The 51589-nt window shown below is 69.6% G+C and carries 43 protein-coding genes (1 of these 43 cut by a window edge); 26 read left to right on the top strand and 17 right to left on the bottom strand.

Annotation, left to right across the window (positions count from 1 at the left end; genetic code table 11):
* Positions 1-268: 268 nt before the first annotated feature.
* From JMJ55_RS25155 to JMJ55_RS25145, 3 genes are all read right to left on the bottom strand, one after another.
* The gene (locus JMJ55_RS25155) at positions 269-640 is read right to left on the bottom strand and encodes a hypothetical protein (protein WP_202828367.1); all 372 of its coding nucleotides are present in this window, start codon (positions 638-640) and stop codon (positions 269-271) included.
* 472 nt (positions 641-1112) lie between these two features.
* Complete coding sequence (locus tag JMJ55_RS25150) at positions 1113-1457, bottom strand: hypothetical protein (protein ID WP_202828366.1); 345 nt, start codon at positions 1455-1457, stop codon at positions 1113-1115.
* Between the two features lie 97 nt (positions 1458-1554).
* Positions 1555-2136 (bottom strand): recombinase family protein, encoded by a 582-nt coding sequence (locus tag JMJ55_RS25145; protein WP_202828365.1) that lies wholly within the window; start codon positions 2134-2136, stop codon positions 1555-1557.
* 233 nt (positions 2137-2369) lie between these two features.
* On the opposite strand from JMJ55_RS25145, the gene JMJ55_RS25140 reads away from it, so the two are divergent.
* On the top strand, positions 2370-2843 hold the full coding sequence (locus JMJ55_RS25140; RefSeq protein WP_202828364.1) for a hypothetical protein: 474 nt from the start codon (positions 2370-2372) through the stop codon (positions 2841-2843).
* 2292 nt (positions 2844-5135) lie between these two features.
* Here the strand turns inward: JMJ55_RS25140 and JMJ55_RS31730 are convergent.
* Positions 5136-5633 (bottom strand): DUF4145 domain-containing protein, encoded by a 498-nt coding sequence (locus tag JMJ55_RS31730; RefSeq protein WP_202828363.1) that lies wholly within the window; start codon positions 5631-5633, stop codon positions 5136-5138.
* An 843-nt stretch (positions 5634-6476) separates the two neighbouring features.
* Here JMJ55_RS31730 and JMJ55_RS25130 point away from each other — a divergent pair.
* Positions 6477-6929 carry a YidB family protein gene (locus JMJ55_RS25130; RefSeq protein ID WP_202828362.1) on the top strand — a complete coding sequence of 151 codons (453 nt, stop codon included), beginning with the start codon at positions 6477-6479 and terminating at the stop codon, positions 6927-6929.
* A 215-nt stretch (positions 6930-7144) separates the two neighbouring features.
* Here the strand turns inward: JMJ55_RS25130 and JMJ55_RS25125 are convergent, their stop codons facing one another.
* Complete coding sequence (locus JMJ55_RS25125; protein ID WP_202828361.1) at positions 7145-7285, bottom strand: hypothetical protein; 141 nt, start codon at positions 7283-7285, stop codon at positions 7145-7147.
* 224 nt (positions 7286-7509) lie between these two features.
* On the opposite strand from JMJ55_RS25125, the gene JMJ55_RS25120 reads away from it, so the two are divergent.
* Complete coding sequence (locus tag JMJ55_RS25120) at positions 7510-8043, top strand: hypothetical protein (RefSeq protein ID WP_202828360.1); 534 nt, start codon at positions 7510-7512, stop codon at positions 8041-8043.
* Positions 8040-8528, top strand: coding sequence for a hypothetical protein (locus tag JMJ55_RS25115; protein WP_202828359.1), 489 nt, complete (start codon positions 8040-8042; stop codon positions 8526-8528). Before JMJ55_RS25120 ends, JMJ55_RS25115 begins: the two co-directional genes overlap by 4 nt.
* A gap of 3 nt (positions 8529-8531) precedes the next feature.
* Here JMJ55_RS25115 and JMJ55_RS25110 read toward each other — a convergent pair whose 3' ends face one another.
* Genes JMJ55_RS25110 through JMJ55_RS25095 form a run of 4 tightly spaced genes read right to left on the bottom strand, consistent with a single transcriptional unit; the run spans position 8532 to position 12937 of the window.
* Positions 8532-8906 carry a phage tail fiber protein gene (locus JMJ55_RS25110; RefSeq protein ID WP_202828358.1) on the bottom strand — a complete coding sequence of 125 codons (375 nt, stop codon included), beginning with the start codon at positions 8904-8906 and terminating at the stop codon, positions 8532-8534.
* A gap of 28 nt (positions 8907-8934) precedes the next feature.
* Positions 8935-9237, bottom strand: coding sequence for a hypothetical protein (locus tag JMJ55_RS25105; RefSeq protein ID WP_202828357.1), 303 nt, complete (start codon positions 9235-9237; stop codon positions 8935-8937).
* 32 nt (positions 9238-9269) lie between these two features.
* Positions 9270-12230, bottom strand: a complete 2961-nt coding sequence (locus JMJ55_RS25100; protein WP_202828356.1) for a glycosyl hydrolase family 28-related protein — start codon at positions 12228-12230, stop codon at positions 9270-9272.
* A gap of 53 nt (positions 12231-12283) precedes the next feature.
* Positions 12284-12937, bottom strand: a complete 654-nt coding sequence (locus JMJ55_RS25095; protein WP_202828355.1) for a hypothetical protein — start codon at positions 12935-12937, stop codon at positions 12284-12286.
* Between the two features lie 215 nt (positions 12938-13152).
* Here JMJ55_RS25095 and JMJ55_RS25090 point away from each other — a divergent pair, with 215 nt between their 5' ends.
* The 8 genes from JMJ55_RS25090 to JMJ55_RS25055 are packed head-to-tail and all read left to right on the top strand — an operon-like array spanning position 13153 to position 20615.
* Positions 13153-14238: an extracellular solute-binding protein gene (locus JMJ55_RS25090; RefSeq protein ID WP_202828354.1), complete on the top strand. Its 1086-nt coding sequence runs from the start codon at positions 13153-13155 to the stop codon at positions 14236-14238.
* A gap of 3 nt (positions 14239-14241) precedes the next feature.
* Positions 14242-15288 (top strand): ABC transporter ATP-binding protein, encoded by a 1047-nt coding sequence (locus JMJ55_RS25085; RefSeq protein ID WP_202828353.1) that lies wholly within the window; start codon positions 14242-14244, stop codon positions 15286-15288.
* On the top strand, positions 15288-16139 hold the full coding sequence (locus JMJ55_RS25080) for an ABC transporter permease (protein WP_202828352.1): 852 nt from the start codon (positions 15288-15290) through the stop codon (positions 16137-16139). The genes JMJ55_RS25085 and JMJ55_RS25080 overlap by 1 nt, the downstream gene beginning before the upstream one ends.
* Positions 16136-16936, top strand: a complete 801-nt coding sequence (locus JMJ55_RS25075) for an ABC transporter permease (RefSeq protein ID WP_202828351.1) — start codon at positions 16136-16138, stop codon at positions 16934-16936. Before JMJ55_RS25080 ends, JMJ55_RS25075 begins: the two co-directional genes overlap by 4 nt.
* Before the next feature lie 58 nt (positions 16937-16994).
* Positions 16995-18197, top strand: coding sequence for a pyridoxal phosphate-dependent aminotransferase (locus JMJ55_RS25070; protein ID WP_202828350.1), 1203 nt, complete (start codon positions 16995-16997; stop codon positions 18195-18197).
* 6 nt (positions 18198-18203) lie between these two features.
* Positions 18204-19406 (top strand): pyridoxal phosphate-dependent aminotransferase, encoded by a 1203-nt coding sequence (locus JMJ55_RS25065; RefSeq protein ID WP_202828349.1) that lies wholly within the window; start codon positions 18204-18206, stop codon positions 19404-19406.
* The gene (locus JMJ55_RS25060) at positions 19403-20401 is read left to right on the top strand and encodes a GNAT family N-acetyltransferase (protein WP_202828348.1); all 999 of its coding nucleotides are present in this window, start codon (positions 19403-19405) and stop codon (positions 20399-20401) included. Before JMJ55_RS25065 ends, JMJ55_RS25060 begins: the two co-directional genes overlap by 4 nt.
* A 4-nt stretch (positions 20402-20405) precedes the next feature.
* Complete coding sequence (locus JMJ55_RS25055) at positions 20406-20615, top strand: hypothetical protein (RefSeq protein ID WP_202828347.1); 210 nt, start codon at positions 20406-20408, stop codon at positions 20613-20615.
* A gap of 12 nt (positions 20616-20627) precedes the next feature.
* Here the strand turns inward: JMJ55_RS25055 and JMJ55_RS25050 are convergent, their stop codons facing one another.
* From JMJ55_RS25050 to JMJ55_RS25040, 3 genes are read right to left on the bottom strand one after another with little or no spacing between them, the layout of a single operon-like run.
* Positions 20628-21587, bottom strand: coding sequence for a Bug family tripartite tricarboxylate transporter substrate binding protein (locus tag JMJ55_RS25050; protein ID WP_202828346.1), 960 nt, complete (start codon positions 21585-21587; stop codon positions 20628-20630).
* Positions 21588-21646: 59 nt separating this feature from the next.
* The gene (locus JMJ55_RS25045) at positions 21647-22528 is read right to left on the bottom strand and encodes an alpha/beta fold hydrolase (RefSeq protein WP_202828345.1); all 882 of its coding nucleotides are present in this window, start codon (positions 22526-22528) and stop codon (positions 21647-21649) included.
* 33 nt (positions 22529-22561) lie between these two features.
* Complete coding sequence (locus JMJ55_RS25040; protein ID WP_236034023.1) at positions 22562-23422, bottom strand: metallophosphoesterase family protein; 861 nt, start codon at positions 23420-23422, stop codon at positions 22562-22564.
* Between the two features lie 147 nt (positions 23423-23569).
* Between JMJ55_RS25040 and JMJ55_RS25035 the strand changes: the two genes are divergently transcribed.
* The 3 genes from JMJ55_RS25035 to JMJ55_RS25025 are packed head-to-tail and all read left to right on the top strand — an operon-like array spanning position 23570 to position 25726.
* Positions 23570-23959, top strand: a complete 390-nt coding sequence (locus JMJ55_RS25035; RefSeq protein WP_202828344.1) for a carboxymuconolactone decarboxylase family protein — start codon at positions 23570-23572, stop codon at positions 23957-23959.
* 41 nt (positions 23960-24000) lie between these two features.
* Positions 24001-24930, top strand: a complete 930-nt coding sequence (locus JMJ55_RS25030) for an NAD(P)-dependent oxidoreductase (RefSeq protein WP_328702775.1) — start codon at positions 24001-24003, stop codon at positions 24928-24930.
* Between the two features lies 1 nt (position 24931).
* Positions 24932-25726 (top strand): N-acyl homoserine lactonase family protein, encoded by a 795-nt coding sequence (locus JMJ55_RS25025; RefSeq protein ID WP_202828343.1) that lies wholly within the window; start codon positions 24932-24934, stop codon positions 25724-25726.
* Here the strand turns inward: JMJ55_RS25025 and JMJ55_RS25020 are convergent.
* Complete coding sequence (locus JMJ55_RS25020) at positions 25716-26042, bottom strand: hypothetical protein (RefSeq protein ID WP_202828342.1); 327 nt, start codon at positions 26040-26042, stop codon at positions 25716-25718. The genes JMJ55_RS25025 and JMJ55_RS25020 overlap by 11 nt on opposite strands.
* A 106-nt stretch (positions 26043-26148) precedes the next feature.
* Between JMJ55_RS25020 and JMJ55_RS25015 the strand changes: the two genes are divergently transcribed.
* Positions 26149-28518 (top strand): xanthine dehydrogenase family protein molybdopterin-binding subunit, encoded by a 2370-nt coding sequence (locus JMJ55_RS25015; RefSeq protein ID WP_202828341.1) that lies wholly within the window; start codon positions 26149-26151, stop codon positions 28516-28518.
* Positions 28519-28642: 124 nt separating this feature from the next.
* On the top strand, positions 28643-29002 hold the full coding sequence (locus JMJ55_RS25010; protein ID WP_202828340.1) for a response regulator: 360 nt from the start codon (positions 28643-28645) through the stop codon (positions 29000-29002).
* Positions 29003-29024: 22 nt separating this feature from the next.
* Here the strand turns inward: JMJ55_RS25010 and JMJ55_RS25005 are convergent, their stop codons facing one another.
* From JMJ55_RS25005 to JMJ55_RS24990, 4 genes are all read right to left on the bottom strand, one after another.
* Positions 29025-31514 (bottom strand): hybrid sensor histidine kinase/response regulator, encoded by a 2490-nt coding sequence (locus JMJ55_RS25005; protein WP_202828339.1) that lies wholly within the window; start codon positions 31512-31514, stop codon positions 29025-29027.
* Between the two features lie 56 nt (positions 31515-31570).
* Positions 31571-31837, bottom strand: coding sequence for a cupin domain-containing protein (locus JMJ55_RS31195; RefSeq protein WP_328702774.1), 267 nt, complete (start codon positions 31835-31837; stop codon positions 31571-31573).
* Between the two features lie 98 nt (positions 31838-31935).
* The gene (locus JMJ55_RS24995) at positions 31936-33339 is read right to left on the bottom strand and encodes an AtzE family amidohydrolase (protein WP_202828338.1); all 1404 of its coding nucleotides are present in this window, start codon (positions 33337-33339) and stop codon (positions 31936-31938) included.
* Positions 33336-33527 (bottom strand): AtzG-like protein, encoded by a 192-nt coding sequence (locus tag JMJ55_RS24990; RefSeq protein WP_202828337.1) that lies wholly within the window; start codon positions 33525-33527, stop codon positions 33336-33338. Before JMJ55_RS24990 ends, JMJ55_RS24995 begins: the two co-directional genes overlap by 4 nt.
* A 247-nt stretch (positions 33528-33774) precedes the next feature.
* On the opposite strand from JMJ55_RS24990, the gene JMJ55_RS24985 reads away from it, so the two are divergent.
* The 9 genes from JMJ55_RS24985 to JMJ55_RS24945 form a co-directional block, all read left to right on the top strand.
* The gene (locus JMJ55_RS24985) at positions 33775-37272 is read left to right on the top strand and encodes a maltotransferase domain-containing protein (protein WP_236034022.1); all 3498 of its coding nucleotides are present in this window, start codon (positions 33775-33777) and stop codon (positions 37270-37272) included.
* Positions 37273-40521, top strand: a complete 3249-nt coding sequence (gene treS / locus JMJ55_RS24980) for a maltose alpha-D-glucosyltransferase (protein ID WP_202828336.1) — start codon at positions 37273-37275, stop codon at positions 40519-40521.
* On the top strand, positions 40518-42674 hold the full coding sequence (gene glgB / locus JMJ55_RS24975) for a 1,4-alpha-glucan branching protein GlgB (protein WP_202828335.1): 2157 nt from the start codon (positions 40518-40520) through the stop codon (positions 42672-42674). The genes treS and glgB overlap by 4 nt, the downstream gene beginning before the upstream one ends.
* Before the next feature lie 2 nt (positions 42675-42676).
* Entirely contained in the window at positions 42677-44782 is a 2106-nt protein-coding gene (glgX, locus tag JMJ55_RS24970) for a glycogen debranching protein GlgX (RefSeq protein ID WP_202828334.1), read from the top strand.
* Complete coding sequence (treZ, locus tag JMJ55_RS24965; RefSeq protein WP_202828333.1) at positions 44779-46542, top strand: malto-oligosyltrehalose trehalohydrolase; 1764 nt, start codon at positions 44779-44781, stop codon at positions 46540-46542. Before glgX ends, treZ begins: the two co-directional genes overlap by 4 nt.
* Before the next feature lie 5 nt (positions 46543-46547).
* Positions 46548-48578: a 4-alpha-glucanotransferase gene (gene malQ, locus JMJ55_RS24960; protein ID WP_202828332.1), complete on the top strand. Its 2031-nt coding sequence runs from the start codon at positions 46548-46550 to the stop codon at positions 48576-48578.
* Positions 48579-48757: 179 nt separating this feature from the next.
* A complete protein-coding gene (locus JMJ55_RS24955) occupies positions 48758-50152 on the top strand; it encodes an alpha,alpha-trehalose-phosphate synthase (UDP-forming) (RefSeq protein ID WP_202828331.1) in 1395 nt (464 codons plus the stop codon).
* A 71-nt stretch (positions 50153-50223) separates the two neighbouring features.
* A complete protein-coding gene (locus JMJ55_RS24950; RefSeq protein ID WP_202828330.1) occupies positions 50224-51207 on the top strand; it encodes a sialic acid TRAP transporter substrate-binding protein SiaP in 984 nt (327 codons plus the stop codon).
* Positions 51204-51589, top strand: the 5' portion of a protein-coding gene (locus tag JMJ55_RS24945) for a TRAP transporter small permease (protein WP_202828329.1). 109 nt of this gene lie beyond the right edge of the window; only the first 386 of its 495 coding nucleotides appear in the window; it begins with the start codon at positions 51204-51206; its stop codon lies off the right edge, out of view. Before JMJ55_RS24950 ends, JMJ55_RS24945 begins: the two co-directional genes overlap by 4 nt.

Below are 51589 nucleotides of genomic sequence, written 5' to 3'. Positions count from 1 at the left end.
CCTTCCTCCGGTGGGCCTCCGTTCGCCGTATGCTCCGAAGGCTGTGTCAGAACACCACATGATCCCGGATGGACTCTTAGCGACGCCCCAAGCGAACTTAGGATTCGAACCGTTTGAGTGTCCTCAAAAACGCAGGGTGGAGTATTGCCTTCGAAGGGCTGCTCTCTAGGCTACGAGACCGTCGCTGTGCCAGCGCCGGAAGCTCGACCTGGAGCCTGTCCCACTGCCGGTATGCGAGGAGCTGCCGCGGATTAGCAGATAGCACCTCCTAATACCGGCAGTTGGTATAGAGCCCTGTCGTAATACAGCGCACCTGGTTCCCGCCTGTGCCAGTCAAGGGCAGGACGGGCGGGGGCGTGTAGATATATTGGGGTTGCTGAACGATGCCCATCGGGCCAGGATAGAGCATGGGCTGCATCATTCCCGGCGACGGGGCGGCTTCAACGGATTGCTGGGCTGCCGCCTGGTCTTGGCGCGTCCGGGCCAGTTGGGCGAAGGACGAGGAGATCTTGCAGGCGTCGTAGTCCAGATTCATGCAGGCGACGATGTAATGCTTTTCGGTCTCGGACATCGGTGTTGATGGCGGGCTTGAGCAGGCGCCCAGCGGGGCGAGCAGCAGAAGCAGAGCCAGGCGAGGCATGGCATATCCCTTTGTTATCGGGTCGATCCAATATCATCAGGGACTGCCTGCCTGGAAGCTTGGAGATCCCCGCCGTTAAGAAGCCGTTGCCTGCCAGTCGTCGAGGAAGACATAGACCGCCTCGGGGCGGCTCATGGCGGCGGTCTTGGAGGCGACGCAGAACGGGCGGGGCGACGTATCGGCAGGGCGGGAGAGGAACGAAACCCTCCCATCGGCGTCGACTCCCCTCGGGCCTCTAGGCACCGATTTGACCGCCCCAGTAGACCGTCCAGACGTGCGCTGGAGGCTGCCAGGCGGGGTGCCGCTAGGGGCTTCCCGGCGAGGTCTGGGAAGCCGTGGCGATGGCTCCTAGTGGCAGAGAGATGGCTGTCCGCGGTAGCGTCCTCCGCTGGTCGCATTACGTCTGGGCGCGCCCCTCAGGCCGGCTGGGCGGCGCGGTTGGTGATGATAGGAGCGGGATTTTCCTGACCGCCTAATCCCAAGCGAACGTCGCGTTGTCGTTCGCTTCGACGGCCCCGCATTCGAGCTTGGCGACCGCAGCAAGGGCCATACGAAGCGACGGGAATACGCCGACCGTCTCAAAGGTCGCCGAGGAGAACAACGCGATCCCCGCGACGGTCCACGTCAATTGCCATGCTGGGAGTCTGCGCTGTCCCGGGTAGTCAGCCCCAGGCCCTACGGCTCCATCGTCTGCCACGACCGCCTCCGCGCCCCAGTCCGTGCCCAGAGCGGCACAGAACGCGGCGGCCTCGGCGCGCTCTGCCCGAGTGAAAACGAAGGGACCTATTCCGGGCGCGAACGGCGTCTCAGCGACCATGGCCGGAGCTTCCATATAACCTGTGGTTGAAATCGCAGGCTAACGGCTTCTCACGGTTTCGCGAAGAATCGACGGCATTTCGAGACACTGAGGATCGTCAGGCGGCATCTTGGCTTGCGGTTCGGTCGTCTCTGAGGATTCGAAAGACCGACGCGACACCGATCCCGAGGCGCCGTGCGATCTCCGCGCCACTCACTCCTTGGCCGTGGAGCGCAAGCACCTGGGCGGCCTTGGCGCGGGCTGTAGGCGCCCGGCCGGCATACTTCCCGGCTGCCTTGGCCGCCGCGATGCCCTCGCGCTGACGCTCCAGCATGAGCGCTCGCTCGAACTCCGCGACGGCGCCCAGCATGGTCAGCATGAGACGCCCGGTCGGGGTCCGTGTGTCGACCTCCGCGCCGCCCATGGACAGGACGCGCAGGGCAACGCCCTTGGCCTCCAGACGGCTTATGATGGCGAGCATATCGGCGACCGAGCGCGCTAGCCGGTCAGGCTTGGTAACGACCAGCGTATCGCCCGACCGAGCAAAGGCGTGCGCGTCGTCGAACTGGGCGCGCGGGCCGACCGAGGACACCTGCTCCGCGAAGATGCGCTCGCACCCAACGGCCGCGAGGTCGCGCGTCTGCGCCTCAAGGCCGGCTTCCTGCTCCGCTGTGGAGGTCCTCGCGTATCCGATCAGCATGATCCGTCCGATCACTAGGGTCTAGAACTCCAGGACCGTAACGGATCAAAATCTGAAGTGCAACCCTAGTGATCCACTTTCAGTAGCCCGGGCGATACGATCACTAAGCCAAGCTCGTGTGAAATCAGGATGAAGCGTCTTACCTTGAATCCAGTTTAATCGGTAATTTACGGTGAGTTGGACGCCGACCTGAGTCACGCAATTGCTATCAAACATAGCCGTTGGAGGACGCAATGCCGCTCACTGGGTTCGAGGTTATGAAAGGAATCAAGCAAATCGCCGACTACGGCGGCAAGCTCGGGGGTGCTGCTTTGAAAGGCGGCGCCGCGATACCGGCGCTGGCGGTTACTTTGACAATGGAGTTGAAAGAGTATGTAGATGGCAAGGTCAAAGCAGAGGTTGAAAGAATAAGAAAAAAGGAACAATGTAATCACATTACTTACATAGATGGTAGCGGACCTCCGACTACAGATATGCGTAATCACGTTTTTAAATTCGGAGGCACGGCTTGGTATACAAACTCATTGAGATCACTTTATTTGTATCACACGCAAGACGATTTCTTGCCCACAGATTTCGTTCAAATATATCGCAGAAACTCTGCCGGAGAGGTGGTCAAATTTGTGCCTGAAAAAGACGCGAGACCATCGATTTGTTTAAAATGCAAGCAAGAAGCTGACTTGGCGGCGGCGCGTTCTGGACGCTGATCAGGTAAGTTACCGCATGCGGTAAGGTCGGCGCCGCAGTGTTGAGGAATTACTGGCGTTAATTCTGCGTGGTGAGCGCCACTACGTTGACTGCCAGTATATTTCCTCAGCGTTCGCATGAGGCAAGCCCTAACGAGAACGGTGGGACAGTGGAGCGGTCCAGGAACTGGCTGGACCTTGCGATACCGACAAGATTACGTAAGTCCTTCGAAACAAGCAGGACGCCTATGCGCGCTCTCACCCTTATTCTCTTCCTGGCGCTTGCCGCCTGCGCCACGCCCGCCGAGCGGACGACGGTGCCAGGCACTGAGCTTCCCACCGCGAACTTCCAGCGGTGCGAACACTGGGATCAGGCAATGCGCTGCCGCCAATGGGTGACAGGGAGCGGCCGGTGCATGAACCCCGACATCGCCAATGTGGACCGACCCGTGCTGCCCTGCGCCGAGCTTCGGGCCGCTGGCATCCCCTACCGCGCCGCCACGCATCCTGGGGGCTGACAACGCTCGTGGTCAGCACGCCTTCGCTGCCTATGAGCACTGAGCCAACACGATTTTGCTGCATTGGTCGCCGCGCTGAAGCTGAGCAAGCTCGCCAATCCGCGCCCCGGTGAAGCACCGCAACCACGGTAACCAGCCCGACCCACCAACAGCCGAATTGAGAAGACGGGTGCCAGGGGGTCGAAAAAGACGGCTTCGCCAACTCCGCTAAAGCCTTGTTGTTGGTTGTCAGTTGGACCAGCGAGATTTGAAACGCGACCCCCGGGGGAGTGTTCTCGCGCCGCAGCGGAAGCCGGGGCAGTTTTGGGTCCTTCTGCGGGTCCGTGCTGATCCTGGGGACCGGCCAGTCAGGAGCGCCGCTTACCTTCTGGGAGCGTTATGTTACGGTAGGAGTGCGTCTGCCGTAGAGGATCCCGTGCGCCTCGTCGTCGTCCTGACAACCGCTCTGCTGCTCTCTGCCTGCTCCCACCGTCTCACCATCCAGGCCCGCGACGGCTCTGGCGGGACCGGCACGGCCTCCCGCGGGGCAGGGTCCGGTTCAATAGAGGTGTCCCTCAACGGCCGGCGATACGAGGGCCGCTGGACTGCCGCCACGGAAGGGAGCGTGGGCTTCGGGACGTTGCTGGCAGGGCGAAGGGCGGTCTCTGGGACCGTCATCTCGACCGGAGGGTCAAGTGGTTTGGCGCTCCTGCGGTCTACGGACGGCGGCACGTTGCGCTGCGAGTTCGTCTACTCAGGGATGAGCGGAGCGGGTTACGGTGTCTGCGAGGACGGCGAGGGAAAGCGATACGACCTTATGATTGGATAGAAACAACGGCGCTGGCCATAAATGGCGCATTTCGCGCCGCGGGAGTTCGCGATGACGGATAAAGCTCCCTCCGCCCACCTTGATATGCCCGGGGTCGCGCTAGAGCGTTTCTTACGCACCGTGGCCACAGACCCTTACGCCGAGGCGACGGAGCTTTCCGCGGCCGCCCTGCGGCTGATTATCCGGGACTATAGAGACCAAGCCCGGGAACTGCTCGGGAAAGAGAAGCAGCATTGCGTGTACGTCCATCGAGACCCGGGCACATGCTAGGTGCTTTACGTTGGCAGGACAGGCAGCCTGACCCGAGGCACTAATTTTTCTAGCCGTTCAGGGTCTCACGGTGCCCGAATGCGAACCATTCGAGCTGCTGGCTGGAAGATGGATGAGATTGTCCAAAAGGTAGCGGACGGCCTGAGCTACGAACAGGCGAAGCGATTTGAGAAGCGCCTAATCCGAGCACTTCGTCCACGCTTCAACACCATTGGTAACCCCGATTTCGGCAACTGGACCAAAACATAAGCGCTTTCGGCAGAAACTCCGCCGTCAAAACGCGCTTCGTTTCCGCTTTAGTCGCCGCCCTGCTCCTAGCTGGCCGCTCCCATCGCCTTTCCGTCCAAGCCAAAGACGGTCCTGGCGGGATTGGCACGGTTTCCCGTAGGGCAATCTCTGGATCAGTCGAGGTGACCCTCAGCAGGCGGCGGCATGAAGGGCGCTGGAAAGCCCGGACTGATGGCAGCGTAAGCGTTGGGCCATTGCTGGCGTTGCGTGAGGCGCTTTCCGGGAGCAGCGTATCGGCCGGCGGCTGCCGCGGAGTGGCTCTGCTACGCTCTCCAGATGGCGGCGTCCGGCGCGGCGAGTTCACTTGCTCTGGGATGGGCGGGGCCGCCTAAGGGGCCTACGAGGAAGCCATAGGCAAGTTCTATGACCTGCTGATCGGGTGAGCAGACTACTCGCAGTCTTCGGCCAACGCTGCGAGGCTAACCGCCGCTAGTTAGTTGAAATGATCCCGGCAGCCGCGTTACGTCCACGAGTGACCCGCGCAGGCAATACGAAAAGAATCTCTGCAAAAGCGGTGGCAAAGTCCAAAGCTAGACGCGCCGACGCCTGCGTATGATGCGGGTCGTTTAAGTCCGCATGCCTGGGGTCGTTGGCATCAAGACGGACTTGGTGTGCCCAGTCGGCCATGTCAGGAGTAATACGACCCTCGGTCTTCGCTCGTTCGATCCTAGAGTATAAACTTCCCGCTGTCAGTCCTATCGACTTGAGCATTGCATCTACCGACGAGGCGGCCAACATTACAGATCCATCTGGCGCATGAAGAGAGTCTCGCGCCTGGGTTAGATAATTTCGCGCGCGCTCCGGTATTTCATCATCGAAGCGTTGTTGGTCGGGATATACGTGCTCAATCGACGCCGCCCCGACTTCTATTTCTCTAAGAAGGACTACGGAATGATCTGCTTGGCGCTTGGGCGTGCGAGCGATCACGCTTCCACCACAACGACCACAGGCGTAAGCCGCCCAGCCGTATACGTGGTTGGAGAGGCCATCCCTTGTCAGCCACGGATTGCCTGCTCGCATCATTGACGGACGGGCTATGCCGCAAAAAGGGCATCGGTCGAAGTCGAGGTGAGTGGAGGTCTTAGCCATAGCCAAAGATAGATTCAAACTGCTGCTAGAACCACCCGAGATTGGAAACTCGGAGACCGTGACGGAGGGCGCCTGCTCAAATTGCTTCCGGACTCAGCACCATCACCAAACGTGGTTCACCGCTTCCTTGCGTCTGCGGTTGCATTGCTACGGATAGGTGCTACAAAGCAAATACCAGGACGCTTGCTAAGATATTGATTTGGCTGCACAAGATTGTTGCCAGGGAGAGTTCAATCCTCTCTGGTAGCACCAGCCTACTGCGTTGATCGTGCGGGAGATTCGGTCAGTCAATCACTTGGTAAGCCGCACCTGATACAGAGGGGTGGTTCAAAGTGGTGTTGATGATGGCTCGTCCGCAACGCCACGGCGTAACCGGCTGCCCTGGCTAACCAGAACCTCCGCCTGCCAGAGCTTTGCAACAATCTCCTCAGGCGTGTGCGTCTTCCGCCTCGGTATCCCCGAACCTCCCCTCGCTGCCGCCGGACTACATTGCCGGCGGACCGTTTCGAGGAGGACGGGTCAGCGCGCATGGAGAAGTAGGCGCGCATATCGAAATCCGATTTTGAGCGGCATTCGGTGCGCGCAAAGGAATATCGGCTGGAGGCAAAGCGAAACCTCCGGTGGCGCAACTAACGGACCGGCTATGTGTTCTACCGGCACTGTACGAACGGGAGAAACCATATGAGCCGCGGCTTTCCATCCATGACGGCCCTGCTGGGTGTACTTGCAGTTGCGGGATACCAGCACCGCGACAAGCTTGCGGAGCTACTCGGAGGAGTTACCGGCGGTACTGCTCGCGGTCCCGGCACGGCGAACCCGCCACCAGCCGAGGGCAAAGGGTTCGGTGAATCGTCGAACGACGGCAGCATCGGGGCCATTGTGACGGACGGGATTCGCAATCTCGTTGACCGCTTTCGCCAAGCCGGACACGGTGAGGTGGCGGATTCCTGGGTGGCCCACGGACCCAACCGCGAGGTAGCCCCGCAGCACCTTGAGAGCGCGATTGGCTCTGACACGCTGGACGCGCTGACGAAGCAGACCGGCCTGTCCCGCGAGGAGATTATCACCCGCCTCACTCGCCAACTGCCCAACGCGGTCGATAAGTACACGCCCGAGGGTCGGCTTCCGGCTTAGGGCGGCGGGGACTGGCCGCACAGGTCGGTGGGCTTCGGGGTCAGCGAGGAACGCCCCTGCCCGCCGCCCAGCCCCCGGGATAGTCTGCCGGGGGCCACGGGGATTCTGCGTTTGCGCATCGGAAGAAGTAGGCTTGCGTATCCGCGGCCTGTTGTTGCACCGGTCCGTGATGCTTTCCGCTCTGCGGTCCCACTTACCCCTCGTCTAGGGGAGCCTTAAACTTCCTCATCGATGCGGTTCTGTTCGATGGCCTGAAGGGGCGTCAGGCCGGCGTCGAAGTACTTCCGCCATAACTCCGCATCGATGTCGAAGGTCACGACGGCCTCGATTTCGGCGATCCAGGCCTGGAAGTCCATGTGCTTGCTCCGGTGCCTCACCGAGTGGCTGCCGTAGCCACCTTACCGCATCGGCGATTATAGGAACGCTTCTCAAAGGTCTGCAAAGGGTCGGCGGGGCGGTCCAAGCCAAGGTGCAAAGCGACAAGCGCACACCGATAGTGCAGCACCAGCCCGCTGCTCCATTCAGTTCGGTATACCATCGCGCATTGCCCGCTTGTCAGGGATAAGCCATCCCGTCCGGCATGCCTGTCCTGCCGCGCCCCGCCCGGGTCCTCCTCCCGGTTCTCGCCCTTGCTGCCCTCCCAGGCTGCACCTCCCTCCTCTCGGAAGGCACCAGCGCCGGCGCGGGCCTTGCCGGCGCCGGGCTCGCCAATGCGGTGGGCGCCGATGCGGCCACCACCACTGGCATCGGCCTCGGCGTCCAGGCCGGGGCGAGGGCCGGGCTGCAATATGCCCAGCGCCGGATCCACGCCAACACCCAGTCCAGCGTCGCCACCGCCGCCGGTCCGCTGCCGGTCGGCGGCATTGCCCGCTGGTCCATCCGCCACCGCATCCCGATCGAACCGAACGAGGCCGGCGAGGTCACCGTCGCCCGGCTCATCGGCGCCGGCACCCTTGCCTGCAAGGAGATCGTCTTCTCGGTGGAGGGCCCGTCTCCCGATCCGGGCGTCACGCCCCGCCGCGCCTTCTACACCGCCACCATCTGCCGCGACGGGGATCGCTGGCGCTGGGCCACCGCCGAACCGGCGACGGAGCGCTGGGGCGCCCTGCAATGAGGCGCGTGCTGCTGCCGCTGGCCCTCGCGCTGCTGCTCGGCGGCTGCAACCTGGCGGCGGATGTGGCGGGCGCCTTCGCCGGCGGTGGCGCGGCGCTGGCCAGCGGCAACCCGGCGGTCGGATTCGGCATCGGCATCGGCGTGCGGGCGGCGACCTCGGCCGGCATCCGCTGGGTGGTCCGCAGCCGCCACACCGCCGAGCAGGACGAGATCGCCGCCGTCATCGGCAGCCTCGCCCCGGGCGAGAGCCGCGCCTGGGAGATCCGGCACAGCATCCCGATCGGCAATGAACGCGGCGAGGTGCGGCTGGTCCGCATCCTCGACAATGCCCTCGCCCCCTGCCGGGAAGCGCTGTTCTCGGTGGAGGAGGGCGACAAGCCGGACTCGACGCGGCAGTGGTTCCTCACCACCGCCTGCTGGCAGGAAAGCCGGTGGAAATGGGCGGCAGCGGAACCCGCCACCGCCCGTTGGGGAAGCCTCCAGTAAGGCTTAAGCCGGCGTCAGCACCAGGCCGGCGGCGTTGATCGTCACCGTCCCGGCGCCCGTCACAGCGGCCGCGCTCGCCAGCGGCGACCAGGTCAGCGGGTTGCCGCCGCTCGCCGCGTCGAACAGGCCGACATGGGTCAGCGTCCCTGCCGCCGCAGTGAAGGTGAAGCGGATGGCGTCCGTGTTCTGCTGCGCGCCGGTGCCGCTGAAGGTCACCTTCTGCCGGGCATAGCCATTGCCGATCGGCTCGCCGGTCAGCCCCGTAGCATCGGCGCCGCCGGTGCCGAGGCCGAGATAGACCTGGGCGGGCAGGGCCGGCGCCCGGGCACAGAGGACGCGGCCGAGCAGGTTCTTCGCATAATCGGTCAGGTCGGGCATGGCTCTCTCCTGGGTCAGGGGGAAGGGGTCAGCAATCCGCCGCGTCGGCGAACCAGACGGTGCCGTCGGCGGCCGGCTGGCTGCGCGCGGCGGCGTAGAGCGCGGCGCTGGTCACCGCATGCAGCGAGGCGAGGCCGAGCTCCTCCGCGCCGAGTCGATAGGGAATGCTGGGCAGCGGCGCCTTGCCGGCCTGCCGCGCCTCCTGGTCCGGATAGCCGCAGAGCCGGAACTCCACGATGCCGGCGGTGAAGTCGGTCTGGCTGCCGGCCAGGCGCCAGTAGGTGGCGACCAGGCCGGTATTGGCGATCTCGATGGGCTTGATGAAGGCCATGGGATGCTCCGTCAGGGAAGTGGAAGGGCAGGTCAGCCGGCGGTCTCGACCGACATCACCCGCGCCACCCATTGGATGGTCTTGTTCGCCTCGCCGGTGCCGGTGACGGACAGCGCGCCATTGGTGGTGTCGGCCGCGAGGCTCAGCCGCCAGCCGGCGGCGGCGGCATCGGCGATGCCGGGGGCGAAGCCGGCGCCGGCGGTGATGGCCGTAAGGCCAGGGCCGGAGGTTTCGGTGATGCCGCCGATGAAGACCGTAGCCGCGGCATTGGCACCGCGCTTCACCAGCGCCCGGCATTCCCAGCTCGCGCTGTCGCCCGCCGTGCCGGCGGTGCCGCCGGTCTGCCGCGCGACGACCAGCAGCTTCAGACGGTAGCTGCCGTTGTTCGGCAACAGCACCTGATTGGCGGTGCCGGCGGCGTTGTTATCGGTGGTCAAGGCCGTGGTGTTGGCGTCCGTGGTCTGGCGCCGCAGCAGGAATTCGCCGGCCTGCGCGTCGCCATTGGCGGCGAACCGGCCCGAGCTCCAGGCGCCGCGCCCGGCGGTGGCGCGGGTGGTGGCCTGCTGGCCGCCGGGGCACCAGGCACCGGTGCCATCCGCCGTGTTGCTGTTGCCGCCTGCGACGGTAGTTCGCAGTCCCGTCGCGTTGTTGTTAGTGCCGCCGCCGATCGTGGATTCCTGGCTGGTGCAGAAATTCCCGCTGCCGCCGCCGACCACGGACCGCACGCCGCTGGCCTGGTTGCTCTCGCCGCCGCCGATGAAGGCGCTCTGCCCGCTGGCGACCTGCGCTGCCGTGCTGCGGACCATCTGCAGGTCCACCGCCGTCGCGCCCCGGGTATTGCCGCCGGCCGCCGTGCTGTCCGGCACCGCCGCCAGCAGCGCGCCCGTGCCCTTCGGCGCGAGCGACAGGCCGATATTGGCATCGCTTCCCTCGGCCAGCAGCGCCGCCGGCGCCCCGGTCGCGCTGCCATAGAGGCCGAGCCGGTTCACCGCCGAGGCCACCTGCGCGACGCGCACCATCTCCAGCCCGTTCACCGCGAGCGAGAGCTGGCCCGTCGCCTGCCGCGCCAGGCCGGTGCCGGCATTGCCGGCGAAGCCAAGGCCGGGCGCGGCGGCACTGCCATCGGCGAGGCTCGCCGTGCTGCCGGAGGCCAGGTAGTTCTGCGCCTTGACGAAGGCGGTGGTCGCCACCTGGGTGGAGTTGTCGGAACTCGCCGGCGTCGGCGCCCGAACCGCCCCGCCTCCCTTCGGCGCCAGGGTGATGCCGATCGCCGCATCAGTGCCGAGGCTCGAGACCGTCACCGGCGCGCCGGCCGCGCCGCCATCGACGCGAAGCCAATTCACCGCCGTCGCGGCATTGCCGGCCTCCAGCGCGGTCGCGCCATTGGCCTGCAAGGCCAGGCTGCCGCTGCCCTTGCTGCCCAGCCGCAGCGTGACATTGGCATCCGCGCCCTGGGCCTGCGCCAGCACCGCGCTGCCCGTGGCGCTGCCGGTGACCAGCAGGCGGTTCACCGTGCCGACCGGCGTCGCCACTTCCAGCGCATGCGCGCCTGGCGTCCCGCCCAGCGTCACGCCGCCCGTCGCGGTCGCCCGCAGCACCTCCGCCCCGCCCGCGGCGGCGGCGAGGCTGCCGCTGGCCGGCAGGAACAGGCCGGTATCGGTGCCGCCGACCATCAGCCCCGGTCGCGCGGCGCGCCCGGCCGGCGCCGCCATGGCCAGCGTCGCATTGGTCCCGGCATTCACCACCGTCCCGCCATTCTCCAGCAGCGGCGGGGAGCCGAGATAGACCGCATTCGGCGTCGCGGCGCCGCTATCGGCGATCTGGATCGCCGCGGCGCCGTTGTTGCGGGTGTTGAAGCGCAGGCAGCGCAGCGCAAAGATGTCGAGCCGGTTGCCGCTGCCATTCACCCGGATCGGGTTGTCCTCGACGGCGTCGACGCGCAGGTTGCCGATCTGGACCCGCGTGTTGGAGCCATCGACCTGCACCGCCGCCGAGCCCGCGAGCGGCGTGCCGCCGCTGTTGAAGACCTCGTTCTGCGAGGTGAGGTTGGCGACCTGCCCATCGACGCCGCTGGCCTCGAGCCAGAGGCCGTATTTGACGAAATCGGCATAGGCCTGGCCGATATAGAATTTCGTCGTCACTCCGGCTGAGGAGCTGCCGAAGCGGAACATGCTACGATAGGCGAAGGTGAAGGCCTGGTCGATGAAGATGCCGTCGCTGCGCTTCAGGATCAGCGCATCGGCATTGGCCTGCTGCCAGGCCATGACATTCGCGTTCGAGGACCAGAAGGTCCAGAAATGCAGGCTGTGGATGCGCGGCACGTCGTAGCACTCGTCGATCTCGACGCCCGCGGTGAAGATCTGGCCGCGCAGCCGGCGGATGTCGAGCCGGCCGGAGTTGCGGCAATAAATGCCCTTGTTGACGTTGCAGAGGAAGACATTGTCGAAATCGATGCCGCCGAAGCAATCCTCCACCCGGAAGACATAGTCGTAGGCATTGGGCGTCCAGCCAGGCGTCGAGGCCGCCGGATGGATCTGCTGCACCCCGATGTCGCGCAGCCCGGCGCCGCGGCTATTGGTCCCGGTGAAGGTGAAGGGGGTGAAGCCGGTGGTGCCGATGCGCAGCCAGCTACCCTGGCCCGGCCCCGGGCCTTCGGTGAAGCCGGTGCCCTGGAAGCGGATGGTGGCGCCGTTCACCACCACCGGCGAGGCGATGCGATAGACCCGCGGCCCGAGATGCAGCGTGCCGCCGCCCCGGGTCTTGAGGTCGTCGACGGCCGCCTGGAAGGCGGGGCCGTCATCGGTGCTGCCATCGCCGACCGCGCCATAGTCGCGCACATGCGCGCCGCGATCGGCGAGCACCGCGCCGCGGAGCTGCGCGAGTGTCGCGCGGCGGGTTTCGGTGACGGTGCCGCTGGCCTGCACCAGCGGGGCGATATCGGCATCGGCCAATGCGGTAGCGAGGGGAAGCTCGCTGATCCTTGCGTCGGGCATCTGGCTCCGGTCCGTTCGGGGGATGGGGAAGAGGGCGAGGGAAGGAGGGGCGGCTACTGCTTCAGCACGGCGCCCGACTCGCTCAGCAGGCGTCCGTCGCTTTCCAGCAGGACGAGCTTGAGGTCGGCGCCGACATTGAAGCTGCGCGAGAGGGCGGCGAGCGCCGGGTCGGCGGCATCCTCGACCCGGATGCGGTAGCCGGTGCCGATCGGCGGCGCGGCGAAGCTGGCCGCGGCGGCGCCGCCGACGACCGGCACCACCTGCACCGGCGGCACCACCGCGCCGCTCGCATCCCGGAGGCTGAACACCACCTGGCTGATCGGGCCGATGACGCTGGCCGAGACGGGGATGCTGGTGCCGGCGACGATGCCGGCGGCGAAGGGGGCGAGGATGATGGTGCGAACGACCGCCGCCGCCGCCTGGCCGAAGCGGAAGCCCTGCGCCACGGCCCGGACCGTATTCAGCGGCCCGACCGCGCCATCCAGCGTGACGCCGGTGCCGAGCGCCGGGCCGCTGCGGATCGGCAGCAGCGCCATCGCATCCGCCGTCTGCAGCACCATCAGGTCGCCGGCGCGGAGGCTGCCGGCCACGGCGGCGAAATATCCGGCGGCGGTCACCGCGGCGCGGCTGTCGCCGGTTCGGTATTGCCAGAGGGTGAAGTTGTTGCCCTGGATCAGGGCGGTGAGATTGGCCGAGCTGAAGGGCACGGGGGTCTCCGTCTCGTACGCGGCAACACCCCGGCGGGCGCGGGGCCTGCCGGGGTGGGGCGAGGGGATGGTGCGGGGGATCGCCGGGCGCAATGCTGCCGTCGGCTGAGCGGGGATAGCGGATCGTTATCCTGTCGTCAAGGAAAAACATCCTAGTTTGGCCGGCGCCGCTTTCGCCCTACTCTGCCCCCCGCCCTGAATGCGCGGGAGACCGGATGCGCCGCCTTGCCCTGATCGCCGCCCTGCTGCTCGCCGTGCTTCCCGCCCGGGCCCAGGGCGTGCTGAACGTCTACAACTGGACCGACTATATCGATCCCCATGTGGTGCAGCGCTTCCAGCAGGAGAGCGGCATCCGCATCCGCTACGATGTCTATGACAGCCTGGAGACGCTGGAGGGCAAGCTTTCGGCCGGGCGCAGCGGCTACGACATCGTCGTCCCGACCAGCGAGCCGAGCTTCGCCCGCCTGGTCCGCGCCGGCGCGCTGCTGCCGCTGGACCGGGCGAAGATTCCGAATTGGCGGAACCTCGACGCCGGGCTGATGGAACGCGTGGCGCGGTCCGATCCCGGCAATGCGCATGGGGCGATCTATCTCTGGGGCACGGTCGGGCTCGGTCTGCGCCTCGACAAGATCAGGGCCCTGGCGCCGGACCTCGCGCTCGACAGCCTCGATCTGCTGCTGAAGCCGGAGAATGCGAAGCGCCTGGCCGGCTGCGGCCTCGCGGTGATGGATAGTGTGACGGATGTGCTGCCCTCGGTGCTGCGCTGGCTGGGGCGGGACCCGGACAGCGCCGATGCCGGCGACCTGCGCGCCGCCGAATCGGCGCTGCTCGCCATCCGGCCGCAACTCCGCGCCATTCCCGGCTCCGGCGCGCTGCTCGACATGCTGGCGACCGGCGAGGTCTGCGTGGCGCTGACCTATAGCGGCGATGTCATCCAGGCCGCGGCGCGGGCGCGGGAGGCGGGGAGGGGTGTCGAGATCGGCTATGCCGCGCCGAAGGCGGGCCCGCATATGTCCTTCGACATGCTGGCGATCCCGGCCGATGCGCCGAATCCGGCGGCGGCGCATGCCTTCATCGATTTCCTGCTGCGGCCCGATGTGATCGCCGCCGTCAGCAGCCATGTCCGCTACCCGAATGCGGTGCCGGCCAGCCGGCCGCTGATCGCCGAGGCGGTGCGGACCGACCCCAATGTCTATCCACCCGAGTCCGTCCTGGCCGAGGCCTTCGTCCCCGGCACGCCAGGCCCGCAGGCCGAGCGGCTGCGCAGCCGGCTCTGGAGCCGCTTCCGGGCGGGCCGCTAGGCTTTGGCACTACTCACGGTCCAGGGTCTCGCCAAGCGCTTCGGCGTGGCCCGGGCGCTGGACGGGCTCGATCTCGAGGTTAGGCCGGGCGAGTTCCTGGCGCTGCTCGGCGGCTCCGGCTCGGGCAAATCGACCCTGCTGCGGCTGGTCGCCGGCTTCGAGCAGCCGGATGCCGGGCGCATCCTGCTGGAGGGCGCGGACCTCGCCGGCCTGCCGCCGCATCGCCGGCCGGTCAGCATGATGTTCCAGAGCTATGCGCTCTTCCCCCATCTCTCGGTCTTCGACAACGTCGCCTATGGCTTGCGGCGTGAGGGCGTAGCGCGGGCGGAGACCGCGCAGCGCGTCGCCGAAGCCCTGGCGATGGTCGGGCTGGAGGCGCTGGGCGGGCGGAAGCCGCAGCAGCTCTCGGGCGGCCAGCGCCAGCGCGTGGCCCTGGTCCGCGCCCTGGTGAAGCGGCCCCGGCTGCTGCTGCTGGACGAACCGCTGGCCGCGCTCGATGCCGGGCTGCGGGAGCGGACCGGGTTCGAGCTGCGCGCCCTGCAACGCCGCACCGGCGCCGGCTTCGTCATGGTGACGCATGACCAGGCGGAGGCGCTGGCGCTGGCCGACCGCATCGCCGTGCTGGAGGCCGGGCGGCTGGCCCAATGCGGCCCGCCGGCCGAGCTGTACGAGCGGCCGGCGACGCGCTTCGTCGCCCGCTTCCTCGGCGCCGCGAATGTGCTGGAGGGACGCGTCGCCGCTGATGGCGCGGTGGAGGCGGCTGGCTGCCGGCTGCTGCTGCCGCATGGCCGCGCCCCGGGCGAGATCCTGGCCGTGGCGCTGCGGCCGGAGCGCATCCGCCTGCTGCCCGGGGCCCCACCCGCGGCCAATGGCGCGGCCGGGGTACTGCGCGACCTCGCCTATCGCGGCGATGCCTGGATGGCGCTGGTCGCCCTGCCGGATGGGACGGAGCTGCGCGTCGCACTGCCGGCCGGGGCCGCGCCGCCGGAGCTTGGCAGCCCGGTCGCCCTCGGCTGGGCGGCCGAGGCGCTGGTGCCGCTGGCCGGGTGATGCGGCGCCTCTTCATCCTGCTGCCGCCGATGCTGTGGCTGCTGCTGCTGGTGGCGGCGCCGCTCGGCATCCTCGGCCTCATTGCCTTCGCCGAGGCGGGGCCGGGCGTGCCGCCCTTCATCCCGCCGCTCGGCTGGGCGGGTGGGCCGGTCTGGCAGGGCAGCTCGGAGAGTATCGGCACGCTGCTGGCCGATCCCTATTACCTGGAGGCCTTCCTCCGCTCCCTGCTGACGGCCTTCGTCACCGCCGCGCTCTGCCTGCTGCTGGCCTATCCGATGGCGCTCGGCATCGCCGGGGCCCGGCCGCCCTGGCGGATTCCCCTGCTGCTGCTGGTGCTGCTGCCCTTCTGGACCGGCTTCCTGCCACGGCTCGGCGCCTGGATCGGGCTGCTGCGGGATGGCGGGTGGGTGAACGGGATGCTGGGCGCGATGGGGATCGGGCCGCTGCGGCTGCTCTATTCCGACCTCGCCCTCTATCTCGGCATGGTCCATGCCTATCTGCCCTTCGCGGTGCTGCCGCTGGCCACCGCCCTGATGCGGCGCGACCTGGCGCTCGAGGAAGCGGCGGCCGATCTCGGCGCGGGCCCCTGGGTGGTGTTCCGCAGCGTCACCCTGCCGCTCTCGCTGCCGGCCGCGGCCTCGGCCTTCCTGCTGGTCTTCATCCCGGCGGCGGGGGAATTCGTCATCCCCGAATTGCTCGGCCCGCCGGAGGCGCAGCTGGTCGGCCGGGTGCTCTGGGGCGAGTTCTTCCAGAACCGCGACTGGCCGCTGGCCGCTGGCCTGGCTCTGGCCCTGCTGGTGCTGCTGCTGCCGCCGATCCTGCTGTTTCAACGTCTGGGGCGGCGCGGATGAAGCGGCTCGGCCTCGCCTTCGGCCTGCTCTTCCTCTGGGCGCCGATCCTCCTGATGGTGGTCTATGCCTTCAGCGCCGACCGCATTCCCTTCCAATGGGGCGGATTCTCGCTGCGCTGGTTCGCGGCGCTGGCGGCGAATGAGCGAATGCGGGAGGCGGCGCTGCTCTCGCTCCGCATCGCGGCCGGGGCGGCGACGCTGGCGACCTTGCTCGGCGGCCTGGCCGGCTGGGCGCTGGCCCGCTTCGGACCCTTCCGCGGCCGCGCCCTGCTCGGGGCTCTGGCCGGGGCGCCGCTGGTCCTGCCGGAGGTGGTGACGGGCCTCTCGCTGCTGCTGCTCTTCGTCCTCGGCCAGGGGGCGGCGGAGGCCGTGTTCGGCTGGGCGCCCGGCCGTGGTGCTGCGACCATCCTGCTGGCCCATGTGACGATCGGCCTCGCCTATGTCGCGGTGGTGGTGCAGGCCCGGCTGGCGGCGCTGGACCCGAGCCTGGAGGAGGCGGCGGCCGATCTCGGCGCCGGGCCCTTCACCACCTTCCGCACCGTCACCCTGCCGCTGATCGCGCCCAGCCTCGCCGCCGGCTGGCTGCTGGCCTTCACCCTCTCGCTCGATGATGTGGTGGTGGCGAGCTTCGTCTCCGGCCCGGCCGGGACCACCCTGCCGATGCTGGTCTTCTCCGCCCTCAAGATCGGGCTGACGCCCGAGGTCAACGCGCTGGCGGCACTGTTCCTGGCCCTGGCGGCACTGTTCGTTGGGGCTGCGGGACTGTTTTTGGCCCGGCGGGCGAATGGCGCGGGTTGAAGCGGCGGGGGACGGGGGATAGGTTCGCCGCCTTCGCCAGCACCAGGGCCACGACCCCATGAAGCTCACCGCCGACCGCCTCGACCGCATCTCCCCCTCGCTGACCATCGCGATGACCAGCAAGGCCCGGGCGCTGAAGGCGGCGGGAAAGGATATCGTCGGCCTGTCCTCGGGCGAGCCCGATTTCGACACCCCGCGCAACGTGAAGGACGCGGCCATCGCCGCCATCGAGCGGGGCGAGACGAAATACACCGATGTCGCCGGCACGCCCGCCCTGCGCCAGGCGGTCTGCGCGCGCTTCAAGGCCGATCATGGCCTCGACTTCAAGCCGGAGGAGATCCTGGTCGCCACCGGCGGCAAGCAGGTGATCTTCGACGCGCTGCTCGCCACCATCAACCCGGGCGACGAGGCCATCATCCCGGCCCCCTGCTGGGTGAGCTACCCCGACATCGTCGAGCTGGCCGAGGGCAAGCCCGTCATCGTCGCCTGCGACCAGAACAGCGGCTTCAAGCTGCGGCCGGAGCAGCTGGAGGCGGCGATCACGCCGAAGACCAAGTGGTTCCTGCTTAACAACCCCTGCAACCCGACCGGCGCCGCCTATTCGGCCGAGGAGCTGAAGGCGCTGACCGACGTGCTGATGCGCCACCCGGATGTCTGGGTCTTCACCGACGACATCTACGAGAAGCTGGCCTATGACGGCTTCCGCCCGGCCACCATCCTCGAGGTCGAGCCGCGGCTGCGCGACCGCACCGTGACGATGAACGGCTGCTCCAAGGCCTATGCGATGACCGGCTGGCGCATCGGCTATGCCGCGGCGCCCGTCCACCTCATCAAGCAGATGGACAAGCTGCAGAGCCAGTCCACCTCCAACACCAGCAGCGTCAGCCAGGCCGCGGCCGTCGAGGCGCTGACCGGGCCGCAGGACAGCATCGATGTCATGCGCGCCGCCTACAAGAAGCGCCGCGACATGATGGTCGAGGAGCTGAATGCGACCCCCGGCCTCTACTGCCACAAGCCGGAAGGCGCCTTCTATGTCTTCCCGAGCATGCAGGGCTGCATCGGCAAGACCACCAAAGGCGGCAAGACCATCACCAGCGACGAGGATTTCTGCGCCGCGCTGCTGGAGGAGGAGGGCGTCGCCTGCGTCCATGGCGCGGCCTTCATGTATCCCGGCCATTTCCGCATCAGCTACGCGACCAGCGATGCGGTGCTGAAGGAAGCCTGCACCCGCATCCGGCGCTTCTGCGAAGGGATGAAGTAACCCGCCATGCCAGCCCTCGCGCAGCGCCTCCGGGAGGTGAAGGTCTCCGCCTCCGCCGCCATGACCCAGCGCGCGCGGGAGCTGCGCAGCCAGGGCATCGCCGTCATCAGCCTCTCGAACGGGGAGCCCGACTTCGCCTCGCCGCCGCATGCGATCGAGGCGGCGCATCAGGCGGCCCTCAAGGGCGATACCAAATATCCGCCCCAGGGCGGCACGCCGGCGCTGAAGGCCGCGATCGCGCGCAAGTTCAAGCGCGACAACGGCCTCGACTACGCCGCCGACGAGATCATCGTCGGCAATGGCGGCAAGCAGGTGATCTTCAACGCCTTCATGGCGACGCTCGATCCGGGCGATGAGGTGGTGATCCCATCCCCCTTCTGGATCAGCTACGCGGATATGGCGAAGGTCGCCGGCGGCGTGCCGGTGACGGTGCCCTGCCCGCAGAATAACGGCTTCAAGCCGCGGCCCGAGGATCTGGAGGCCGCGATCACCCCGAAGACGAAGTGGGTGCTGCTGAACTTCCCCGGCAATCCCACGGGCGCGGTGCCGAGCCTGGCCGAGATGCGCGCCATCGCTGATGTGCTGCTGCGCCATCCGCATGTCTGGGTCATGACCGACGACATGTATGAGCACCTGCTCTACGACGGCTTCGAGTACCACACCATCGCCGCCGTCGAGCCGGGGCTGAAGGACCGGACGCTGACGGTCAATGGCTGTTCCAAGACCTATGCGATGACCGGCTGGCGCGTCGGCTTCGGCGGCGGGCCCGCCGCGCTCATCAAGGGCATGTTCAACATGCAGGGCCAGGCGACCGCGGGCGTCTCCACCATCAGCCAGGCGGCTGCGGTGGCGGCGCTCGATGGGCCGCAGGATTTCGTCAAGCGCAATGCGGAGGTCTATCGCCAGCGCCGTGACATGGTGGTGGAGATGCTGAATGCCTGCCCGGGCATCAGCTGCCACAAGCCGGAGGGCGCCTTCTACGTCTTCCCGAACCTCGCCGGCTGCCTCGGCAAGACCACCAAGGGCGGGCGGAAGATCGAGACGGACACCGATTTCGTCACCGCCCTGCTGGAGGAGAAGCGCGTCGCGGCCGTCCAGGGCACGGCCTATGGGATGAGCCCCTATATGCGCATCTCCTACGCCACCGACACCGCCAGCCTCACCGAGGCCTGCACCCGCATCCAGGAGTTCTGCCGGGAGCTGACATGACCGGCGCCCTGGTCCGGCCCGGCCGCGACGAGGATGCCGAGGGCTTCATCCGCCTGATCGGCGAATGCTGGGCGGAATTCCCGAACTGCATCCTCGATGTGGACCGGGAGGCGCCGGAGCTCCGCACCCTGGCCAGCTATTTCGCACAGGCCGGCGGCGCGCTCTGGGCGGCGGAGCGGGAGGGCAGGGTGGTCGGCATGGTCGGCACCCGCCCGCTGAACAACGACCAGGCCTATGAGATCTGCCGCATGTATGTCGCGGCGCCGGAGCGCGGAACCGGCCTCGCCCAGTCCCTGCTGGAGACCGCCGAGGCGCATGCCCGGGTCGCGGGCGCGCAGCGCCTCGTCCTCTGGACCGATACCCGCTTCGACGCGGCGCACCGCTTCTACGAGAAGCGCGGCTATGTCCGGCAGGGCGCCATCCGCATCCTCGACGACATCTCGAAATCCCTCGAATTCCGCTACGCCAAGCCGGCCGCCGGGCTGGTGGTGGAGGCGCTGGACGCCGCGGCCGCCGCCAGCGCGGAGCGGCGCCTGGCGGAGATCCTCATCGCCTGCGTTGAGCAGGGGGCCAGCGTCAGCTTCTTCAGGCCCCTGGCGCCCGATGTGGCGCGCGGCTTCTGGAAGCGGATCGCGGCCGATGTCGCCGCCAATCGCCGGGTGCTGCTCGCCGCCTGGCTCGATGGCGCGCTGGTCGGCACGGTGCAGCTCAACCTCGACACGCCGCAGAGCCAGCCGCACCGGGCCGATATCGCCAAGCTGCTGGTCGATCCCGCCGTCCGCCGCCGCGGCGTCGCCCGCGCCCTGATGCAGCGGGCCGAACAGACCGCGCAGCGCCTGCGCCGCCGGCTGCTGGTGCTCGACACGCTCGCGGGCGATGCGGCGGAGCCGCTCTATCGCAACATCGGCTGGCAGGAGGCGGGGCGCATCCCCCGCTATTCGCTGGACGAGACCGGGACGGCGCGTGACACGGTGATCTTCTGGAAGGAGGTCTGAGCCGGTGATCTCGCCCCGCTGGTGCCGCATGATGGCGGCCTACAATGCCGGGATGAACCGCCGCCTCTACGACGCCGCCGGGCAGCTCTCGGATGCGGCGCGGCGCGAGGAGCGGGGCGCCTGGTTCGGTTCCATGATCACCCAGGCCGGGGTGCGGCCCGCCGCCACCGACCTACCCTGGATCATCGACCTGCCGGCGCTCGGGATCGCCTGACCACCGGCCTCGCTAATCCATGGTGATGCCGGCATCGCGGATGGTGCGGCCGAGCTCCTCCACCTCGCGCCGCGCCACCGCATCCATCTCCGCCACCGTCAGCGGGCGCAGCAGTACCCCACCTTCCTCCGCCCGGCGCCGCACCTCGGGCTGGACGGCGGCCTCGCGGATCGCGGCATTCAGGCGCTGCACCACATCCTCCGGCGTGCCGGCGGGGGCGAAGAAGGCGAACCAGGCATCGACGGTGAAGCCGGGCAGGCCGGCCTCGGCCGTGGTCGGCACATCGGGCAGGGCCGGGATTCGCGCGGCGCTGGCGATGGCGAGTGCCTTCACCTTCCCCGCCTGGGCCAGCGCCACGGCGGAGGAGGGGGTGGTGATCAGCATCTCCACCCGGTCGCCGGCCACATCCTGCAGCGCCGGCGCCGCGCCGCGATAGGGGACATGCACCATCGGCACGCCGATCGCCTGGCTGAACAGGGCGCCGGCGATGTGCTGGATGGAGCCGATGCCGGAGGAGCCGTAATTCAGCCGCCCCGGCCGCGCCTTGGCATAGTCGATGAACTCGCGCAGCGTCGTCACCGGCAGGGCGGGGGCGACGAAGATGCCATGCGGCGCCACATCGGCCATGCCGACCGGGGCCAGGTCCCGGTTCGGGTCCCAGCCGGGATTCTTCATCATCGCCGGATTGCCGGCATGGTAGCCGGAATACTGCATCAGCAGCGTCAGGCCGTCCGGCGCGGAGCGGATCACCGACTGGATGGCGATATTGCCATTGGCGCCCGGCTTGTTGTCGATCACGACCGGCACGCCGAGGATCCGGGTCAGCGCATCCTGGTAGAGCCGGGCCGCGAAATCCGTGCCGCCACCCGGCGGGTTCGGCACCACCAGGGTGATCGGGCGGCCCTCGGCCCGGGCGAAGCCCGGTACGGCCAGGGCAAGGGCCGGCAAGGCACGGCGCGTCATTGGCAGCATGATTGGTTCCTCCCGCCCGAATCAGTGCGGCCCCGGCGGCCCGCCGGCAAGCCCCTCCGCTAGCTGAGGAACCGGCCGAGCCAGATCAGCACCTCCTCCGGTGCCTCCTCGGCCAGGTAGTGGCCGCTCTCGACCCCGCCGCCGGTGACTTCGCCCGCGGCATAGTCGCGCCAGATGGCCAGCGCGTCGTACCATTTCGGGATGGAGCCCTTGCTGCCCCAGAGCGCCAGCAGCGGGCACTGGATCTTCTGCCCGGCGGCGCGGCTGGCCCGGTCATGCTCGAGGTCGATCGCGGTCGCCGCCCGGTAATCCTCGCAGATCGAGCGCACCGTGCCCTCCTCCCGCAGCGCGGCCAGGTAGTCGGCCCGTGCCTCGGGATGGAAGAAGCCGCGATCCTTGGGCTCGCGCGAGGTGTGCAGGTCGAACCAGTCCTCCACGTCGCGGAGGATCATCCGCTCCGGCTTGTCATGCGGCTGGGCGAGGAAGAACCAGTGATAATAGCCGAGGGCGAACTCCATCGTCGTGCGCTCGAAATGCGCGAGCGTCGGGATGATGTCCATGGTGCAAAGCCGCTCCACCCGCTCCGGATGGTCGAGCGCCAGGCGATGCGCGACGCGGGCGCCGCGGTCATGGCTGACGACCGTGAACCGCTCATGGCCCAGCCCCGCCATCAGCGCGACGAGATCGGCGGCCATGGCGCGCTTCGCCATCCCGGCACTGTCCGGCATGGCGGGGGGCTTCGCCGAGAAGCCATAGCCGCGGATATCGGGCGCGATGACGGTGAAGCGCCGCGCCAGGGTCGGCGCGATCTTGTGCCACATCGCATGGGTCTGCGGATTGCCGTGCAGCAGCAGCAGGGGCGGCCCGCTGCCGCCGCGGCGGAGTCGGATGCGCTGGCCATTCGCCTCGCGGTATTCGGGCGTGAAACCCTCGAAGAACATCGGGCGGATCCTCCTGCCCGCACTCTGCGTCCATCAGGCGCCGGGCGCCAGGATCTCCGCCGGCGCCGCCGCGGTGGCGCGCGGCGCGAGCGCCTGCCAGTGGCTGCCGTCCCAGGCCCGGGCCATGACCTCCACCCTGCCGTCCGGGGCGATGTGGATCTCGTTGAAGGCGTTCGGTTCGCCGCGCAGCCGGCGGGAGGTGCTGGTGGCCGAGAGCACGACGGTCAGCGTCTCGCGTGCCGCGTCGTTCGGCACGACCGCCGCCGGCTCCGCCACATCCGCCACATGCAGGTGGCCCGAGAGGACCAGCCGCACGCCGAGCCGCGCGAAAGCCTCCAGCGCCATGGCCGCGCCGCCAACCGGCCGGGCCTCCGGCGCCGCGCGCGGCGGCAGGAAGGGGTGGTGCGCGACCACGATGCGGACGAGGCCGGGGGGCAGCGCCGCCAGCCGCGCCTCGCACCGCGCCAGCCGGCTGCCGACCCGGCCGCGCGACCAGTCGAGGTAGAATCCCGCCCGCCGCGCCGTGTTCAGCCCGACCACGCCGATCCGGCCGTCCTGGAAGGCGGGCTCGGTCTCCGGCCCGATATGGCGGCGCCAGCGGGCGAAGGGGTCGAGGAATCGCTCGGCCACCAGGTAGCCGCGCAGGTCGTGGTTGCCGGGCACCGCCAGCACCGGCGCCCGGAGCCCGTCGATGAAGGCGCGGGCGGCGAGGAATTCGGCGGTCCGGGCCCGCATGGTCAGGTCGCCGCTGATCGCGACGAGGTCCGGCGGGTCGCGGTTCAGCTCCTCGGCGAGGGCCGCCACCACCTCCGGGATCTCGGCGCCGAAATGCAGGTCGGAGATATGGGCGATGCGGTGCATCCGGCCGGTCCCCTCGCTCCTCGTCTCCTGCATCGCCGCTGCCTCATCTTGCCTGGCGGCAGAACAGCGGGGCGGGCGCCCGGTTCGCCCCGATTCCCCTTCGTCCACGAAACGTCAGCCGGCCGGTTGACCGCGGCGGCAGCCCGCGCGAGCCTCCGGGCCGGAAACCAGGAGGAAGCCATGTCCGAAGATAGCGCCCTGTTCGACAAGGGCCTGCCGATCCGGCGCGAGGTGCTCGGCGCCGAGTATGTCGATGCCTCCATGGCCAAGGCCGATGACTTCATGATGGCCTTCCAGCGCGCCACCACAGCCATCGCCTGGGGCTGGGCCTGGGGCGACCCGACGCTCGACCGCAAGACCCGCAGCCTCATCAACCTCGCCATGCTGACGGCGCTGAACCGCGCGCCGGAGATCAAGCTGCATGTGAAGGGCGCTTTGACCAACGGCGTCACGGTCGAGGAGATCAAGGCGACGCTGCTGCACGCCACCGCCTATTGCGGCATCCCGGCCGGGCTCGACGCCTTCAAGGCGGCGCATGAGGTGCTGGTCAAGGAAGGCGCGCTCAAGTGAGCTCCACCGGAACCATGGCGCCCGGTGACCGGAGCGCCGAAGTGCGCGAAGGTCTGAATCGGTCGCCGGATGCGGCACGCATCCAACGTATTGCCTTTATCGGCATCGGCAATATGGGCTGGCCGATGGCGGCCAACCTGCTGAAGGCCGGCTTCGAGGTCACGGGCTGCGACGCCGTGCCGGGCCGCGCCGATCAGTTTGCGAAGGAGATCGGCGGCACCGCCGCCGGCAGCCCGGCCGAGGCGGCGCGGGGCGTGGATTGCGTCGTCACCATCCTGCCGACCAGCAAGCAGGTGGCGGAGGTGGCGGCGGCGCTGGCCCCGGTGCTCGCCTCCGGCAGCCTGGTCATCGACATGACCAGCGGCCAGCCGGCGACGACGCGCGAGATCGCGGCGGAGCTCGGCGGGCGGGGCATCGGCATGATCGATGCGCCGGTCTCGGGCGGGGTGCCGCGGGCGAAGAATGGCAGCCTCGCCATCATGCTGGGCGGGGAGGATGCGCTGCTCGACCGCGCCGAGCCGGTGCTGAAGGCGATGGGCACCAGCCTGCATCGCTGCGGCGGTATCGGCGCCGGCCAGGCGATGAAGGCGCTGAACAACTTGGCCTCGGCGGGCAATTTCATGCTCGGGGTGGAGGTGATGCTGATCGGCCAGCGCTTCGGCCTCGATCCGGCGAAGATGGTGGATGTGCTGAACGCCTCCTCCGGCATGTCGGACAGCAGCCAGCGGAAGTTCAAGCAATTCGTCCTCAGCCGGCGCTTCGATGACGGGTTTGCGCTGGAGCTGATGGTGAAGGATCTCGGCATCGCGCTCGAGGTCGGGCGGCAGACCGCGACGCCGACGCCGATGGCCGCGCTGGCGAAGGAGCTCTGGGCGGCGGCGCTGGCCTCGGTCGGCCCCGGCAACAACCACACCGCGGCGGCGCAACTGCCGGAGCGGCTGTCGGGCGAGATTCTCGGGGGGAACAAATAGGATGATCTGGGAGGCATACGCGATCCGCTACGGCCGGCACGACCGCACGGCCCAGAGCAACTTCCTGCTGCCGGTCGCCGACCCGCATGAGGCGATGCCGCTCGACTACTTTGTCTGGCTGCTGCGTGCGCCGGATGGCCATGAAATCGTCGTCGATACCGGCTTCGACGCCGCCTGCGCCGAACGCCGCGGCCGCAAGCTGACCCGTTCCGTCGCGGAAAGCCTGCAGGCGATGGGCAGCGACCCGGCCCGGGTGCAGGACGTGGTCGTGACCCATCTGCATTACGACCATGCCGGCAGCGTCGACCTCTTCACCGGGGCGAAGATCCATATCCAGGACCGGGAGATGGCCTTCGCCACGGGGCGGCACATGTGCACCGCCTGCATCCGCCACCCCTTCGAGGCGGATCACGTGGTCTCCATGGTCCGCGCCCTGTTTGCCGACAAGGTTGTCTTCCATGACGGCGAGGGTGAGGTGGCGCCGGGCGTCACTGTCCACCGTGTCGGCGGGCATTCGGACGGGCTGCAGGTGGTGCGCGTGCAGACCGCGCGCGGGCCGGTCGTCATCGCCTCGGACGCGATGCATTTCTATGCCAATGACCGGCAGGGGAATCCCTTCCCGATCATCTTCGACCTCGGCGCCATGACCCAGGGCTGGCGCATCGCCCGGCGCCTGGCCGAGGGCGATGAGAGCCGCGTCATCCCCGGCCACGACCCCGAGGTCCGCACCCGCTTCCAGGCGGTCGAGGGCCAGGGCGGCGACGTGGTCGCCCTGCACCTGCCGCCTATCGCGTAAGCACCACCGCGGTCAGGAACAGCCCGACCAGGGACAGCCCCATGCCGAGCCCCGGCCAATAGGGCCGGGCGCCGGACTGGACCAGCAGCGCATTGGCCGCCAGCGAGGCAACCAGCCCCGCCACCGGCTGCGTCCAATGCATGGTCCAGAACCCCCAGCCCAGCAGCACCAGCCAGAAGGCGAAGGCGGAACGGCCGAAGATGTGGAAGGCATTGCTGGCCGCCGCGGCGCGTGGCCGCAGCCCCGGCGTGCTGCACCGCGCCTCGATGACGCCGGCGAGGGACAGGCAGGTCAGGGCGATGAAATAGACGCTCATTCCGCACCCCATAGCCTGCCGGGCCTTGGCCGGGGAGGGGTCGCGCCTCCGGCCAAGCTGGCCTAGGCTCGATCCCACAAAATTCGAACGGCGAGAGCGAGACCCAATGCCCGATACCGCCATGCCCGATCCCACCCGGCTCAAATTCGGCGTCGGCCAGTCCGTGCCCCGGAACGAGGATCCGATCCTGTTGCAGGGCCGCGGCCGCTATACCGACGACATCGATCTTCCCGGCCAGCTCTATGCCGTCATGGTCCGCAGCCCCTACGCCCATGGCATCATCCGCGGCATCGATACGGCGGCGGCGAAGGAGGTGCCGGGCGTGCTCGGCGTCTATACCGGCGCCGACCTGGCCGAGAGCGGCTTCGGCCCGATGCGCTGCACCCTGCCGCTGAAGAACCGCGACGGCAGCCCGCTGCACAATATCGAGCGCCCGCCGCTGGCCATGGACAAGGTCCGCTTCGTCGGCGACCCGGTCGCCTTCGTCGTCGCCGAGAGCCGCATGGCGGCGCGCGACGGGGCCGAGGCCGTGTACCTCGATATCGACATCCTGCCCGCCGTCACCGAGGCCTCGGCCGCCGCCGCGGCCGATGCGCCGCTTCTCTACGACCATGTGCCGGGCAACCAGGTCCTCGATTTCCATTACGGCGACAGCGAGAAGGTCGCCGAGGCCTTCGCCGCCGCGGCGCATGTCACGAAGCTTTCGATCCGCAACAACCGCGTCGTCGTCTGCGCGATGGAGCCGCGCAGCGCGATCGGCGAGTATGAGGCGGAGACCGGCCGCTACACCCTGCATGTCGGCAGCCAGGGCGTTTTCGGCCTGCGCGCCCAGATGGCGAATGACGTGCTGAAGGTGCCGGTGGACAAGGTCCGCATCCTTACCGGCAATGTCGGCGGCAGCTTCGGCATGAAGGCGAGCTGCTATCCGGAATATCCCTGCCTGCTGCATGCGGCGAAGGTGCTGGGCTGGCCGGTGAAATGGACCGATGACCGGACCGGCTCCTTCCTCTCCGACCAGCATGGCCGCGACCATGAGGTGGAGGCGGAGCTGGCGCTGGATGCCGAGGGCCGGGCGCTCGCCGTGCGCCTGACCGCCTTCGCCAATATGGGCGGCTATCTGGCGACCGTCGCACCGCTGATGGGCACCGGCAATTTCGTCAAGAACATCCAGTCCAACTACGCGACGCCGCTGATCGAGGTGAATACCCGCTGCCTCGTCACCAACACCACGCCCGTCTCCGCCTATCGCGGCGCCGGCCGGCCCGAGGGCAACTACTTCTTCGAGCGGCTGCTGGAACAGGCGGCGAAGGAGACGGGGCGCAGCGCCATCGAGCTGCGCCGCATCAACCACATCAAGCCGGACGCCTTCCCCTTCAAGGCCTCCACCGGCTCGGTCTATGACAGCGGCGACTTCACCGCGGTGCTCGATGAGGCGCTGGCGGCCGGCGACTGGGACGGATTCGAGGCGCGCCGCGCCGAGAGCAAGGCACGCGGGAAGCTGCGCGGGCGGGGGATCGGCAATTTCCTCGAATGCACCGCGCCACCGATGAAGGAACAGGGCGAGATCCGCTTCAACGAGGACGGCACGGTGACGATCATCACCGGCACCCTCGATTACGGCCAGGGCCATTGGACGCCCTTCGCCCAGGTGCTGCATGCCAGCCTCGGCGTGCCTTTCGAGAGCATCCGCCTGGTCCAGGGCGATTCCGACCTGCTGATCGCCGGCGGCGGCACCGGCGGCTCCAAGTCCCTGATGGCCTCGGGCGCCGCGATCATGGAGGCGGCGCAGAAGGTGATCGAGAAAGGCAGGGTGGCCGCCGCCCATATGCTGGAAGCCGCGGTCGCCGACATCGAGTTTGAGCGCGACGCGCAGGGTCTCGGCCGCTTCGCCATCGCCGGCACCGACCGCTCGATCGGCATCATGGAACTGGCGGGGCGCATCCGCACCGCCAACAACCCGCCGCCCGATATGCCGGAAAGCCTCGATGTCCGGCACGTCTTCGAGGAGGCGCCGATGGCCTATCCCAATGGCTGCCATGTCTGCGAGGTGGAGATCGAGCCGGAAACCGGCGTCACCGAAGTGGTGCGCTATGTCTCAGTCAACGATTTCGGCGTGATCGTGAATCCGCTGCTGGTCGAGGGCCAGGCGCATGGCGGCATCGTCCAGGGCATCGGCCAGGCGCTCTATGAGAATGTCGCCTATTCCGAGGAGGGGCAGCTCCTCTCCGGCAGCTACCAGGACTACTGCCTGCCGCGGGCCGGCGATCTGCCGAATTTCGGATTCGCCAGCCACCCCGCCCCCTGCAAGACCAACCCGATCGGTGCCAAGGGCTGCGGCGAGGCCGGCTGCGCCGGCAGCCTGCCGGCGGTGATGAATGCGGTGGTCGATGCGCTCTCGAAATACGGCATCACCCATATGGACATGCCGGCGACGCCGGAGCGCGTGTGGCGTGCGATCCACGAGCGGATTGCATGATCGGTTAATGAATGCCATGGACGCCGGCAGAATGGGGGGCCGCCTATCCCGCTGATCGCCCGGGGCGCTATAAGCGTGCCCGGCTGGGCGATGGCGGGTGGCCGCAGCTGAAGGAAGACAGGCTATGACCAGGCTCAACGGGCGGCGCATCCTCGTGGTGGAGGATGAGGCGCTGGTCGCGATGCTGGTGGAGGATGCCCTGCTGGATGCGGGGGCCAGCGTGCTCGGCCCCGTCGCCACGGTGGCGGAAGCCCTGGCCCTGTTGGAGAGGGAGCGGCCGGATGTGGCCGTGCTCGACCTGAACCTGGCCGGCGAGACGTCCACCCCGGTGGCGAACCAGCTGGTGAAGCTCGGCGTGCCCTTCGTCGTCGCCACCGGCTACGGCGCGGACGGGCTGCCGCCGGGCCATGCCGAGGTGCCGGTCCTCGCCAAGCCCTATGACCCGGACGATCTGACCAGCGCCCTCGGCAGGCTCTGCAAGTAGCGGCGGCCCCCTCTAGCGGGCCTTAGGCCTCGACCGGCTGCGGTGCCGCTGCGGCCAGCCGGCGCAGGCGGGCGGCGAGTTCCGCTGGCTGGATCGGCTTGCGCAGCACCGGCGTGCCCGGCGGCACCGCCATCGGCGTCGCTTCCGAATTGCCGGTCAGGATCACCACCGGCAGCTCCGGCCGCTGCCGCGCCAACTGGGCGGCCAGCGCGGCGCCGGTCATGCCCGGCATGGCCTGGTCGGTCAGCACCAGATCTAGATCCGGCTCCATGGAAAGCCGGGCGAGGGCGTCGGCGGCATCCAGCGCCTCGGTCACCGCCAACCCTTCCTCGCGCAGCGCCGCGGCCATCACCCCGCGCACCGGCGCCTCATCCTCAACCAGCAGCAGGCGCAGCCGCCCGGCCTCGCGCGGCAGGGGCTCCGGCGCCGGCTCGGGCTGCGGGCCGGCCTCGGGCAGCCAGAGCGTCACGGTGGTGCCGCGGCCCGGGCTGCTCTCGATCGCCAGCGCGCCGCCCGATTGCGCCGCGAAACCATGCGCCATGGCGAGGCCGAGGCCGGTGCCCTTGCCGACCTCCTTGGTGGTGAAGAAGGGCTCGGTCGCCCGCGCCAGAGTCGCCGCATCCATCCCGCTGCCGGTATCGGTGACCGTCAGCCGGAGATAGCGGCCGGGTGGCGGGCCCTGCGGCCGGGGCGCCACCACCGTCTCCGCCGTGGCGGCCAGCCGCAGCACGCCGCCCGCCGGCATGGCGTCCCGCGCATTGAGGGCGAGGTTGAACAGCACGAGGTCGAGCTGCATCCGATCCGCCTGCATGGGCGGCAGGCCCGCCGGCAGCGCGATCTCCAGCCGGATATCGGGGCCGAGCGGCCCGTGCAGCAACGAGGCCAGACCTTCCAGCACCGCCGCCGCCGGCACCGGGCCGGATTGCAGCTGGTCACGCCGGGCGAAGGCCAGCATGCGGCGTGTGATGCCGGCGCCGCGATCCGCCGCCTCCAGCGCCGCCCTCGTGTAGCGCCGCACCCGATCGGCATCGTCGGGGCGGTTCTCCAGCAGCCGCAGCGCGCCGTTGATCACCTGGAGGATGTTGTTGAAGTCATGCGCGACGCCGCCGGCGATGCGGCCCAGCGCCTCCAGCTTCTGCGCCTCGCGCAGCCGCGCCTCGGCTTGGTTGCGGGCGGTGATGTCCACCACCACGGCGAAGCTGCGGAGGAAGGCGCCATCCGCATCCCGCTCCACCCGGCCGCGCAGCAGCACGTCCACGATGGCGCCGTCACGGCGGAGCATCCGGTATTCCACCTCATGCACCGCCTCGCCACTGGTCCGGAGCGCGGCCTCCCAACGGGCGCCGCTGGCCGGGGTCATGAATTGCGGGATGCGGCGGCCCAGCACCTCCTCGGCCCGGTAGCCGAGGAAGGCCAGCCATTCGGCGCTGACGCGGATGACGCGCCCTTCGGCATCGCAGGAATGGAAGGCAGCCGGCGTGCGGTCATAGATCAGGCGGAGCTCCGCCTCCTGCGCCGCCAGCGCGGCGGTGCGTTCGGCGACGCGCTGCTCCAGCTCCTCCTTGGATTGCAGCAGCGCCCGCTCGGCCCGCTTCCGCTCTGAGAGGTCGAGGATGAAGGTGATGGTCTCCTCGGCCGGGTCGCCGATGATGGCGTAACCGATCAGCACCGGTACCCGGCTGCCATCCGGCCGCCAGTATTCCTTCTCATAGGGGGCGCAGAGGCCGGTCGCCTGCGCCTCGCGGATGGCACGGGCATCCTCCGGCAGCCATTCCGGCGGGGTCAGCGTGTCCCAGCGCAGCTGCCCCGCCTCCAGCTCTGCCCGGCTGCGGCCGATGATGCGCAGCACGGCATCATTGGCGTCCTGGATACGGCCATGGATATCGCCGCGCAGCACGCCGATCGGATTGGCCTCGATCATCGCCCGCAGCGCCGCCTCCCGCGCCGCCAGCGCCGCCTCGTGCTGGCGCGCCTCGGTCACGTCGCGGTCGATGCCAAGCAGGCGCACCGGCCGCCCCACCCCATCCCGCTCGACGCGGCCGGAGGCGGCGATCCAGCGTTCCGCCCCGTCGCTGGCGCGGCGGAGCCGGAACTGGACCTGAAAGGTGGCGGCATCGCACGCCGGGCCCGGCTGCCGCACGCGCTCCAGCAGCGGACGGTCCTCGGGATGCACCATGGCGAGCCAGGCCGCCTGATCGGGCGGCCCCGCCACCGGATCGATGCCGCAGAGTGCGTATTGCTGGGCGGACCAAATCTGCTGTCCGGTCCGGAGATCGACATCCCAGGTGCCGATCCCGGCCGCCTCCTGCGCCAGCAGCAGGCGCGCCTCGCTGGCCCGCAGCGCCTTGGCCACCGGCCCGGCACCACGCCAGGCCGCGACGCCCCAGCCCAGGGCCAGGGCGCCGCCGCCGAAGAGGGCAAGCGACACGACCTGCCCGGCCGGGCCCGCTGGGCCGAGGCCGGCCATGGCAGCCGACAGGGCGGTCCCGGCGAGGCCGGCCGCGATGGCCATGCGAGGGATCAGGAGAGGCATCACCGATGCAATAAGCGTGAATTCTAGACCGCTGGTTACTGATCGGCAATCGCACCCCTACCAGCGATAGGCGGCAGGTGAACCGCCAGCCACAACGTCTCCCGCGCCGGATCGGTCCAGGCGACTCGGTGCCGGCAGCCGGCCGGGATCACCACCCAGTCCCCGGGCGCCAGCGCCCGCTCCTCGCCGCCCGCGAAGCCGAGCCGCGCGGCGCCCTGGAGCAGCAGCACGAACTCATCGCCCGGCTGGTCGTACCAGGCACCCGGTGGATCGGCCTGGGCGAGGGAGGCGATGCGCTCCACCCGCGCCCCGCCGGCTGCCAGCAGGGTGGCGAAGCTCTCGCCGCCGCCCGCCGGCGCTGGCGGGCCATCGGCGATCCGGCCGAAGCGCGGCAGGGGGCTCAGATCGCACCCTCGGCGAAGGCCGGCGCGACCGGGGCGGTGCAGATCCCCGCCTCTTCCAGCGCCGCCGCGGCGCGGAACAGCAGCGCCTCGGTCCAGGGCCGGCCGATGAGCTGGACGCCGATCGGCAGCACGCCATCGGCCCGCTGCACCGGCACCGTCAGCACCGGCAGGCCGATGCCGCTGATGGGCTGGGTGAAGAGGCCCATGGAGGGTCGCAGCGGCAGCTCGACGCCATCCAGCACCAGCGTCTCCTGCCCGATCGGCGTCGCCGCCACCGGCGTCGCCGGCGCCAGCAGGATGTCCCAATCCGCCATCACCGCCCGCATCGCCGCCGCGGCCCGCGCCCGCACCCGCTGCGCCTGCTGGACCCAGGCGGCGGGAATCATGGCGCCGGCGAGCAGCCGATCCTGGATCAGCGGCTCGTAGTCCTCCAGCCGGGTGCGGAGCGTCGGCAGGTGCAGCGACCCGCCCTCCGCGGCGGTGATGGTGAAGGCGGCGGCGCGGCTCGCCTCCGCCATCTCCCATTCCACCACCCGCGTCGCACCGAGCCCGGCCGCCACCGCCTCCACCGCGCCCCGCGCCGCCGCGGATTGCAGCCGCCCGAACCAGCCGCCGAGCCGCGCCACGCGCAGCCCGGCCAGCCCGGCGTCGAGCCCCGGCGTCACCGCCTCGGGCGGCTGCGGCGCCTGGTGGCTGTCCTCCGGGTCGAGGCCCTGGAGCGCGTCATAGGCGGCGGCGAGATCGGCGACGCTGCGGGCGAAGGGCCCGACATGGTCGAGCGAATGGACGAAGGGGAAGGCGCCGTGGCGCGACAGCCTTCCATAGGTCGGCTTCACCCCGAAGATGCCGTTCAGCGAGGCCGGCACCCGGATCGAGCCATTGGTATCCGTCCCGAGGCTCAGCGGCACCAGCCCCGCCGCGACGGCCGCCCCCGAACCGCCGGAGGAGCCGCCGGCGATGCGCCCGGTGTCATGCGGGTTCCGGCAGGGCCCGTCATGGCTGTTCTCGGTGGTGAAGCCATAGGCGAACTCATCCATGTTGAGCGCGCCGAGGCAGATCGCGCCCGCCGCCTCCAGCTGGCGCACCAGGAAGGCGTCGCGCCCGGCGGGCGGCGCATCGCGGCGGATGCGGCTGCCGGCCAGGGTCGGGATGCCGGCGAGGTCGAAGAGGTTCTTCGCCGCGAAGGGCAGGCCGGCCAGCGGCCCCACCAGCTCTCCGGCGGCGATCCGCCGATCCATCGCCTCGGCGGCGGCCAGGGCGCGGTCGGGCAGCAGGGCGGTGAAGGCATTCACCTCTGGCCCACGCGCGGCGCAGCGGGCGAGCGCCGCTTCCATCACCGCGCGGGCGGTGGTCTCACCGGCGCGGATGCGGGCGGCGAGCGACAGGGCAGGGGGGCTCATGGCCGGAACACCGGGGCGGGCTCATCCGCCTCGGTCAGCGGCACCGCCAGCGCCGGTGCCGCGATCTTCGCCACCAGGGCGAAGGCGGCGGCGACCCGCGCCTGCCGGGCCGCATCCAGCCGCAGCCCGAGCGCCGGGGCGGTGGCGGCCACATGGGCGGCGGGGTCGAAGCGTTCCGGGTCCAGCATCGCGGCCTCCTGCATCGGGATCGCACTGTTCCATGCAGGCCGCGTGCCGGCCAAGCGCCGACCGGGCGGGATGGTCGCGCCCCCGCCACGGTAGAGCCTTCTCCGAACAGGGAATTCGCCGATATCCCACAACTGGCGGCCTTGTCTAATCGGCCTTGCAGGCGCCGCTCTCGCAGCGGTGATGTCGCCGGCGGCTTACCCTTCCGTCACAAGGGCGTTGCGCCGCGAAGATGGAGTTGGGGGACTTATGGCGGATCGACGGAGCGATGAGCCGAAGCTGGCGAAACGCGCAGCGCCACCGGCTGCGAAGCGCCGGGGCAAGGTTTCCGCCGCCCCACCGGCCGCCCCACCGGCCATCCTGCCGGACCCGGTCGTGCCCGATCCCGCCGAGACGGCCATGCCTGAGCCGGCTGCCGCGTCCGCCGCGCCGGAGGGCGTGGTCCCGGCCCCGACCGTCGCCGCCGCCCCGGTGACGCCCGAGCCGGAGCCCGCGCCGCAGGGCCCGCCCGTGCCGCGGCTCTACCTGCTGCATCCGCTGCTGATCGGCCCGCTGCCGGCCTGGGATTCGGCGCTGGAACGCGCCGCCTCGCTCGGCTTCGACGGCGTGCTGGTGCCGCCCGTCTTCGCCACCGGCAGCACTGGCAGCCTGTATCAGATCGCCGATCCGGATGCGGCGCATCCGCTGCTGCAATCGCCCGGCGACAGCGCCGCCCTGCTGGAGGCGCTGGCCGGCAAGGCACGCGCCCATGGCCTCGCCCTGCATCTCGACCTGGCGCTGGACCGCGTCGCCGCCGAGGGGCGCCTTGCCGCCGAGCATGCCGACTGGTTCGGCGGCCAGGGCAGCACCGGCCTGCCCGACCCGCGGCTCGACCCGCCCGACCGCAACATCCTCCGCGCCCGCTGGGAGGATGCGAGCGTGGCCGAGGCGCTGGGCGGCTGGTGGGAGGAACGGCTGCGCCGCTTCGTCGGCGCGGGCGTTGCCGGCTTCCGCTGCGATGCGCCGGCCGCGGTGCCTGCCGGCATCTGGCGCCGCATGACCGCGGCGCTGCCCGAGGCGCGCTTCATGGCCTGGACCGTCGGCATGCCGGCCGAGGCGCTGCCGCCGCTGGCCGATGCTGGCTTCAGCGCCACCTTCGACAGCCTCGCCTGGTGGGACCCGCGCGAGGGCTGGCTGGCCGAGGAGGCGGCGCGGCTCGCCGCCATCGCCCCGGCCATCGCCACGGTGGAGGCGCCCTTCGGCCCCCGCCTCGCCACCCGCGATCCCGATCTCGGCGCGGCGGAACGGGCGGCGCTGCGGCATCTGCGCCTTGCCGCCGGTATCGGCGCCGGGATGCTGGTGCCGATGGGCTTCGAGTATGGCGCCCGCCGGCCGCTCGACCCGGCGCAGGACCGGCCGGGCGACTGGGACTGGCTGGTGCGCCATGCGCCCTTCGACCTGACCTCCGCCATCCGCACCGCCAATGCCACCCTGGCGCGCCGGCGACTGGCGCCGGTCGATCTCCGCCCGCTGGCCGGGCCCGGCGGCGGGGCCGTGGCGCTGCTGCGGGCCGAGGGCGATGCGCGGCAGGCGCGGCGGGCCAGCCTCGTGCTCGCCAATCCCGACCTGCACCGTCCCGCCCGCATCGCCGCCACCAGCCTGATGCCCGGGGCCGGCGGCGCCTTCACCCGCTTCACCCCGAGCCTGCCCGATCATGGGCCGGATCTGGTGCCGGGCGGCGAGATCGCCCTGCAACCCGGCGAGGTCCGGCTGCTGGAGGCAGTGCCGCCCCAGCCCATCCGCCCAACCGGTGAGATCGATGCGGTGGCCGCCGCCCGCACCCCGCGCCTCGGCATCGAGGCGATCGAGCCGATGGTCGATGACGGTCGCTTCCCGGTGAAGCGCACGGTGGGCGAGATCGTCGAGGTCCGCTGCGACGTGATCTGCGACGGGCATGACAAGCTCGCCGCCGCCCTGCTCTGGCGCGCTGCCGACGAGGATACCTGGCGCGAGACCCGCCTCCGCCCGCTCGGCAATGACCGCTGGGCGGCGAGCTTCCCGCTCGAGCGCATGGGCCGCTACCTGTTTGCCGTCGAGGCCTGGCGCGACGCCTTCGCCACCTTCACCGATGAGCTGCAGAAGAAGCACAATGCCGGCGTGCCGGTTACGCTGGAGCTGGAGGAAGGCCGGCTGCTGGTCGAGGCCGCCGGGCAGCGTGCCGGCGGCGCGGTGGCCGCGCTGGCCGCGCGCCTCGCCACCGCGGAGGGGGCCGAGCGCCTCGCCCTGCTGCTGGCGCCGGAGACGACAGCGCTGATGGCCGAGGCCGATGACCGGCCCTTCCGCATCCGCAGCGCCGAGATCCCGCTGGAGGCCGAGCGCACCGGCGCCCGCTTCGCCAGCTGGTATGAGCTTTTCCCGCGCAGCCAGTCGGGCGATCCGACGCGGCACGGCACCTTCGACGATGTCATCCGCCAGCTGCCGCGCATCCGGCGGATGGGCTTCGACGTGCTGTATTTCCCGCCTATCCATCCGATCGGGAAGACCAACCGCAAGGGCCGCAACAACAGCCTGACGCCGGCCCCCGACGATCCCGGCAGCCCCTATGCCATCGGGTCGGAGGATGGCGGGCATGACGCGCTGCATCCCGAGCTCGGCACGCTGGAGGATTTCCGCCGGCTGGTGCGGGAGGCCTCGGCGCATGGGCTGGAGCTGGCGCTGGATTTCGCCATCCAGTGCAGCCCGGACCATCCCTGGCTGCGCGAGCACCGCGACTGGTTCGACTGGCGGCCGGACGGCTCGCTCCGCTATGCCGAGAACCCGCCGAAGAAATATGAGGACATCGTCAATGTCGATTTCTACAACGAGGGCGCCGTGCCCTCGCTGTGGATCGCGCTGCGCGACGTCGTGCGCTTCTGGTGCGAACAGGGGGTGCGGCTGTTCCGGGTGGACAACCCGCACACCAAGCCCTTCCCCTTCTGGGAATGGCTGATCGCGGATATCCGCGCCCGCCACCCGGATGCCGTCTTCCTGGCCGAGGCCTTCACCCGGCCCAAGGTCATGTATCGCCTGGCCAAGATCGGCTTCAGCCAGTCCTACACCTACTTCACTTGGCGCAACGAGAAGGCCGAGATCGAGGAATACCTGGAGGAGCTGACGACGACGGCGCCGAAGGATTTCTTCCGGCCGCATTTCTTCGTCAACACGCCGGATATCAACCCTATCTTTCTCCAGGGCTCCGGCCGGCCCGGCTTCCTGATCCGCGCCGCGCTGGCGACGACGCTCTCCGGCCTCTGGGGCATGGTGCAGGGCTATGAGTTCTGCGAGGCCCGCGCCATGCCGGGGAAGGAGGAATACCTGGACTCGGAGAAATACCAGCTCCGCTCCTGGCCCGAGCGCGCGCCCGGCGACATCGTCGAGGAGATCACCCGCCTGAATGCCATCCGCCGGGCGAACCCGGCCTTGCAGACCCAGATGGGTCTCACCTTCCACAATGCCTTCAACGACAATGTCCTCTGGTACCGCAAGGCGACGCCGGATCGGGAGAATTGCATCCTGGTCGCCGTCAGCCTCGACCCGCACCATGTCCAGCAGGCGGCGGTCGAGCTGCCGCTCTGGGAATGGGGCCTGCCCGATCATGCGGCGCTGGAGGCGGAGGATCTGATGCGCGGAAACCGCTTCACCTGGCAGGGCAAGATGCAGACGATCCGGCTTGATCCCGGCGAGCTTCCCTTCGGCATCTGGCGTGTCCGCCCGGCGGGGAGCGTCTAAATGAGCCTGCCCGAGGATCCGCACTGGTACCGCGACGCGGTCGTCTACCAGCTTCATGTCAAAAGCTTCTTCGACGCGAATGACGACGGCATCGGCGATTTTGCCGGGCTGCTGCAGAAGCTCGATTACATCGCCGAGCTCGGCGTCGACACGCTCTGGCTGCTGCCCTTCTATCCGAGCCCGCTGCGCGACGACGGCTACGACATCGCCGATTATCGCGGCGTCAACCCAAGCTATGGCAACATGCACGACGCCCGCCGCTTCGTGCGGGAAGCACATGCGCGGGGCCTGCGCGTCATCACCGAGCTGGTCATCAACCATACCAGCGACCAGCATCCCTGGTTCCAGCGCGCCCGCACGGCGAAGCCTGGCTCCACCGCGCGCGATTATTATGTCTGGTCCGACACCGACCAGAAGTACGACGGCACGCGCATCATCTTCCTCGACACCGAGAAGTCGAACTGGACCTGGGATCCGGAGGCCAAGGCCTATTTCTGGCACCGCTTCTACAGCCACCAGCCGGACCTGAATTTCGACAATCCGCGCGTTCTCGCCGAAGTCCTGAACGTGATGAAATACTGGCTGGATATCGGCGTGGACGGGCTGCGGCTCGATGCCGTGCCCTATCTGGTCGAGCGGGAAGGGACCAACAACGAGAACCTCTCCGAGACCCATGCGGTCCTGAAGACCATCCGCGGCAAGCTCGACCAGTCCTTCCCGGGGCGCATGCTGCTGGCCGAGGCCAACCAGTGGCCGGAGGACACGCAGCAGTATTTCGGCCAGGGCGACGAATGCCACATGGCCTTCCACTTCCCGCTGATGCCACGCATGTATATGGGCATCGCGCAGGAGGACCGCTTCCCGATCACCGATATCCTGCGCCAGACGCCGGATATCCCGGAAGGCTGCCAATGGGCCATCTTCCTCCGCAACCATGACGAGCTGACGCTCGAGATGGTGACGGACCGGGAACGCGACTATCTCTGGTCCACCTATGCCGCCGACAAGCGCGCGCGCATCAATCTCGGCATCCGCCGCCGCCTCGCCCCGCTGCTGCAGCGCGACCGCCGGCGGATCGAGCTGATGAACGGCCTGCTGCTGTCCATGCCCGGGACGCCCGTAATCTACTACGGCGACGAGATCGGCATGGGCGACAACATCTTCCTCCGCGACCGCGACGGCGTGCGCACCCCGATGCAGTGGTCGCCCGACCGCAATGGCGGATTCTCCAAGGCCGATCCGGCGGCGCTGGTCCTGCCGCCCTTGCAGGACCCGATCTACGGCTTCCAGGCGGTCAATGTCGAAGCCCAGTCGCGCGACCCGCATTCGCTGCTCAACTGGATGCGGCGCATGCTGGCGGTCCGCAAGCGCAGCCGCGCCTTCGGCCGCGGCGAGATGCGGCTGCTCTATCCCTCGAACCGCAAGGTCCTCGCCTATCTGCGGGAATTCGAGGACGACACCATCCTCTGCGTCTTCAACCTCTCCCGCGCGGCGCAGGCGGTGGAACTCGACCTCTCCGGCTCCGCCGGCCGCGTGCCGGTCGAGATGCTCGGCGGCACCAGCTTCCCGCCGATCGGCCAGCTGCCCTATCTGCTGACCCTGCCGCCCTATGGCTTCTACTGGTTCGTGCTCGCCACCGAGAAGGCCCTGCCGCCCTGGCATCAGCCCTCGCCCGAGCCGCTGCCGGATCTCCGAACCCTGGTCCTGAGGGCAGACGTGAAAGAACTTCTGGGTGCCGCCGTCAGGCGAGAGCTGGAACAGCTCGTCCTTCCCGAATACCTGCCGAAGCGGCGGTGGTTCGCCAGCAAGGGCGAGCGGATCGAATCCCTCCGCCTCGGCGCCATCGCCAGCCTGCCCGAGGCGAAGGGCGCGGTGGTGATGGCCGAGGTGGAGGTCGGCCTGCCCGGCCGCACCGAACGCTATGCCCTGCCGCTCGCGGGGGTGGAGGATGCCGAGGGCATTGGCCCGCTGGCGGCGCAGCTCGCCCTGTCGCGGCTGCGCCAGGTGCGGCGCGTCGGCTTCCTGACCGATGCCTTCGCTGATGACCGCATGCCGCCGGCCGTGCTGCATGGCATGCAGGCCGGCACGGTCCTGCCGACCGAGGAGGGCGAGATCCAGTTCCGCGCCACCTCCCGCCTCGCGGAGATCGCGCTGCCCGAGACGCCGGAGATCAGGCGCCTCTCGGCCGAGCAGTCGAACTCCTCGCTCATTTACGGTGAGCAGATCGTCCTGAAGATCATTCGCCGCATCAATCCCGGCATCCATCCGGAAGCCGAGATGACCCGCTACCTGACCGAGGCCGGCTTCGCCAATACCGCGCCGCTGCTGGGCGAGGTGGTGCGGATCGCCCCGGACGGGACGCCGCATACGCTGATGCTGGCCCAGGGTTTCGTCCGCAACCAGGGCGATGGCTGGGGCTGGACGCAGGACTGGCTGCAACGCGCGGTGGATGAGGCGGCGCTGACCGAGGATGCGCCGGAGGATGCCTTCGCCGGCTATCTCACCTTCGCCGAGGCGCTGGGCCGCCGGCTGGGCGAGCTGCATACCGCGCTCGCCCGCCCGACCGACAACCCCGACTTCGCCCCGGAACGGGCGACCGAGGCGGATCGCGCCGCTTGGGCGCGAGGCGCGCTGGAACAGCTCGACCCCGCGCTCGACCTGCTGGCCCGGCCGGGCCTGCCGGAGGATGTCGCGCCGCTCGCCGCCGCGCTGGTGGCGAAGCGCGATGCCCTGCACGCCGCGGCGGAGCGCCTGGCGCAATCCGCCGATGGCGCGCTGAAGACCCGGGTGCATGGCGATTTCCATCTCGGCCAGGTGCTGGTCGCCCAGGGCGATGCGGTGATCGTGGATTTCGAAGGCGAGCCGGCCCGCTCGCTCGAGGAGCGCCGCGCCAAGGGCAGCCCGCTCCGCGATGTCGCGGGGTTGCTGCGCAGCCTCGACTATGCCGCCTCGGTCGCCACCGCGACCGAGGCCTCGGGCGCCGCCACCGCGGCCCCGAGCGAGCGCCGCGCCGCGCTGTTCCAGCGCTGGCAGCGGGAATCGGCCGAGACCGTGCTGCGCGCCTATCGCGCGGTGGAGACGGCGGCGGAGAACCCATGGGTGCCGGAGGGCGCGGAGGCGGCGTTGCTCGACCTCTTCCTGCTCGAGAAGGCGGCCTATGAGATCCGCTACGAGGCGGCCAACCGCCCGGCCTGGATCGGCGTGCCGCTGCGCGGCCTGGCAGCCCTGGCCGAACGGATCGCCCGATGATCCCGGGGCTCGACTCCCTGGTCGCCGGGCGGCATGGCGACCCCTTCGCAATCCTTGGCCTGCATGGCGAGGAGATGCGGAGCTTCCAGCCGGGCGCGCTCGGCGTCACCGTCCTCGCGCGTGAGGGCGGCGAGGAGCTGGGCCGGCTGGAGCAGATCCATCCGGCGGGCGTCTTCGCCGGCCGCATCGCGCGGCAGGCGCCCTACCGGCTGCGGATCGAATGGCCGGGATCGGTGCAGGAGACGGAGGATCCCTATTCCTTCGGCCTGCTGCTCGGCGAGATGGACCTGCACCTCTTCGCCGAGGGCCGGCATTTCGAGCTGGCCAAGGTCTTCGGCGCCCAGGCCATGACGCTGGATGGCGTGGCCGGGGTGCGCTTCGCCCTCTGGGCGCCGAATGCGCAGCGCGTCTCGGTCGTCGGCGATTTCAACAACTGGGATGGCCGGCGCCATGCGATGCGGCTGCGGCGCGAGGCGGGCGTGTGGGAGCTGTTCATCCCGCGCCTCCGCCCCGGCATGGCCTACAAGTATGAGATCGTCGGGCCCGATGGCGGCACGCTGCCGCTGAAGGCCGATCCGGTCGCGACTCAGACCGAGCTGCCGCCCGACACCGCCTCCCGCATCGGCGACCCGACGCCCTTCCGCTGGACCGATGACGAATGGATGGCGAGCCGCCGGGCGCGGCAGGCCCCCGATGCGCCGATCTCGGTCTATGAGGTCCATGCGGGATCCTGGTGGCATGACGCCGCCGGCGGCTCGCCAGACTGGGACCGGCTGGCGGACCGGCTGATTCCCTATGTGCAGGGGATGGGCTTCACCCATCTCGAATTCATGCCCGTGATGGAGCATCCCTTCGGCGGTTCCTGGGGCTACCAGCCGCTCGGGATGTTCGCGCCGAGCGCCCGCTTCGGCTCGCCCATGGGCTTCGCCCGCTTTGTCGATCGCGCCCATGCGGCCGGGATCGGCATCATACTCGACTGGGTGCCGGCGCATTTCCCGACCGATGCGCATGGCCTCTACCGCTTCGATGGCACGCCGCTCTATGAGCATGCCGATCCGCGGGAGGGCTTCCACCGCGACTGGAACACCGCGATCTACAATCTCGGCCGCAACGAGGTGCGCGGCTTCATCCTCGCCAGCGCCATGCATTGGCTGGAGCACTACCATGTGGACGGGCTGCGCGTGGATGCGGTCGCCTCCATGCTCTACCGCGACTATTCGCGCCCGGCCGGCGAATGGATTCCGAACCGCTATGGCGGGCGGGAGAATCTGGAATCCGTCGCCTTCCTGCAGGAGATGAACGCCGTCATCGCCGAACGCTGCCCCGGCGCGATCACCATCGCCGAGGAAAGCACCGCCTGGCCCGGCGTGACCCGGCCGACACAGGAAGGCGGCCTCGGCTTCGACTACAAATGGAATATGGGCTGGATGCACGACACCCTCCATTACATCGAGGAGGATCCGGTCAACCGCCGCTACCACCATGACAGCATGACCTTCGGCCTGGTCTATGCGTGGAGCGAGAAATTCATCCTGCCGCTCAGCCATGACGAGGTGGTCTATGGCAAGGGCTCGCTTTTCGGGAAGATGCCGGGTGACCCGTGGCAGAAATTCGCCAATCTGCGCGCCTATCTCGCCTTCATGTGGACCCATCCCGGCAAGAAGCTGGTCTTCATGGGCATCGACATGGCCCAGCCGACGGAATGGAACCATGACCAGTCGCTGCCCTGGGGGCTGCTCGACGATGCGCGGCATCGCGGTATCCAGCGGCTGCTGCATGACCTGAACGCCGCCTATCGCGGCATCCCGGCCCTGCATCGCCAGGATGCCTCTCCGGAGGGGTTCCGCTGGGTGGTCGGCAACGACCGCGAGCAGAGCATCTTCGCCTGGCTGCGTTACGGAGCTGAGGGCGATCCGCCGGCGCTGGTGGTCTGCAACATGACCCCCGTGCCGCGGCATGGCTACCGGATCGGTGTCCCCGCCGGTGGCACCTGGCAGGAGGTCGTGAATACCGATGGCGCGGCCTATGGCGGCACGAATAACGGCAATGCCGGCTGGGTCGAGGCCGAGGCAATTCCAAGCCATGGCTTCGACCAGTCCTTTGCGCTCTTCCTGCCGCCGCTGGCCGCGCTCGTCCTGACGCGGCACGGCTGAGGATGCCGCCTGTCCCGACCCGGTTGCTGCCCGGCCGGCCGAATCCGCTGGGGGCGACATGGGACGGGCTGGGCGTCAATTTCGCGGTGTTCTCGGCCCATGCCGAGCGCATCGACCTCTGCCTGTTCGATCCGGCGGGCCGGCGGGAGATCGCCCGCCTGCCCCTGCCGGAATGCACCGACGAGGTCTGGCACGGCTACCTGCCGGAGGCGCAGCCGGGCCAGCTCTATGGCTTTCGCGCCCATGGCCCCTATGAGCCGCGCCACGGCCACCGCTTCAACCCGCATAAGCTGCTGCTCGATCCTTATACCAAGCAGCTCGCCGGCGAGGTGCGGTGGTCGGACGTGCTGTTCGGCTATCGCGTCGGCGCCGCCCGCGCGGATCTGAGCTTCGACCGGCGGGACAGTGCGCCGGCCATGCCGAAATCCGTCGTGGTGGATGACAGCTTCCACTGGGGCGACGACCGCTCGCCCTGCATCCCCTGGGACCGCACCGTCATCTATGAGGCGCATGTGCGGGGCCTGACCATGCTGCGCGAGGATATCGCGGTGCGCGAGCGGGGCACCTTCGCCGCCCTGGCCGATCCCCGCGTCATCGATCATCTCCAGCGCCTCGGCATCACCGCGATCGAGCTGCTGCCGGTCCAGGCCTTTCTCCAGGACCGCTTCCTCGTCGCCAAGGGGCTCAAGAATTACTGGGGATATTCGACGCTGGCCTTCTTCGCGCCCGAGCCGCGCTACATGGTCGAGCAGTGGATGCGGAACGAGGTGAAGGTCGCGGTGCGCCGGCTGCATGCGGCGGGGATCGAGGTCATCCTGGATGTGGTCTACAACCACACCTGCGAAGGCAGCGAGATGGGGCCGACCCTCTCCTGGCGCGGCCTCGACAATGCGTCCTACTACCGGCTGATGCCGGATGAGCCGCGCCACCACATCAACGATACCGGCACTGGCAACACCATCAATATCAGCCATCCGCGCGTGTTGCAGATGGTGCTCGACAGCCTGCGCTACTGGGTCGAGCAGTATCATGTCGATGGCTTCCGCTTCGATCTCGGCACCATCTTGGGGCGGGAGCCGGGCGGCTTCGATCCGGGCAGCGGCTTCTTCGATGCCATCCGCCAGGACCCCGTGCTCTCCCGCGTGAAGCTGATCTCGGAGCCCTGGGACATCGGCCCCGGCGGCTACCAAGTGGGCAACCACCCGCCCGGCTTCTCGGAATGGAATGACCGCTACCGCGACGGAGTCCGCCGCTTCTGGCGCGGCGATAGCGGCATGCGCAGCGACCTTGCCGCCCGCCTCACCGGCTCGGCCGAACTGTTCGATCGCCGCCGCCGCCGCCCCTGGGCCAGCGTGAATTTCCTCACCAGCCATGACGGCTTCACGCTGCACGACCTGAACGCCTACGAGCAGCGCCACAACGAGGCGAATGGCGAGTTCAACCGCGACGGCCATTCCGACAACCACAGCAACAACTGGGGCGTCGAGGGCGAGACGGACGACCCGGCCATCCGGGCGACGCGGCGTTCGGTGATGCGGGCGATGCTGGCGACGCTGCTCGCTTCGGCCGGCACGCCCATGCTGCTGGGCGGCGATGAATTCGCCCGCACCCAGCGCGGCAACAACAACGCCTATTGCCAGGACAACGAGGTCAGCTGGTTCGACTGGGCCAAGGCCCAGGGCGATGAAGGGCAGGCCCTCTGCCGCTTCACCGCCCGACTGATCGCGCTGCGCCACCGCCTGCCGCCGCTGCGCCCCGCGCGCTTCCTGCATGGCGGGGCGGAGGTGCGGCCGGGCCTCGCCGATATCGCCTGGTTCGACCAATTCGGCACGCCGATGACGCCGGAGGCCTGGAACGAGCCCGAGGCCCGCACGCTGATCCTGCGCCGCGCCACCGCGGCCGAGGATGGCAGCGTCGATGCGACGCTGCTGCTGCTGAATGCCGACAGCGCGGCGCAGGATTTCGCCATGCCGGACCCCCCGATGGACTGGTCCGTCCTGCTCGATACCGCCGCGCCGGAGGCCGAGGACTACCCGCTGACCGGCCGGACCATCCCGGTCGGTGCCCATTCCGTCCTATTGCTGGCGACAAGGTTGCCCCCCGCATGAGCACCACCACGACCACCTGGGGCACGACGCTCCTCGCCCCCGACCGGACGCGCTTCCGCCTCTGGGCGCCCGAGAGCGCCGAGGTCGCGCTGGAGATCGAGGGCCGCGCGCCCCAGCCCATGCAGGCCGCGGGGGAGGGGTGGTTCGAGGCCGAGGCCCCGGTCGGCGCCGGCGCCCGCTACCGCTTCCGCGTCTCGCCCGACCTGGCGGTGCCGGACCCGGCCTCGCGTCTCCAGGCCGGCGACGTGCATGATGCCTCGGTGGTGGTCGATCCCGCCGCCTATCGCTGGACGCACGCCGAATGGCGCGGCCGTCCCTGGCACGAGACGGTGCTCTATGAGGTCCATGCCGGCACCATGGGCGGTTTCGCCGGGGTGGAGGCCGCGCTGCCGCGGCTGAAGGAGCTAGGCGTCACTGCCATCGAGCTGATGCCGATCAATGATTTCCCCGGCCGCCGGAACTGGGGCTATGACGGCGTGCTGCCCTATGCGCCGGATACCGCCCTCGGCACGCCCGACCAGCTCCGCTCCCTGGTCGATGCGGCGCATGGCCTCGGGCTGATGATCTTCCTCGACGTGGTCTACAATCATTTCGGCCCGGACGGCGCCTATCTTCACGCCTATGCCAAGCGCTTCTTCGATGAGGGCATCCACACCCCCTGGGGCGCCGCGATCGACTTCAAGCAGGCCCCGGTCCGCGCCTTCTTTGAGGAGAATGCGCTGGCCTGGCTGCGCGACTACCGGATCGACGGGCTCCGCTTCGATGCGGTCCATGCGATCTCCGAAGCCGATTGGCTCGACACCCTTGCCACGCGCATCCGCGCGGAACTGCCCGACCGCCATATCCATCTGGTGCTGGAGAACGAGCGCAACGCCGCCCGCCACCTCCGGCCGCGCGGCGGCTTCGACGCGCAGTGGAACGATGACGGGCACAATATCCTGCACCCGCTGCTGACCGGCGAGCGCGAGGGCTACTACGAGGATTTCTGCGACAACGGCGCAGAAAAACTCGCCAAAGTCCTGGCCGAGGGCTTCCTCTTCCAGGGCCAGACATCCGGCCATCTCGGCGCCCCGCGCGGCGAGCCGAGCGCGGGCCTGCCCCCCACCGCCTTCGTGCTCTTCCTTCAAAACCACGACCAGATCGGCAACCGCGCCTTCGGCGAGCGGCTCCCGGCCATCAGCGACCCGCGCGCCCTCCAGGCCGCGACGGCGCTGCTGCTGCTCTGCCCGCAGATTCCGCTGCTCTTCATGGGCGAGGAATGGGGGGCGACGGCGCCCTTCCTGTTCTTCACCGACCATAATGCCGAGCTGGCGCCGCTGGTCACCCAGGGCCGGCGCAAGGAATTCGCCCATTTCGCCGCCTTCCAGGACCCCGCGAAGCGGGAGACCATCCCCGACCCGAATGCCGAGAGCACCTTCCGCGCCTCCATCCCGGACCCGGCGGAAGCCAGCCGCCCGCCGCATGACGCGATGCTCGCCCTCTATCGCCGGCTGCTGGCGCTGCGCCATGGCCGGATCGTGCCGCATCTGCCGGGCGCCAGCGCGCTCGGCGCCGAGGCGGTGGGCGAGGCGGCAGTGCTCGCCCGCTGGCGGCTGGGCAATGGCCAGATCCTGACCATCGCCACCAATCTCGGCGCCGGCGCGGCCCGCGCCATGGCGGAAGGCGAAACACTCTTCGAGAGCATGGCCGGTGCCGCCGGAACGCTCGCCACCGGCGAGCTGCCGCCGCGTTGCACGGTCGCGCTGCTCAGCCAAGGATGACCCCCATGAGTGCCGATGACCAATTGCGGGAGCTGGCTGAAGCCGCCGGCATCGCCACCACCTGGCGCGACGTGCATGGCGAGACGAAGGCGATCGCGCCGGAGACCATGCGCGCCGTGCTCGCCGCGCTCGGCCTGCCGGAGGATGCGGGCGAGGCGCGCAACCTGCTGCGTCAGCTCGATGGGCGGCTGCCGCCGCTGCTGACCATGACCATCGGGCCGGACGGCGTCGCCATCCCCGGCGCCCAGCCCGGGCATCGCTACGTCCTCCAGATCGAGGGCGGCGACCGCATCGAGGGACGGCTGGAGGAGGGTTGGGGCGGCGAGGCGCGACTGCCCGCCGTCTCCACCCCCGGCTATCACCGCCTGACCCTCGATGGCGGCCATGCCACCATCGCCGCCGCGCCGCCGCGCTGCGTCACGCTGAACGACCTGGATGCCGAGATCCATAACGGCGCCGCGCCCTGGGCGCTGGCGGCGCAGATTTATTCGCTGCGGCGGGGGGGCGATGGCGGCATCGGCGATTTCGGCGGCGTCGCGGCGCTGGCCCATGCGGCCGGACGGCGCGGCGCGACGGCGCTGGCGATCAGCCCGGCCCATGCGCTGTTCAGCGCCGATCCGAACAAATACGGCCCCTATGCCCCGTCCAGCCGCATCATGCTGAACGTGCTGCATGCCGATCCGGCCGCCGCGCTCGGCACCACGCCGCTGCTGCCGGCCGAGGATGCGCCTTTCATCGACTGGCCGCGGGCGGCCGCCGCCAAGCTCGCGCAGTTCCGCCTGCTGTTTGACGCTGCCGCCGACCATGAAGGCTTCGTCGATTTCCGGCGGGAGGCCGGCGGGGCGCTGGAGGACCATGCCCGGTTCGAGGCGCTGCATGCGCATCTCTATGGCCAATCCCCCGATCTCTGGCATTGGCGCAACTGGCCGGAGGAATTCCGCACGCCGCAGAGCCCCGGCGTGCAGCGCTTCGCCCGGGACAATCCGCGCGAGGTCGCCTTTCACGCCTTCTGCCAATGGCTGGCCGATGCCTCGCGCGGCGCGGCCCAGAGGGCGGCGCGGGAGGCGGGGATGCCGGTCGGGCTGATCGCCGATCTCGCCGTCGGCACGGATGGCGGCGGCAGCCATGCCTGGTCCCGCCAGCGGGAGATCCTGCCGGACCTTTCGGTCGGTGCCCCGCCCGACATCTTCTCCCCGCTCGGCCAGGATTGGGGCCTGACCGCCTTCTCGCCGCTGGAGATGCGGGCGGGCGGCTTCGGCGCCTTCATCGAGTTGCTGAAATCCACCTTCCGCCATGCCGGCGGGCTGCGCGTCGACCATGCCATGGGCTTGGCCCGGCTCTGGGTTGTGCCGCAGGGCCTCGGCCCGGAGGCCGGCGCCTATCTGCACTATCCCATGCACGACATGCTGCGCCTGCTGGCCCTGGAGTCGCATCGCCACCGGGCCATCGTCATCGGCGAGGATCTCGGCACCCTGCCGGAGGGCTTCCATGGCGAGATGGCCCGCGCCGGCATCCTCGGCATGCGCGTCCTCTGGTTCGAGCAGGAGCAGGATCACAGCTTCCGCCCGCCGCATGGCTGGTCGCCCGATGCCGCGGCGATGACCACGACCCATGACCTGCCGACCATCACCGGCTGGTGGCGCGGCCTCGATATCGGCTGGCGCGACCGGCTCGGCCTCTTCCCCGAGGCCGATACGGCCAAGCGGGAGCAGGCGCAGCGCGCCGAGGATCGCAGCGCCCTCTGGCGGGCCTTCCTCGAGAGTGGCGCCGCCACCGGCGACGAGCCCGCCCCCGACCAGGCCGAGGCGGTGGTGGAGGCGGCCATCGCCCATACCGCCAGCGCCGCCTGCACCCTGGCCATCCTGCCGATCGAGGATGCGCTCGCCCTGCCGGAACAGCCCAACCTGCCCGGCACGACCGAGGGCCATCCGAACTGGCAGCGCCGGATGCCCGGCGAGGCGGCGCATCTGCTGGACGACCCGGCCGTGTCGCGCCGGATCGAAATCCTCGCCCGCGCGAGGCCCAGGGGAGAGTGATCCTTGTGCCAGGGGCGCAATGTCACGGAACCGAACCCGGCCTGCCGCGTCCTCTGTCCGAACACCGCTGGCGGACGCGTTGACCGGGGCGGCCCTCGGCGCGCCCGGGGGACCGTCCGGGGAGTAATCGCCCTGTCCACGACCCTCGCCCGCCTGCCGGTTGCAGTGCTGGAGGTGGGATGAGCCGGATCGTCGTCGTCTCCAACCGTGTGCCCGTCCCCTCCGCCAATGGCGGCCAGGCCGGGGGGCTGGCGGTCGCGTTGCTCGGGCTGATGGAGCGCCGCGGCGGCCTCTGGTTCGGCTGGAGCGGGGCCGTGACCGAGGAAACCGGCCCTCCCGCCTTCGCCCAGCGCGGGTCGGTCGGCTATGCGACGCTCGACCTGACCGAGGCCGAGCATCGCGGCTACTACACCGGCTATTCCAATGGCGTGCTCTGGCCGATGCTGCATTCCCTGCCGCATCTGATGTCCTTCCGCCGCCAGGACCTGGATACCTATCGCCGGGTGAACCGCCGCTTCGCCGACAACCTCGCCCCCCTGCTGCGGGGCGATGACCGGATCTGGGTTCACGACTACCAGCTCTTCTCGCTACCCGGGGCGCTGCGGGGGCAGGGGGTGCGGAACCCGACCGGCTTCTTCCTGCATGTGCCCTTCCCGGCGCCCGATGGCGCGGCCGTCGCTCCCGGCATCCGCGGCCTGGTGCAGGATGTCCTGGCTTCCGACCTGATCGGCTTCCAGACCGCCACCGACCGGGACAATTTTGCCGCGACAGCCACGGAATTCGCCGGCGCCGCCCGCACCGGCGACCATGAGCTGGAACTGGGCGGCCGGCCCATCCGGCTCGGCATCTTCCCGGCCGAGATCGCGGCGCGGGAATTCGCCGCGACGGCGGCCAGCCAGGCGGCGCTGGAGCCGGCCCGGCTGCTCGCGCGCTCGATCCAGGGCCAGTCCCTGCTGCTCGGCATCGACCGGCTGGACCCGACCAAGGGCCTGCCGGAGCGGCTGGAGGCCTTCCGCCGCGTCATCGCCCGCCGCACGCCCCGCAGCGCCACCATGTTGCAGATTGCCGCCCCCTCGCGCGAGGAGGTGGCCGCCTATCGCAAGCTGCGGCAGGAGGTGGACAGCGCCGCGGGCTGCATCAACAGCGAATTCGGCGAGCCGGACTGGCTGCCGCTGCGCCTGCTGGCCCGGCCGCAGGCCCGCGACACCGTGGCGGGCTTCATGCGCCTCGCCAAGGTCGGGGTGGTGACGCCGCTGCGGGACGGGATGAACCTGGTCGCCAAGGAATATATCGCGGCCCAGGACCCGAGCGACCCCGGCGTGCTGGTCCTCTCGCGCTTCGCCGGCGCCGCCGCCCAGCTCTCCTCCGCCCTGCTGGTCAACCCGCATGACGCCGAGGGGATGGCCGAGGCGCTGGCCTGCGCCCTCGACATGCCGCTCGCCGAGCGGCGGGACCGCTGGCAGCAGGCCTGGGAGGCCATCGCCGGCGCCTCGCCCGAAGGCTGGGGCGAGGATTTCCTCCGCGCCCTCGCCCCCGGCGACCTTGCCGCGCTGCCTGCCGCGGGTAGCGCCTAGCCCAAGGCCATGCCAACCTGACCCTCGGGACTCCGGCGCAATGACGCCGGCGGATCGGGGGAGGAGAGGTCATGGCTGCATGGATCACCCGCAGGGGTGCCATCCTCGGCGGCGCGCTGCTCGCGGCGCCCGCCATTGCGCGGGCACAGGGCGCCAGGGCGCTCCGCTTCGGCCATGTCCAGCCGCCCGAGGGCGAGATCAACCGCGGCATCCTCCGCGCCGCGGAGCTGCTGCGGGAACGCTCCGGCGGGCGGCTGCGGATCGATAATTTCCCCTCCTCCCAGCTCGGCGGCGAGCGGGACATGCTGAGCCAGGTCTCCTCCGGCACCCTCGATCTCTGCATCACCGGGCCGGGCGTGCTGGGTTCCTGGGTGCGGCCGCTCTCGATCCTGGAGAGCCCGTTCCTCACCAGCGACTTTGCCCAGCTGCAGAAGATGTTCGAGCATCCCGCGGTGCAGGCGATGCGCCGCCAGCTCGCCGAGCAGCGGAGCATGCGTGTGCTCGGTCCCTGGTATTACGGCACCCGCCACCTCACCACGCGGGACCGCCCGGTGCGCCAGCCGGAGGACCTGAAGGGCCTCAAGATCCGCGTGCCGGAGGCGCCGCTCTTCCTCGACATGATGCGGACGCTGGGCGCCGCGCCGACGCCGATGTCGCTCGGCGAGGTCTATCTCTCGCTGCAGACCGGCGTCATCGACGGGCAGGAGAACCCGCTGCCGACCATCGCCGCCAACAAGTTCATGGAAGTCCAGAAATACGTGAACCTGACCGGGCATATCCTGGTCCCGCTGGTGCCGGTGCTGAGCGAGCAGAGCTGGACCGCGCTGCCGCCGGCCGACCGCGAGCTGCTGATCGCGGCGCTCGCCGAGGGCGGGGCGCTCGGCGGCCAGCTGACGCGGGAGAGCGAGCAGCGCCTGCGCGGCGAGTTCGAGGCGCGCGGCACCAGCTTCATCGACAGCGACCGCCCGGCCTTCCAGCGTGCCCTGGCGCCGATGTTCGCCCGTTACGAGGAGGTCTGGGGCCGCGGCGTCCATGCGGCGCTGCAGGCGCTGTGAGGCTGCTGCGCCGGGCCGATGAGGCCATCTCGGTCCTGCTCGGCGTGCTGCTCTTCGGCGTGCTGATCTGGCAGGTGGTGACGCGCTACCTGCTCGGCGACCCGAGCGCCTATTCCGAGGAAGCGGCGCGCTACCTCTATGTCGGCGTGGTCTTCTTCGGCGCCGCGGCGGCGATCGGCGACCGCAGCCATATCGGCATGCCCTTCCTGGTGGAACGCCTCTCGCCCGGCCCGCGCCTCGTCGCCTCGCTTTTCACCCAGGCGCTGACCTTGGCCTTCTGCACCGCCATCATCCTCTGGGGCTGGCGCGCCGCCGCCCGCGAATGGGACTTGCCGAGCATGGCGATGGAAATCCCGACCGGGCTGGTGCTCGGCATCATCCC

Source organism: Belnapia mucosa (genome assembly GCF_016775475.1).
Lineage (GTDB): Bacteria > Pseudomonadota > Alphaproteobacteria > Acetobacterales > Acetobacteraceae > Belnapia > Belnapia mucosa.
The sequence above is the reverse complement of the archived record's forward strand: the minus strand, read 5'-3'. Positions and strand labels throughout refer to the sequence as shown.

Coding starts and splice junctions, on each gene's coding strand:
- JMJ55_RS25155 (WP_202828367.1), bottom strand. CDS start 640: ATGCCTCGCCTGGCTCTGCTTCTGCTGCTCGCCCCGCTGGGCGCCTGC.
- JMJ55_RS25150 (WP_202828366.1), bottom strand. CDS start 1,457: ATGGTCGCTGAGACGCCGTTCGCGCCCGGAATAGGTCCCTTCGTTTTC.
- JMJ55_RS25145 (WP_202828365.1), bottom strand. CDS start 2,136: ATGCTGATCGGATACGCGAGGACCTCCACAGCGGAGCAGGAAGCCGGC.
- JMJ55_RS25140 (WP_202828364.1), top strand. CDS start 2,370: ATGCCGCTCACTGGGTTCGAGGTTATGAAAGGAATCAAGCAAATCGCC.
- JMJ55_RS25130 (WP_202828362.1), top strand. CDS start 6,477: ATGAGCCGCGGCTTTCCATCCATGACGGCCCTGCTGGGTGTACTTGCA.
- JMJ55_RS25125 (WP_202828361.1), bottom strand. CDS start 7,285: ATGGACTTCCAGGCCTGGATCGCCGAAATCGAGGCCGTCGTGACCTTC.
- JMJ55_RS25120 (WP_202828360.1), top strand. CDS start 7,510: ATGCCTGTCCTGCCGCGCCCCGCCCGGGTCCTCCTCCCGGTTCTCGCC.
- JMJ55_RS25115 (WP_202828359.1), top strand. CDS start 8,040: ATGAGGCGCGTGCTGCTGCCGCTGGCCCTCGCGCTGCTGCTCGGCGGC.
- JMJ55_RS25110 (WP_202828358.1), bottom strand. CDS start 8,906: ATGCCCGACCTGACCGATTATGCGAAGAACCTGCTCGGCCGCGTCCTC.
- JMJ55_RS25105 (WP_202828357.1), bottom strand. CDS start 9,237: ATGGCCTTCATCAAGCCCATCGAGATCGCCAATACCGGCCTGGTCGCC.
- JMJ55_RS25100 (WP_202828356.1), bottom strand. CDS start 12,230: ATGCCCGACGCAAGGATCAGCGAGCTTCCCCTCGCTACCGCATTGGCC.
- JMJ55_RS25090 (WP_202828354.1), top strand. CDS start 13,153: ATGCGCCGCCTTGCCCTGATCGCCGCCCTGCTGCTCGCCGTGCTTCCC.
- JMJ55_RS25080 (WP_202828352.1), top strand. CDS start 15,288: ATGCGGCGCCTCTTCATCCTGCTGCCGCCGATGCTGTGGCTGCTGCTG.
- JMJ55_RS25075 (WP_202828351.1), top strand. CDS start 16,136: ATGAAGCGGCTCGGCCTCGCCTTCGGCCTGCTCTTCCTCTGGGCGCCG.
- JMJ55_RS25070 (WP_202828350.1), top strand. CDS start 16,995: ATGAAGCTCACCGCCGACCGCCTCGACCGCATCTCCCCCTCGCTGACC.
- JMJ55_RS25065 (WP_202828349.1), top strand. CDS start 18,204: ATGCCAGCCCTCGCGCAGCGCCTCCGGGAGGTGAAGGTCTCCGCCTCC.
- JMJ55_RS25060 (WP_202828348.1), top strand. CDS start 19,403: ATGACCGGCGCCCTGGTCCGGCCCGGCCGCGACGAGGATGCCGAGGGC.
- JMJ55_RS25050 (WP_202828346.1), bottom strand. CDS start 21,587: ATGCTGCCAATGACGCGCCGTGCCTTGCCGGCCCTTGCCCTGGCCGTA.
- JMJ55_RS25045 (WP_202828345.1), bottom strand. CDS start 22,528: ATGTTCTTCGAGGGTTTCACGCCCGAATACCGCGAGGCGAATGGCCAG.
- JMJ55_RS25040 (WP_236034023.1), bottom strand. CDS start 23,422: ATGCAGGAGACGAGGAGCGAGGGGACCGGCCGGATGCACCGCATCGCC.
- JMJ55_RS25035 (WP_202828344.1), top strand. CDS start 23,570: ATGTCCGAAGATAGCGCCCTGTTCGACAAGGGCCTGCCGATCCGGCGC.
- JMJ55_RS25025 (WP_202828343.1), top strand. CDS start 24,932: ATGATCTGGGAGGCATACGCGATCCGCTACGGCCGGCACGACCGCACG.
- JMJ55_RS25020 (WP_202828342.1), bottom strand. CDS start 26,042: ATGAGCGTCTATTTCATCGCCCTGACCTGCCTGTCCCTCGCCGGCGTC.
- JMJ55_RS25015 (WP_202828341.1), top strand. CDS start 26,149: ATGCCCGATACCGCCATGCCCGATCCCACCCGGCTCAAATTCGGCGTC.
- JMJ55_RS25010 (WP_202828340.1), top strand. CDS start 28,643: ATGACCAGGCTCAACGGGCGGCGCATCCTCGTGGTGGAGGATGAGGCG.
- JMJ55_RS25005 (WP_202828339.1), bottom strand. CDS start 31,514: ATGGCCATCGCGGCCGGCCTCGCCGGGACCGCCCTGTCGGCTGCCATG.
- JMJ55_RS24995 (WP_202828338.1), bottom strand. CDS start 33,339: ATGAGCCCCCCTGCCCTGTCGCTCGCCGCCCGCATCCGCGCCGGTGAG.
- JMJ55_RS24990 (WP_202828337.1), bottom strand. CDS start 33,527: ATGCTGGACCCGGAACGCTTCGACCCCGCCGCCCATGTGGCCGCCACC.
- JMJ55_RS24985 (WP_236034022.1), top strand. CDS start 33,775: ATGGCGGATCGACGGAGCGATGAGCCGAAGCTGGCGAAACGCGCAGCG.
- treS (WP_202828336.1), top strand. CDS start 37,273: ATGAGCCTGCCCGAGGATCCGCACTGGTACCGCGACGCGGTCGTCTAC.
- glgB (WP_202828335.1), top strand. CDS start 40,518: ATGATCCCGGGGCTCGACTCCCTGGTCGCCGGGCGGCATGGCGACCCC.
- glgX (WP_202828334.1), top strand. CDS start 42,677: ATGCCGCCTGTCCCGACCCGGTTGCTGCCCGGCCGGCCGAATCCGCTG.
- treZ (WP_202828333.1), top strand. CDS start 44,779: ATGAGCACCACCACGACCACCTGGGGCACGACGCTCCTCGCCCCCGAC.
- malQ (WP_202828332.1), top strand. CDS start 46,548: ATGAGTGCCGATGACCAATTGCGGGAGCTGGCTGAAGCCGCCGGCATC.
- JMJ55_RS24955 (WP_202828331.1), top strand. CDS start 48,758: ATGAGCCGGATCGTCGTCGTCTCCAACCGTGTGCCCGTCCCCTCCGCC.
- JMJ55_RS24950 (WP_202828330.1), top strand. CDS start 50,224: ATGGCTGCATGGATCACCCGCAGGGGTGCCATCCTCGGCGGCGCGCTG.